This is a genomic window from Nocardiopsis salina YIM 90010, from assembly GCF_000341025.1.
GTDB classification, from domain to species: Bacteria; Actinomycetota; Actinomycetes; order Streptosporangiales; family Streptosporangiaceae; genus Nocardiopsis; species Nocardiopsis salina.
In genome coordinates, this window is sequence record NZ_ANBF01000082.1 from 11,243 (window position 1) to 64,505 (window position 53,263).

Genomic DNA, 53,263 nt, shown 5'->3' on the forward strand with positions numbered 1-53,263 from the left:
CATGGTCCTGGACTGGCGTGCGCCCATCAGCGTCGCCTACTACCGGGCCGCACCGAGCGACCGGATGCGGGTGCTGTCGCGGCGGCGGTACGGGTTCACCAACGTTGCGACCGGGCCCGACACGTCGGAGGCCGTTCTCACCGCGTACGAGGACGAACCGCTCACGGTCAGCGAGGAGGAGGCGGAGGAGCGCACCGGCGAACTCCTCGCAGCCGAGATCGAACGCCCCCGTTCCGGCCCGATGCGCGACATCGTGGCCACCATCCAGCCCGAGCAGGACGACCTCGTGCGCGCGCCGCTGTCCACGACCCTGTGCGTGCAAGGGGCGCCCGGAACCGGGAAGACCGCGGTCGGACTGCACCGCGTCGCATTCCTGCTGTACACCGAACGTGAGCGCCTGTCGCGCAGCGGTGTGTCGATCGTGGGCCCGAACCGGTCGTTCCTGTCCTACATCCGCAACGTGCTGCCCGCTCTCGGCGAGGTGGACGTCGGGCAGACCACGGTCGAGGAGATGGTGGAGGCCGGGCTGCCTGAGCGTTCCCGCCCGAGGGCCGGATGGGTGCGGCGCACGGAGAGCCCGGAGGCTGCCCTGATCAAGGGCGACGCCCGCATGGCCGAGGTTCTGCGCCGGGATCTGTGGTCGCACCTGAGCCCTCCGCAGGAGGCCCTCGTGGTGCAGGAGGGGTCCCGGCGTTGGCGCCTGTACCCGGAGGACATGCGGCCGCTGCTGGACGAGCTCGCCGGGCGCGGGGTCTCCTACGGGGCCGGGCGCGACCTGCTGGCGCACCGCATCGCACACGCGATCCTGTCTCTGATGGAGTCGGAGGGGCACGCCTGCGACGACCGCACGCACGAGCGGGTGCGGCGCGAGCCGGCCGTGCGCCGTGCCGTGACCGCTGTGTGGCCCAAGGTCGACCCGCTCAAGCTGGTCCTGGGACTGCTCACCGATCCCGAGCGGCTGGCGCGGGCTGCGGAGGGGATACTCGACCCGGAGGAACAGGCGCTGCTCCCGCTGCCCGGGAAGCCGCGCGGGCCCAAGTCCGCCCGGTGGTCGCGCGAGGACCTGGTGCTGGTCGACGAGGCGGCGGCGCTGGTGGAACGCACCGGTGGGATGGGACACATCGTCGTGGACGAGGCCCAGGACCTGAGCCCGATGCAGTGCCGTGCCGTCGGGCGCAGGGGAGCCGGCGGGTCGTTCACCGTGCTCGGCGACGTCGCGCAGGGGACCTCGCCGGGGGCGACGCGGAACTGGTCCACGCTCCTGGAACATCTGGACAGGCCGACCGGCCACCTGAGCGTGCTCGAACGGGGGTACCGCGTGCCGGCGCAGATCATCGACTTCGCGGCGCGCCTGCTGCCCACCATCGCGCCCGGGTTGGGCGCTCCCGTGGCGGTGCGCCGGGCGCCGGGTGCACTGCGGGTGACGCCGGTTCCCGAGGGCCCCGGTGGTCCCGCAGGCCATGACGCGCTCGCCGGGGCCGTCGCCGAGGCCTGCCGCGCCGCGTTGGAAGGGCAGGGTTCCGTGGGCCTGATCGCGGCCGACGCCGACCTTCCCGGGCTGTGCGCGGCTCTCGCCGACCGGGGGCTGGAGATCCCGGTGCTCGGCGAGGGGGACACGGGTCCGGACTCCGCGCGCCTGATCGCGGTGCCCGCGAACCTGGCCAAGGGCTTGGAGTTCGATGCGGTCGTGGTCGCCGAACCCGCCGCGATCGTCGACGCCGAGGCGCGCGGTCGCAACCGCCTGTACGTGGTGCTGACCCGCGCTGTGAGCACCCTGCACGTGGTGCACGCGCGCCCCCTGCCCGGCGAACTCACCTGACCCCACCGCCACGGGGGCGCTGCGTGGGCCGAGTGGAGGCGCAGGGAAGAGCCCTGCGGGGCGGCGGGGCTCGCCTGCAGATCCGGTCAGCGCGCGGCGGTGTGGGTGTGTCCCGCGGTGCGCTTCCACGGGCCGGGGAGCACACCGGCGGTGACCAGCCACAGGGCGACCGTCACCAGGTGGGCGCGCTCCAGCACCCCCAGGGCCACGCCGGGCGTGCCGTCGCCGGATGCTGTGAACACGACCGACGCCGCCACCAGGACGATCTTGGCAGCGGCGACCTGTAGGACCGCGACGGCCACCACGAAACCGCGCGCGTGGTCGCCGGAGATCCAGCGGTCCACAGCCAGAGCCACGACTGCGACCAGTGCCGCGAGCACGGCCACGACGGCCACCAGTGCCTGCGTCAGGCTCGCACCGGCCATACCCTCGGCCAGCGCCTCGCTCACACACGACACGTCCGTGGAGACCACACACGGGCCGGTGAACAGGGTCGTGGCCAGCGAGGCCAGCCCGAACACGGCCATCGCCACCCACGAGACGGTCAGCGCGCGCCCGTGTCCGTGTGCGCCCAGGGTCAGGCCCAGCACCGCCGCGACCAGCACGAGGATCGCCGCGGTCCGGTGCGCGCTCTCCAACACGGCCTCGAGGGTGGAACCGGGGGCGGCCAGTGCGCCCTGTGCGGCGGCCCCGCCCGGAAGGGCGATCTCCAGCACCCAGAAGCTGTAGGCGATGGCCGCGGCCAGGGCGGCGGCCCGCCCGTCTCGGTAGTCCCAGTGAAGCCGGCCGGTGTTCGGCATCCGCGCCCCCAGTGTCCACGGTTCCCTTGTGGGGATAGGACGGCGTCCCGGGCCGCCTGGTTCCCGTGCCGACGCCCTCAGCGCCCCCGGAGTCCCCCGGTCCGTCCTACACCAGTGCCGCCTGCGTCCCCCGGACGGACGCGGTCCCGGATCCGACCGGCCGGACGGGAACCCCTGTGCACCGACTCGCGTCACCACTGTTATCCACGGGTGTGTGTTCGCACGGCATGATCGTGTGGCGGCCCGCGGACGCCCGGGCACACGAGGAACCGACCAGAAAGGCACACGATGGACGGCGCAAGCCCGACGCGCTGGGTGATCGTGGGGGTGGACGGCAGCGATTCCAGCCGTCACGCCCTGGAGTGGTCGGCGCACCAGGCCTCGTTGCGCGGTCTGGGCATCCGCATCGTCGCTGCGTCCGGGCCCCTGGCGTCGGTCGGGGTCTTCGGACGCAACACCCGCGCCGAACCCTGGTCGGACGAGCAGGAGGAGGTCGGCGGCGCTGACCGCCTCCTCGACTACGCCGCCGACTGGGTCGGCCGCCTCTTCCCCGAACTCGAGGTCCGCACGACCCTGTCGCACGAGCGCCCTGTCGAGGCCCTGCTCGCCGAGACCGGTGTCGAGGGTGCGGCCGTGGTCGTCATCGGTTCCCGCGGTCTGAGCGCGGTCGTGGCGGCGTTCGTGGGATCGGTGGGTATCGAGCTCGCGGCGCGTTCGCCCATCCCGGTGGTGGTCCTGCCGCACCAGCACGCGGCCGCGCACGGGGTCCGCAGCCGTGTGATCGTCGGCGTGGACGGTTCGGAACCCAGCCGGCGTGCGCTCTCCTTCGCTTTCGACCAGGCCGAGTTCGCCGGAGCGGAGCTCGTCGCGGTGAGTGCCTGGCAGCCCCTGGTGGCGTTCGCGGCCGCCACCGGGCCGATCCCGCCGGAGCTCTTCGACGACGCCACCGCGGCCGAGGCGGCGCGCCAGGCCCTGGAGGAGGAGCTCCACGAACCCTCCCTGGCCCACCCCGGTGTGTCGGTGTCACGTCGTGTGGTGCGTTCACACCCGGTCGTCGCGCTGTTGGAGGAGGCCACCCCGGCGGACCTCGTGGTGGTCGGGTCCCGGGGCCGCGGGGGCTTCCGGGGCCTCTTGCTGGGCTCGGTGAGCCACTCCGTCCTGCACGGCGCCCGTGGCCCCGTGGCGATCCTGCGCTGACCGGAAGTCCTGCCACGCCGTCGTTCCAGGCCGTCGCCGGGGTCGGCGCGCAGAGGTCTAGTCCGTCCGCCACCCCGCCCGTGACTGTCGTGTGATCAACAGCACGGGACTCCGGTGCTGGTGAGGCGGTTGCCCGCAGTGCAGGGGAAACCGGTCCTCAGCAGTTCCGGAGCGACTCCTGTGAAAACGTGTTCCGGAGTCCCACTCGGCACCTGGATCCCCTTGCTGTGCAGGGGTTTCCGGCGCGTCGACTGGACTGTTTTAGACCACTGGCCTATACCAATTGGTCACTGTGCCCGATCGTCGTTCATGATGCGAGAGATCTCGTCATTCAAAGAGGAGCCGCTGTGACTGCTGACGTGGGGACCGACGTGGGCGCCGCCCCGACCGAACACGAAGAACTCGTTTCGTGGGTTCGTGAGATCACCGAACTCACCCAGCCCGACGAGGTCGTGTGGTGCGACGGCTCCGAGGAGGAGTGGACCCGGCTGACCGACCTCCTGGTCGAGCAGGGGACCTTCAAACGCCTGAACCCGGACAAGCGCCCCAACAGCTTCTACGCCATGTCGGACCCGACCGACGTCGCCCGGGTGGAGGACCGCACCTTCATCTGCTCCGAGCGGGAGCAGGACGCCGGCCCGACGAACAACTGGGTCGCCCCGGGCGAGATGCGCGACACCTTCGGCGAGGTCTTCAAGGGCGCCATGCGCGGCCGGACGATGTACGTCGTCCCCTTCTGCATGGGTCCCCTGGGCGGCGACATCTCGCAGCTCGGTGTCGAGATCACCGACTCGCCCTACGTCGTGGTCTCCATGCGCATCATGGCGCGCATGGGTTCGGAGGCGCTGCGCCTGATCGAGGAGCGCGGCGACTTCGTCAAGGCCGTGCACTCCGTCGGTGCCCCGCTCGAGCCCGGCCAGCAGGACGTGCCGTGGCCCTGCAACCCCACCAAGTACATCTCGCACTTCCCCGAGACCCGTGAGATCTGGTCCTACGGTTCCGGCTACGGCGGCAACGCCCTGCTCGGCAAGAAATGCTACGCGCTGCGCATCGCCTCGGTGATGGCCCGCGACGAGGGCTGGCTCGCCGAGCACATGCTGATCCTCAAGGTCACCTCGCCCGAGGGCAAGTCGCACTACATCGCCGCCGCGTTCCCGAGCGCCTGCGGCAAGACCAACCTCGCGATGCTCCAGCCCACCATCCCGGGTTGGAAGGTCGAGACCGTCGGTGACGACATCGCCTGGATGCGGTTCGACGACGAGGGCCAGCTGCGTGCGATCAACCCCGAGGCCGGATTCTTCGGTGTCGCGCCCGGCACCGGGGCGAAGACCAACGCCAACGCGGTGGAGACCCTCTGGGGCAACAGCATCTTCACCAACGTCGCCCTAACCGACGACGGCGACGTGTGGTGGGAGGGCCTCACCGAGGAGCCCCCGGCCGGTCTGACCGACTGGAAGGGCCGCCCCTGGACGCCGGAGTCCGGTGAGCCCGCCGCCCACCCGAACTCGCGCTTCACCACCCCGGCCGGGCAGGCACCGACCATCGCCCCCGAGTGGGAGGACCCCGCGGGCGTCCCGATCTCCGCGATCCTCTTCGGCGGACGCCGCGCCACAGCCGTGCCGCTGGTGACCGAGTCCTTCGACTGGCAGCAGGGCGTCTACCTGGGCGCCAACGTCTCCTCCGAGAAGACCGCCGCCCAGGAGGGTTCGGTCGGCGAACTGCGCCGCGACCCCTTCGCGATGCTGCCCTTCTGCGGCTACAACATGGGCGACTACTTCGCCCACTGGGTGAGCCTCGGGCGGAAGGCCGACGCCGCCAAGCTCCCGACGATCTACTACGTCAACTGGTTCAAGAAGGACGACGACGGCCGTATCGTCTGGCCCGGCTTCGGTGAGAACAGCCGCGTCATCAAGTGGATCGTCGAGCGCCTCGAGGGCCGGGCCGAAACCGTCGAGACCCCCATCGGCCGGGTCCCGACCGCCGACGGCATCGACACCGAGGGGCTGGACTTCTCCGCGGAGGAGATGGAGTTCGTCCTGGACGTGGACCGCGAGGTCTGGAAGCAGGAGGCCGCCCTGGTCCCCGAGTTCTTCAAGACCTTCGGCGACCACCTGCCCGACGAGCTCTGGGACGAGTACCACGCCCTGCTCGACCGGCTCGGCAAGTAGCGGTCAGTAGAGGTTTCCCGGGCCGGTCCACCTTCCGCGCAACGGACCGGCCCCGCGACAGGGGGCGCGGGCACCGCGGTGCCCGCGCCCCTTCGTCGTGTCCGGGAAGCCTGGTGTGCAACCCTCGGCGTTCGGTACCAGCTCTCGTGGGCGACGCCGGGATCGTCCGTGTGCTGCACGTGGGGCACCGCTCCCACACCGACCTGACCGGGGTCAGGGGGCGTGCAGGCGTAGGACAGCGTGTTCGGCCCACTCCGGTGGACTTGCCAGGCGCGAGACCGCGATCATCGTCGCGAACGCCAACGGGATCGTCCACGCTGCGGGCTGGGCCAGCAGCACGTCGAACCAACCGCCGGGGGTGGGCAGCAGCACCGACCACCCGACGGCACCGGTCGCGGTCACGGCCCCCACGATCAACCCGGTGGCCGCGCCGGGAAGAGTCAGACGCCGCCACCAGATGCCCAGCACCAGCAGCGGGCAGAACGTCGAGGCCGCCACCGTGAACGCCCACACCACGAGCACGTTGATGTCGGTCATCTGCGCGGGCAGTGCCAGCAGCACCGCCACACAGGCGCCCACGGCCACACCCAGGCGCAGGCGGGGCACACTGCTGCGGAACAGGTCGTGCGAAAGGCCCCCGGCCAGCGCCAGCAGCAGCCCCGACGACGTCGACAGGAACGCCCCGAACGCGCCGGCCGCCACCAGCGCCGTCAGGAAGGTCCCCAACGACCCCGACACCGTGTGGTCGGGCAGCACCACGGCGACGGTGTCGGTGCCCTGCAACAGCACGAGCTCCGGGGTCAGCACCCGCCCGAGCAGCCCGTACACCGTCGGGAACAGGTAGAACAGCCCCAGGAGCGCGATCACCCCGACCGCGACCCTGCGCGCCACCCGTGCGGTCGGGCTCGTGTGGAACCGCATGATGACGTGCGGCAGCCCCATGCACCCGAATGTGATGGCCAGCAGCGTCGACCACGTCTCGAACAGCGGGTACCCCCCCTGGCTGAGCAGGGGTGCGCTCCACCGTTCCCCGCCCAGCTCGGGCAGGCCCTCCGGCCGCGGCACCTGCGCACCCTCGGGGAAGACGTACTCGGTCCCCTCGGAAACGGTGTGCGATCCCTCGCCCAGGACGACCTCCTCCCCGGAGGTGTCGGTGACGGTGACCGGCTCGTCCAGGGTGAACCGGGTGTCGACGGCGAACTCCACCGGGATCGTGTCGGGGAAGTGGGTCCCCCACTCGGGGTGCAGCACCTCGGCGCGGGTGTCGGCGCCGGCGTGCGCGATCAGGTAGACCGCGGGCACAGCGATGAAGAGCAGCTTGACCACGTAGTGGAAGGCCTGCACGTAGGTGGCCGAGCGCATCCCCCCGGCGGCGATCGATCCGCTGACGACCAGCCCGGCGAGCACCACACCCACCCAGTACGGGGTTCCGCTGACCAGGCTCAGCACGACCCCGGCGCCCTTGAACTGCGGCACCAGGTACAACAGCATGATCACCAGCACCACGCACCCGCACAGTTTGCGCAGGCGGGGCGCGCCCAGCCGGTACTCGGCGAAATCGGGGACGGTGTAGGCGCCGGAACGCCGCATCGGGCCGGCCACGAGCGCCACCACCGCGACGTACCCGGCGGTGAACCCGACCGCGTACCAGATGGTCCCAAGGCCGTTCTTGAGCAGCAGCCCGGCCAGCCCCAGCACGGACGCGGCCGAGAGGTACTCGCCCGCAATGGCCAGCGCGTTCCAGTTGGGGGAGACCCGGCGAGAGGCGACCAGGAAGTCCGAGGCCGACCGTGCTGCGCGCACGCCGTAGATCCCGATGACGAGGCTGATGAGCAGCAGCAGCCCTATCGCCACCACCGAGGTCACGGTCCCTCGCCCCGGTCCGGCCCCGCGACGCCGACCCCGGTGCCCCGGTCGCGTTCGGCGCGTTCCTCCACGCGTTCCGCCGAACGCATGTGCCAGAGTGCGAGCCCGAACAGCGGCGGGTACAGCCCTGCCGTCAACAGCAGCCAGGACAGCGGCACCTGCGCCACCCGCACCTCACTGATCTGGGGGAAGGCCGCGAACGCCCCGCTCACCCCGAACAGCACCACCGACAGCAGTACGATCGTGCGCACCGCCCTGCGCCGCTGAGCCCGGAACAGGCGCCGCGCCGCCTCGGCGTCCACCGGCTCCGGGATCGGCAACAGGTGCTGGGCGGGCCGGTTCCCCCGCGCCAGCGCGACACGGGTCTGCGGGCTGGTGAGCTTCTCCCGGCGCGGGCTCATGAGGCCTGCCGCGGGTCGTGCTCACCGTCCCTGGGCCTGGCCGCGCGGCCCAGCTGGTCCTGTTTGGCCGCCTCCAGGAGCTGTTGGCGCAGGTGGCGGCCGTGGCGCCGGCTCACCGGGACGTCACCGGCCGGGGTTCCTGCGACCAGCCCGGAGGACGAGGTCACACGTAGGTCCCGCACCCAGGGGATGGCGACGAGAAACCCCCGGTGCACCCGTACGAACCCGGCCGAGGACCACACCTCCTCCAGGTACGACAGCGGGAGGCGGATCAGATGCCCGCCCTCGGCGGTGTGCAGCCGCACGTAGTCGCCCTGGGCCTCCACGAACTGCACCTCGTCGCGCTTGACGAAGACCGTGCGCCGCCCGGTTTCGATCTGCACCACGTGCAGGTCCTCGGCGGGGGAGCCGCCGTTCTCCGGACGCCGCAGCTGTGCGATGCGCCCCACCGACTCCGCCAGGCGCTCGGGGCGGATGGGTTTGAGCAGGTAGTCGACGGCGCCGATGCCGAAGGCCTCCACCGCGTGCGACTCGGAGGCGGTCACGAACACGATGGAGGGCGGTTCGGACAGCACGCTCAGCACCCGTGCCACGTCCATGCCGTCCAGGCCGGGCATGAGGATGTCGAGGAAGGCCGCGTCGATGGTGGTCGTGCCGAGAAGCCGCACCGCCTCGGCCCCGGTGCCGACCGAGTGCACCTCGGCCACCTCGGGCATGTCCGACAGCAGCGCGGCCATCTCCGCGCGGGTCGACGACTCGTCCTCCACGACCAGAACTCGGAGATCTCCACTCACTGGGCCACCACTCCCCGCATGAATCTGGGAATCCGCACGGTCACCTTGGTCCCTTCGCCGAGGCCCGTCTCGATCACCAGACCGTACTCCGGCCCGTACACGGCACGGAGACGCTGGTCCACGTTGGCCAGTCCCACGCCCTGCGCCTCGGGTCCGGTGCCGGCGAGCAGCGAACGCGCCAGGTCGGGGTGCATGCCGACACCGTCGTCCTCGATCTCGATGACACACAGCGGTCCCTCACCGAACCCGGAGACCCCGATGTGGCCTCGGCCCTCCTTGCGTTCCAGACCGTGCCGGACCGCGTTCTCCACGATGGGTTGGACGACCAGGAACGGGATCGCGACCGGCAGTACCTCCGGCGCCATGCGCACGGTGATGTCGAGACGGTCGTGGAACCGGGCGCGCTGCAGCTCCAGGTAGGTCTGCACGGCCTCGAGCTCGTCGGCGACCGTGGCGTAGTCGCCCTTCTCCGAGAACCCGTACCGCAGGTAATCGGCGAAGTCCGACAGCAGGTGGCGGGCGCGGTCCGGGTCGGTACGCACCAGGGCGGAGATGACCGCGAGCGCATTGTGCACGAAGTGGGGCGAGATCTGCGCGCGCAGGGTCCGCAGATTGGCAGAGGCGATGCGGGCGCGGGCCCGTCGCAGGGCAGCGTGGTCGAGGCAGTCCGAGACCAGCGACGCGGCGGCCTCCACGTCGGCCTCGGCGGGATCGCCGGTGGCCAGGAGCGCACCGGAGAGTTCGTCGGCCACGGTGAGGGGGCACGCGTAGAGCTCGGCGCCGTCGGAGAGCCGGGTCCGGGCGCAGCCGCCGTATTCGAAGACCTGCGAGAGCACCGCCTGCACCTCGTCGGCGGAGAGCTTGCGCCCGTGGGAGGAGACACTGCCGTCGAGGTCGGCGAGCACGATGCCGTCCACGCCGAGCATCCGGCGCAGGCGCTTGGCGGCGGTCCCCACGCCTCGGCCGTGCAGCCCGTCGCGGAGGTCGAGCCCGAGCGCGTGCACCTGGCGCATCAACTCGGCACTCGCCCGCAGGTCGGAAGAGGCCGGGCGCCGGGCGGGGAGGATCCGCGACAGCCACCGATTCGACACGAAACGACCCTATCCCAGCGGTGTGTGTCGCCGATCACGCGTGGATCACCTTTCGGTTCGGACCGTGGGCAGGGGCCTCCCGCGACCGGGAACGCGGCCGGGCCCGCGCGCCCCCAGCGGCAGGGACGGCGGGCCCGGCGGGAACGGGCACCGGCGGCGGCCGGACGGTGGCCCCCGGCCCCTCCTGGCCCTACTCGGGTTCTAGTGGTCGGGGGCCTTCTCCGCGCCCGCACCGGTGAGGGCGCGGACCTGGAGCATCGCGAACTTGTCGAAATCGCGCTCCTTGGACATGCAGGTGCCGACCACGGCGCACAGGAGGCTGATCGGCACCGACACCAGGGCCGGGTTCGGCAGCGGGAACCAGGCGAAGTCCGCTTCGGGGAACAGTGCCGTCTCGGAGCCGGAGACCACCGGTGAGAAGAACACCAGGCCGACCGCGCTGATGAGACCGCCGTAGATGCCCGCGAGAGCGCCGGCCGTGTTGAACCGATTCCAGAAGAGGCTCAGCAACAGGGTCGGCAGGTTGGCCGAGGCCGCCATGGCGAAGGCCAGGGAGACCAGGAACGCCACGTTGAGGTTCTGAGCGAAGACCGCGAGCACGATGGCGCTGATACCGACGCCGAACGCAGCGATCTTGGCGAACCGCACCTCCTCGGCGCCAGTGGCCTTCCCGCGGCGCAGTACTGAGTTGTAGAAGTCGTGCGCCAGAGAGGAGGACGAAGCGATGACCAGGCCTGCCACGGTGGACAGGATCGCTGCGAAGGCGGCGGAGGCGATGACTGCGAGGAGCACCGCCCCGACCATCTCGCCGCCGATGTTGGTCCCCACCGTCTGAGCGAGCTGGGGGGCGGCAGTGTTTCCGGCGGCGTCCTGATTGCTGATCGCCTCGTGTCCCACCAGAGCTGCCGCGCCGAAGCCCAGGACCAGGGTGAGCAGGTAGAAGACGCCGATGAGCCCGATTCCCCAGTTGACGGACTTCCGCGCGCTCTGGGAGTCGGGGACGGTGTAGAAGCGGATGAGGATGTGGGGCAGGCCCGCGGTGCCGAGCACGAGCGCCATCCCGAGGCTGATGAGGTCCAGCTTGTTCCACAGGGTCTGCAGCGGGTCCCCGGCGACCTCGACGCCGTACATGAGGCCGGGCTCGAGGAACGCCTTGCCTTCGCCGCTCGCTCGTGCCGCGTCCTCCATGAGCGCGCCGAAATTGAAGCCGTACAGCGCCAGGGTCAGCAGCGTGAGCAGCGCGGCCCCGCCCAGGAGGATCACGGCCTTGACGATCTGGACCCAGGTGGTGCCCTTCATGCCGCCGAAAGCGACGTAGACCGTCATGAGGAGACCGATGACGACGATGCCGACGATCTTGGCCGTGTCGGCGTCCATGCCCAGGAAGGTCTCTCCTGGTTGGATCCCCAGGAGCAGAGCGATCAGGGCGCCGGCGCCGACCATCTGTGCCAGCAGGTAGAAGATGGAGACCACCACGGTGGAGACCGCGGCGGCCGTCCGTACCGGACGCTGGTTCATCCGGTAGGAGAGGACGTCCCCCATGGTGTACCGGCCCGAGTTCCGCAGGAGCTCGGCGACCAGGAGCAGCGCGACCAGCCAGGCCACGAGGAATCCGATGGAGTAGAGGAACCCGTCGTAGCCGAACAGTGCGATGGTGCCGGCGATCCCCAGGAAGGACGCGGCGGACATGTAGTCACTGCCGATGGCCAACCCGTTCTGCATGGGGGAGAACGAGCGCCCGCCCGAATGGAAGTCCGTCGCCGACCGGGTGTTGCGGCTGGCCCACACGGTGATGCCCAGGGTCGCCGCGACCATGAGCACGAACAGCGCGATGGTGACGAATCGGCTGCTCTCGCTGACAGCCTCCTGTGCCAGGATCATCGGCCACCTCCGCCGTGTCCGTTCTGGAGCTCGTCACGCAGTTCGACCGCGTCCTTGTCGAGCGACTTACGGGCGTACCGCGTGTAGAGGATCGCGATGCCGAAGGTCGAGACGAACTGGAGCAGGCCGAACACCAGCGCGACGTTGACGTTGCCGAACAGCACCGTGCTCATGATGTCCCGGCCGAACCCGGACATGAACACGTACAGGACGTACCACGCCAGAAAGGCGACGCTCATGGGGAAGATGAACGTGTAGAGCCGTTTCTTGAGCGAGACGAACCGGGGGTCGCTGTGCATGGCGATGTAGGCCGAGTCCGCGATCGGTTCGTCGCCCTGGGGCTCGGGGGCCGGTGGAGACCCGGACCCGTTGGTGGGCCTGTTCTCCGACATGGTGATTCCTCCGGGGGACTGGGTGGGTGAGTCCGTTGCGACAGATATGTGATCTGAGTTACTCGGCACTGTAAGGAGCGACACCGGGTCGGAGCAGGGGTGGGGTGGGCGCACGCGCCGAACGCTGGTGGGAAGCGGCGAACGAACGCCGGGCGTGCGGTGAACGGTCGCCTCGTGCGACGAACGGGCGGCCGGTGGTCGAGGTCACCACCAGCCCCGGAAGTCCCGCGTTCCGGGGGCCGTTGTAGGTTGCGAACGGAGGCAACAGCCCCCGGACGAGGTGCGCCGTACCCGGTCACGACAAGACGGCGCGGACCGTGATCCGCACACCGTCTTGGAGGTCGTCATGGCCTGGGTCGTTCTTGTCGTCTCGGGACTGCTGGAGGTCGCGTGGGCCGCCGCGCTCAACGCCTCGCAGGGCTTCAGCCGTCTGTGGCCGTCCATCACCTTCGCCGTCACCCTGGCGCTGAGCATGGGCGGACTCGCCTATGCGCTGCGCAGCATCCCGCTCGGCACGGGGTACGCGATCTGGGTCTCGATCGGCGTCATCGGCACCGCGCTACTGGGCATGTTCGTTCTCGGTGAGGGCTTCAGCCTGCCCAAGATGCTGTGCGTGGTCCTGATCGTCTCGGGCGTGGCCGGGCTCAAGATCCTGAGCTGAGCCCCGCGTCGACCTGCACCCGGTGCGTGCCCGCGTACACGTTCATCGACGACCCGCGCAGGAAGCCCACCAGCGTGATGCCGGCCTCCCGCGCCAGTTCCACCGCGAGGGACGAGGGCGCCGAGACCGCGGTCACCACCGGGATCCCCGCCATCCACGCCTTCTGCACGAGCTCGAAGGAGGCCCGGCCCGACAGCGCCAGCACCGTTCCGCTCAACGGGAGTGCGCCCGTGCGCTGGGCCCAGCCGAGCACCTTGTCGACCGCGTTGTGCCGTCCGACGTCCTCGCGCACGACGAGGGCCCGGCCCTCGGAATCGAAGAGCCCGGCCGCGTGCAGCCCGCCTGTGCGGTCGAAGACCCGCTGGGACTCGCGCAGCCGGTCGGGCAGGGAGGACAGCAGGGACGGAGCCACTTCGACCGGGTCGCCGTCCACCGGCCACTGTGCGCGCGTGCGCACCGCATCCAGGCTGGCCTTGCCGCACAGCCCGCACGAGGACGTCGTGTAGAAGTTGCGCTCCAGCGAGGTGTCCGGCGCCGGCACGTGCGCGGCGAGGGTCACGTCGACGACGTTGAAGGTGTTGCGGCCGTCCTCGTCGGCCCCGGCGCAGTAACGCGTCGCCAGCACGTCCTCGGTCGCGGTGATCACGCCCTCGCTCACCAGGAACCCGGCGGCCATGTCGAAATCGTGACCCGGAGTGCGCATGGTGACCGTCAGGGGGGACCCGTCGAGCCGGATCTCCAGGGGCTCCTCGACCACCAGGGTGTCGGGCCGCTCGTCGACCGCGCCGTCCCTGATGCGCAGCACCTTCTGCCGCACCGTGACCCGTCCCACCGACACCACCGTCCCGTGCGCAGCGTGCTCCGTTCGTGGTGACCCACGTTATCCCGGAGCCGGGTCCCGTCGGACCGTCGTGGACGTGCGGGGATTCGGTCTTGGAAGGGTCGGAGGACCCTGAGGCAACACCACGACACCCCTGAACCAGGACAGCCGACCGGGTGTACGCCGACCCTGCCACCGTCACCGAACACCAGATCTGCCCGGTGCGGCCGGGATCAGGCACGGTCGAGGATCGCCTCTACCACCCGGCCCACACCGTCCTCGGCGTGCGACGGCGCCCGCAGGAGCCCGGCCGCCGGATCGGCCAGGGCGGGGTGGGCGTTGGCCATCGCGTAGCCAGAACCCGCCCAGGTCAGGGAGGACAGGTCGTTGGGCATGTCCCCGAAGGCGACGACGTCCTCGGCGTCCACGCCCCATTCCTTGCAGAGCAGCGCCAGCGTGCTGCCCTTGTTCACCCCGGTGGCGTTCAGGTGCAGCAGGGCGTCCTGACCGGCGAAGGTGATCTCGGCGAGGTCGCCGGCCGCCTCCACAGCGGTGCGGTACATGTCGTCCACGGTGACCTGTGTGGAGCGTGCGAAGAGTTTGGCCACGGGATCGGCGTGCGCGAGCAGCGCGTCGGGGTCGTCCAGGACACCGCGCACGAACGAGGGGTCCATCCACGGCTCCAGTTCGTAAGCGCGCTCGCGGAAGAAGTCGCTGCCGGTCTCGACGCCGAACCCCACCGAGGGCAGGGCCGTGCGCAGCCGTTCCACGATCTCTGACCCGGTGGAGCGGTCCAGCGCACGCACCAGCGGCTCGGGGCGGCCCTCGACCCGGGTGTAGGAACCGTTGCCGCACACCACGGCCGAGCAGGGGAATTCTCCCGCGTAGTCGATGGCGGTGCGCAGTGGGCGTGCGGTCACCACGACCACCCGCACGCCGGCGGCGGCTGCAGTGTGCAGGGCGTGGAGGTTGCGGGCGCTGATGCGCCCCTCGGTGTCGAGGAGGGTGCCGTCCAGGTCTGTGGCGATGACACGGGGAAGGGGCATGTGTCGGATTATGTCGCCTCCTCCGGTCACGGGGAAGGCCTGGGGGCGGGCGAAACACCGGCGGCAAAGCGCGGCGGCCGGGGGCGGCGGTGTGACAGTGGTCCCATGGCGACGCACAGTGAGAACAGGGACTTCTGGGAGCGTCGGCTCGAGGGTGACTGGACCGCGAGCGGGGTCGGTCACCGGGCGCTCGGACGGTCGTTCAACACATGGATGTACCGGGTGCGTCAGGAGGTCTTCCTGCGTGAGCTGTCCCAGGTGGCCACCCGGGGTTGCTCGGTCCTCGACGTGGGCTGCGGGACCGGGTTCTACGTGCGCCAGTGGGAACGCCTCGGTGCCTCCGCCGTCACCGGGTGCGACGTCACCGGCGCCGCCGTGCAGCGGCTGGCCGAGCGGTTCCCCGGGCACCGGTTCCTGCGCCGGGACGCCGCCGACCTGAACGGGATCGACGCCGGCGCCTTCGACGCCGTCTCGTGCATGGACATGCTGTTCCACATCACTGACGACGAGCGGTACGAGCAGGCCCTCGCCGAGTTCGCGCGCGTCCTGCGCCCGGGTGGTCTGCTCGTGGTCTCGGAGAACTGCCTCCAGCGCCCCGAGCGGCGCAGCGAGTACCAGGTCGACCGCACCCTGGAGTGGATCACCGCGGCCGTCGACAAGGCCGGGTTCGACGTGCTGCGCCGCGTGCCGATGCTCATGCTCATGAACGCCCAGGTGGACGCGCCGATGCCCTGGCGCAAGGTGTGGGGCGGTGCGCTGCGGGCCGCGACCGTCACCGAACAGACCGGGTGGCTGGCCGGCGCCTCCCTCTACCCTCTGGAACGCCGCCTGGTGAAGGGTCGGCGCGAGAGCCCCACGACGGAGCTGCTCCTGTGCCGACTGCGGGCCTGAAGGAGGCCCATCGCGAGGGAACTGCTCGACCAACACGAGGAAAAACACGAGGGGCGCCGACCGTCGTCACGGTACGGTTGTCGTCCGAGTTGCCCCGGAAGTCAGGGTTGTGGGGGCCTGTCCCTTCCGGGCGGCGGACGTCTGGGAGGGACCTTGCCACCACGCTCGAGGCCGCGACGCTCCACCGTCGCCAGGGTCGCCAAGTGGGGCCTGGCCGGTGTACTGGCCACGCAGGTGGCCGTGGCCGCCACGCTCATGGGCATCAACCGCTGGCGCAGGCGCGTGCGGCCGCAGCGGGGCGTCTTCCCGCGAACGCCCGCCGAAGGGCTGCCGGTCGGCGACAACGAGGCGATGGTCTACACCTACGGCGTCGACCTCTACGACGACATGCTCGCCGCGATCCGGGGCGCGCGCCACCGGGTGCTCTTCGAGTCCTACATCATCAAGGACGACCGGGTCGGCCACGAGTTCAAGCGCGCACTCATCGACGCAGCCGAACGCGGGGTCGAGGTCTACGTCATCTACGACGGTTTCGCCAACCTCGTCGTGCCGCGCTCCTTCTTCGACTTCCCCTCGAGCGTGCACGTGCTGCGTTACCCGGCCTTCCGGCCGGGGGTGCTGCTGTTCAACATCCGCAAGTCCGGGCGCGACCACCGCAAGATCCTCACCGTCGACGGCGAGGTCGGTTTCGTCGGCGGGTACAACGTCGGGCTCATGTACGCGACCGAGTGGCGCGACACCCACCTCAAGGTCTCCGGCCCGGCCGTGTGGGAGCTCGAGAACGCCTTCGTCGACTTCTGGAACATGAACCGCGCCGCCGAACGCCCCGAACTCGACAACCTCGGCGATGCGGAGTGGGACGCCCGGTTCCGTGTGCACCGCAACGTGCCCGAGCTGATCATCTACCCGATCAGGGCGATGTTCCTGGAGGCGATCGACCGCGCCAAGGAACGCATCCTCATCACGCAGGCCTACTTCATCCCCGACCGGGAGCTCGTCAACGCACTGGTCACCGCCGCCCAGCGAGGGGTGGACGTCAACGTGCTGGTGCCCGAGCGCTCCAACCACATCATCGCGGATTGGCTGGCCCGCGGGCAGTACACGCACCTGCTTCACGGGGGCGTGCGCCTGTGGCTGTACCAGGACGCCATGGTGCACGCCAAGACCGCGACCGTCGACGGGCGCTGGAGCACCATCGGCACGGCGAACATGGACCGTCTCAGCCTCACCGGCAACTACGAGATCAACGCGGAGATCTTCGACGAGGGTGTGGCCAAGCACCTCGAGGCCGTCTTCGACAACGACCTGACGAACGCGCGCGAGCTCACCGGGGCCGAGTGGGCGGGTCGTCCGTTCGCGGCGAAGTTCAGCGAGATCGTGCTCGCTCCCTGGCGGGGGATCCTCTGAGGGAGGCCGCTCGCTCCGTGCGGGGCCTCTGGATCGAGGAACCCGTGCGGGCCTCAGCGCCCCGGGTCGAGGCGGGGCCGGCGGGCGCCCGGTGGCGGGGTCAGTTTGCCGGAGAACAGCTGTTCACGCGGGGCCTTGCGCGGACGGGGCCCGCCCCAGTGCTGCGGTCCGGGATGCGGGGTTCGGCTCAGCGCGCCGGCGATCGCGGACGGCGACGCCCCGCCCTTGGGCCGCGCACGGTTGTTGTCGCCGGTCCCACCTTCCTGCCAGCTTTCGTCCGCCATGGTCTCCCCCTCCTGCTTGACCTGCGCTTTCCCATGATCCTGCGCAGGCGGGGGAGTTGTCACCGCGACACGGCGCCGAGCGGGGTGTGACACCGCACGCCGTGGGGTCGGGGCTCAGGCCTGCGGGCTCTCGCGGCTCAGCGGGCCGAAGCGGGCCGAGACCGCACCGAGGACGAAGTGCGCGGCCTGGTGCTCGTCGAGGGGGACCACGCCTGCCGGCAGGGTCACCCGGTAGGGGTGTTCGTCCTCGTGGCGGATCTCGAAGTCGTCGATGACCCCCTGGCTCAACAGCAGTGTGAGGCCCTCGCGTACCCGCGCGCCCCTGGTGTCCGATGCCCACATGACCATGGCTGCACAGTAGCCCGCCCGTGCGAGGCGGGGCAGCCGAACCCTCGGAACCGAGGCGCAGCAGGGCTCCCGCTGCCCGGAACGGCGTTCGGGTTGCAGGCCGGACATCTCGGGGCTTCCGGTATGTCCGTAAGAGCGGGATCGAGTTCCGGGAGAAACCGGAGCGAGACTTCTCGAATGCGACATTTCTGTCCAATGCGTCTGCCATTCGAATGAGTGTTCCGGCGGCTCGTCATGCTCTGTCGTGGTTCGGGTGACTCGCGTGCTCTGCCTTGCGTGTCCGGGTCGGCGATCCGGCTCGTGTGGCTGCGTGAGGCGCGGGTACGCCTGCACGAATATCCAGAACCGCGCCGCTTTCGGAGAAAATCCATTTTCGTTGCGGGCTCCCGATGGCTGTGGTCGCTTTGGTGAGGGCCGAAGGCCGGGGGAGTTATGTGACCTTCGTCCTTTTCGGTGTCGTTGTACCCATGCACGAATCGCATTCGAAAATGGTGGTGTTCTCGGTGACGGAGACGGTCGAGTCCAACCCTGCGCAGCAGGAAGCCCAGCAGCAGATGAGCCTGGACACGTCGGCGGCGCGCAACCTCGCGACCACGACGAAGTCCTCTCCCCAGATGCAGGGGATCACGTCGCGCTGGCTGCTGCGGATGGTGCCGTGGGTCCAGGCGCGCGGCGGTACCTACCGGGTGAACCGGCGCCTGGTCTACACGGTGGGCGACGGCCGGGTGACCTGTGTGAACACCGGCGCGGACGTGAGCGTGGTCCCGGGCGAACTGCGCGAGCTGCCCACCCTGCGGGACTTCGCGGACGACTCCGTGCTGGAGGCGCTGGCGTCCCGGTTCGAGCAGCGCGAGTTCGAACCCGGCGAGATCATCGTCGAGTCCGGACGCCCCCGCGACGGTGTCCACATCCTCGCGCACGGCAAGGTGAACCGGATCGGGCGCGGCAAGTACGGCGATCCGGTGGTCCTCGACGTGCTCGCCGGCGGCGCCCACTTCGGCGACGAGGTCCTTTCCGGGTCCGACGAACCCTGGGACTTCACCGCCAAGGCCGTCACCCGCTGCACCGTGCTCACCCTCCCGTACCGGGCGCTGGGCGAGCTCAACGGACAGGGGGATGCCCTCCGCGAGCACGCCCGTAACGTCCGGGCCCGCCTGCACGACCCCGAGGCCGGAACTGGCGAGTCCGCCATCGACCTGTCCTCCGGGCACTCGGGCGAGCCCACCCTCCCGGGCACCTTCGTCGACTACGAGCGCGCACCCCGCGAGTACGAGCTCAGCGTGGCCCAGACGGTCCTGCGGGTGCACAGCCGCGTGGCCGACCTCTACAACGAGCCGATGAACCAGGTCGAGCAGCAGCTCAAGCTCACCATCGAGGCCCTGCGCGAGCGCCAGGAGCACGAGATGGTCAACAACCGCGACTTCGGGCTGCTCCACAACGCCTCTCTCGACCAGCGCATCCAGCCCCGCAGCGGTCCCCCCACCCCCGACGACCTCGACCAGCTCCTGTCCACGGTGTGGAAGGACCCCGGGTTCCTGCTGGCCCACCCGCGCACCATCGCCGCGTTCGGACGCGAGTGCAGCCGCCGCGGCATCTACCCTCAGAGCGTCGACGTCTCCGGGCACCAGGTCCCCTCCTGGCGGGGTGTGCCGATGCTGCCCTGCAACAAGATCCCTGTCACCAAGGCGCGCACGAGCTCGATCCTGCTCATGCGTACCGGCGAGGAGAACCGGGGTGTCATCGGCCTGCACCAGACCGGGCTGCCCGACGAGTACCAGCCGGGCCTCTCTGTGCGGTTCATGGGCATCAACGAGCAGGCGATCATCTCCTACCTGGTCAGCACCTACTACTCGGCGGCCGTCCTCGTCCCCGACGCACTCGGGGTGCTCGAGGACGTCGAACTCGGCCGAGAGGACTGAGTAGGACCGTCGGACGAACGGCGGGGCCGGGAACGCAGCGGCGGCCCGGCCCCGCGACCCCGGGCCGAGACCCGGAACCGCCCCTCGGCCCGCACACACAGCACGATTGGTGGCTCCTGCCATGACAGTGACCGACACCGGGACCCCGTCGACCGGCACGCAGAACCCGCCCGCCCCGCTCGCCCTGGGGACCGAGGCCGCCCGGAACCTGGCCACGACGACCAAGTCCGCCCCGCAGATGCAGGCGATCAGTCCGCGCTGGCTGCTGCGGATGCTGCCGTGGATCGAGGCGCGCGGCAGTACCTACCGGGTGAACCGCCGCCTGGTCTGCACCATCGGCGACGGCCGGGTGACCTGTGTGAACACCGGCGCGGACGTGAGCGTGGTGTCTGCGGAACTGCAGGAACTCCCGGCTCTGCGGGGTTTCGGCGACGACAGCGTGCTGGAGGCGCTGGCATCGCGGTTCGAGCAGCGCGAGTTCCGACCCGGTGACGCCATCGTCGAGGCCGGCCGCGAGATCGACGGCGTGCACGTCCTCGCACACGGCAAGGCCGACCGGGTCGGGCGCGGAAAGTACGGCGACCCCGTGGTCCTCGACGTCCTGGCCGACGGGGAGTACGTCGGATCCGGCGTCTTCGGTGAGGCCCCCGGGACCTGGGACTCCACACTCAGGGCCCGCACACCCTGCATCGTCATGACCTTGCCGCGCGAGGCCGCCGAACGCGCGGTCCGCGACTCCCCGGCTCTCGGAGCCCACGTGCGGAGCCGACTCGCCGAACCGGCCCCGCACAACAAACACGGTGAGGCCGACATCGGGCTGGCCTCCGGACACACCGGCGAACCCGCGCTCGGCGGCACGTTCGTCGACTACGAACGCGAGCCCCGCCAGTACGAACTGAGCGTCGCCCAGACCGTGCTGCGCATCCACACCCGGGTCGCCGACCTCTACAACGAGCCGATGGACCAGGTCGAGCAGCAGCTGAAGTTGACCGTGGAGGCCTTGCGCGAGCGCCAGGAGCACGAGATGGTCAACAACCGCGACTTCGGGCTGCTCCACAACGCCGACCTTAGCCAGCGCCTCCACAGCCGTACCGGAGCACCCGGCCCCGACGAGCTCGACGAACTCCTGTCCCGGAGGCGCAAGACCCAGCTCCTGCTGGCCCACCCGCGAGCCATCGCCGCGTTCGGACGCGAGTGCAACCGGCGAGGCCTCTACCCCGACCCCGTCGAGGTGGAGGGGCGGCCGACCACCGCGTGGCGGGGCGTGCCGCTGCTGCCCTGCGACAAGATCCCCGTCACCCCGCAGCGCACCACGTCCGTCATCGCCATGCGCACCGGCGAGGAGGCCCACGGTGTGGTCGGCCTGCACCAGACCGGTATCCCCGACGAGTACGAGCCCGGCCTCAACGTCCGCTTCATGGGCACCAGCGCCCGGGCCGCCGCCTCCTACCTGGTCAGTACCTATTTCTCCGCCGCCGTCCTCGTGCCCGACGCGCTGGGGGTCCTCGAGAACGTCGACATCACGCGCTGAGGAGGAGTCCCATGTCCGTCACCGAGGACACCGCACAGGACCGCGGCACCGACGCGGTCCTGGCCCGCAACCGAGCCCTCTTCGAACCCGCCCTGCGCGCAGCCATCGACAGCCTGTCGCCGGCCGTGCGCCCTGTCGCCGCCTACCACTTCGGTTGGGTCGACCAGGACGGCAACCCCTCGCACGCCGACTCCGGCAAGGCGATCCGGCCGACCCTGGCCCTGCTGGCCGCTGAGGCCGTGGGGGCGCCACCCGCCGCGGCCGTGCCCGCAGCTGTCGCCGTCGAGCTGGTGCACAACTTCTCCCTTCTCCACGACGACGTCATGGACGGGGACACCACCCGGCGCCACCGGCCCACCGCCTGGACGGTGTTCGGGAGCAACACCGCGATCCTCGCCGGCGACGCCCTGCTCACCCTCGCCCTGGACGTGCTCGCCGCGAGCCGCGGAGAGGCCGCCCAGGACGCGCTCCGGACGCTCAGCGCCGCGGTGCTCGAACTCATCAACGGCCAACGCGCAGACCTCGACTTCGAGGAACGCCGCGACGTCGGCCTCGATGAGTGCGTGCGCATGGCCGAGGGCAAGACCAGCGCGCTGCTCGGGTGCGCCTGCGCGATCGGCGCCGCCTACGGAGGCGGGGGTGACCGGGTCGGGGCGCTGCGGGACTTCGGCAGCTCCTTCGGAACCGCGTTCCAGCATGTCGACGACCTGCTCGGGATCTGGGGCCGCCCGGACGCCACCGGCAAACCGGTCTATTCCGACCTGCGCAGCCGCAAGAAGACACTGCCCGTGGTGGCAGCGCTGAGATCCGGTACCCCCGCGGGGGACGAACTGGCCGACCTGTATCTCGGTGACCGGGAGCTCTCCGACCCCGAGATCGCACGCGCCGCCCACCTGGTAGAGACCGCGGGCGGGCGCCGGTGGAGCGAGGAGCAGGCAGACGCTCTCCTCGACCGGGCCCTGGGCGCCCTGCGCTCGGCCGACCTGGCCCCGCGGCCCGTCGAGGAGCTCGGCGCTCTGGCCCGGTTCGCAGTCCACCGCACCCACTGACCCGGAGGGCCTCATGAGCACCACGTCCCACATCGACACCGCACACACCTGCGGCCCCCTCGACCCCGGGACCGTGCGGGTGGCCGACGCACTGCTGCACGGTGACGGGACCCGGGTGCCCTGCCCGGCCGCCGTCCTCGTCGAGGGCGAGGCGCGGCGGCACGGCGTCACCACCGACCGCGGAACCCTGCTTTCGGGGGCGCCCGGCCCCGAGGCCCTCACCCCCGGCTCGGGCCCGGCCGACCTCGTACCCGTTGCCGGGGGAGAGGCCGGGCTCGCGGTCGCCGGCGTCGACGAACACGGTCTGGCCGCGGCCCGCGCGGCCGTGGATGCCTGGTCCGCGGCCGCCGGGCCCCGAACGGTACTGCTCGCGGCGCCGCGCTCGTTCTGCGCGGGGGTGGAGCGAGCAATCGAGATCGTCGAACGCGCCCTGGACCAGCGGGGCGCCCCTGTCCACGTGCGCAAACAGATCGTGCACAACAGCCACGTGGTCGCCGAGCTCGAGGAACGGGGCGCAGTCTTCGTCGACGAGCTCGACGCCGTGCCCGACGGGGCCACGGTCGTCTTCTCCGCACACGGTGTCTCGCCGGCGGTGCGCGAGGAGGCGGACCGGCGAGGGCTCGACGTGATCGACGCGACCTGCCCGCTGGTCACCAAGGTCCACACCGAGGCACGCCGGTTCGCCGACCGGGGAGACACCGTCGTGCTCGTGGGCCACGCCGGGCACGAGGAGGTCGAGGGAACGCTCGGTGAGGCCCCCGGCCGCACGGTGCTGGTGGAGACCCCGGAGGAGGCCTCGCGGCTCGAGGTCCAGGACCCCGACCAGGTCTCCTACCTGACGCAGACCACCCTGGCCGTGGACGAGACCGAGGAGGTCGTGGACGCCCTGCGCGCACGTTTCCCGAAATTGCGCGGCCCCGGTTCCGACGACATCTGTTACGCCACGACCAACCGCCAGGACGCGGTCCGGGCCATAGCCGAGAGCTCCGACCTCATGCTGGTCGTGGGATCGGACAACTCCTCGAACTCGCTGCGCCTGGTGGAGCTCGCCGAACGGTGCGGAACTCCCGCACGCCTGGTCGACGACGCCCGCGACATCCGCCCCGACTGGGTGCGCGGTGCCGGCACGATCGGCCTGACCGCGGGCGCCTCGGCACCGCCCCACCTGGTGGAGGAGGTGATCGACGCGTTGGCGGGGCTGGGCCCGGTCACCGTCACCGAACGGGAGACCGCCCGCGAGACGGTGCACTTCAGCCTGCCCGTTCCGGTCCGCAGCCCCTGACGCCCGCCTCCGCGCGCACGCGCTCGCCCGCACCCACCACAGCCGCACACACGACCGCCGCCCGACCAGAACAGGCCTCCCGATGGAAGCGTTCACCCTGCCCGTCTTCTACCTGCCGCATCCGGCCCGGCTCAACCCGAACCTGGAACGCACCCGCGAGCACAGCAGCGGGTGGGCCCGCCGGATGGGCATGCTCGACACCCCGGCCCCCGGCGGCGGTCTCGTCTGGGACGAGGCCGCCCTCGCCGGGATGGACTACGCGCTCATGTGCGCCTACACCCACCCCGACTGCGACGGACCGACCCTGGACCTGATCACCGACTGGTACGTGTGGGTGTTCTTCTTCGACGACCACTTCCTGGAGCAGTACAAGTACTCCCGGGACTTCGCCGGGGCGCAGACCTTCCTCGACCGCCTCGAGGAGTTCATGACCGCCGACGGCAGCCTCCCGCGCGAGCCCGAGAACCCGGCCGAAGCGGGCCTGGCCGACCTGTGGCGGCGTACCGTCCCGTCGATGTCGGCCGACTGGCGGCGGCGGTTCATCACCAGCACCCACAACCTCATGGTCGAGTCGATGTGGGAGCTGGACAACATCGAGCTCGACCGGGTCGCCAACCCCATCGAGTACATCCAGATGCGGCGCCGGGTGGGGGGAGCTCCATGGTCGGCCAACCTCGTCGAGGTCGCCGTGGGCGCAGAGCTCCCGGAGGGCCTGGCGGAGTCGCGTCCGCTGCGGGTGCTGGCCGACACGTTCTCCGATGCTGTGCACCTGCGCAACGACCTGTTCTCGTACCAGCGCGAGGTCCAGGAGGAGGGCGAGAACTCCAACGCCGTGCTGGTCTTCGAGCGGTTCTTCGACCGGCCCACCCAGGAGGCGGCCGAGCTCGTCAACGACCTGCTGACCTCCCGGCTCGTGCAGTTCGAGGACACCGCCCTGACCGAGGTGCCCGCCCTGCTCACCGAGCACGGCCTGGCCCCGCACGAACACTCCGGCGTGGCCGCCTATGTCAAGGGGCTGCAGGACTGGCAGGCCGGTGGGCACGAGTGGCACGCGCGCTCCAACCGCTACATGAACGAGGGCGCCGCCCAGCGTCCGGCCGGGGAGCTCGCCGGCCCCACCGGACTGGGGACGTCGTCGGCGCGCCCGGCCTTCTCCCCGCTCGCGCCCGGGGTGCGGCGGCGGGCTCAGCAGCGCGCCCACACCCTGTTCCGGCCGGTTGGCCACCTGGAACTGCCCGACCTGTACATGCCTTTCTCGATCCGCACCAACCCCCTCATCGACGAGGCTCGGAGCTACGCGGTGGGCTGGGCGCGGCGCATGGGTTTCTTCGACTCCGTGCCCGGTGTGGAAGCCGGGGGCGTGTGGGACGAGCGCCAGTTCATCGGCCTCGACCTCGCCCACTGCGCCTCCATGATCCACGCCGACGCCGGCTTCGAGGAGCTGTGCATCTCCTCGGACTGGCTGGCGTGGGGCACCTACGGCGACGACTTCTTCCCCGTGGTCTTCGGTACCACCCGGAACACCGCTGCGGCCAAGCTCTGCAACGAACGGTTCCCGGCCTTCATGCCGTTGGACCTCGGCCCCACCCCGGAGCCGACCAACCCGATGGAGCGAAGCCTCGCCGACCTGTGGCGGCGCACCGCCGCGCCCATGGATCCGGCCGCCCGTGCCGAGTTCCGCAGGGCCGTCGAGGACATGACCACGAGCTGGCTGTGGGAGCTCGACAACCAGACCCACCACCGGGTCCCCGACCCCGTCGACTACATGGAGATGCGCCGGCAGACCTTCGGTTCCGACATGACCCGGAGCCTGGCCAAGCTGACCCGCTCGGCCGATGTCCCGAGCGAGATCTTCCAGACCCGCACCATGCGGGAACTGGAGACCGCGGCGCAGGACTACGCCTGCTTCCTCAACGACCTGTTCTCGTACCAGAAGGAGGTCGAGTTCGAGGGGGAGGTGCACAACCTCGTCCTCGTCACCGAGAACTTCCTGGGCCTGGACCGCCACGCCGCCCGCGACGTCGTCGCCGACCTCATGCGGGCCCGCATGGAGCAGTTCGAGCACATCCTCGCCGACGACCTGCCCCGCCTCTTCGAGGATTTCGACCTGGACGAGGCGGCACGCGAGGCCCTGCTCCGTGACGCCGACGGGATGAAGGAGTGGATGGCCGGGATCCTCGAGTGGCACCGCAAATGCGTGCGTTACACCGATGCTGAACAGCGCCGCCTGCGCACGCCCGAGCCCTTGGGCGAGGGGGTCCCCGCCGACCACGCCTGGGGCCCCACGGGCCTCGGCACCTCCGCCGCCCGCCTGGCCTCGGCCCTCCGGGGGCGGGTACCGCTCTGAACCGTGGGTCACCCCAGGCGATCGGGACGGGGGCGGTGTGCGACGAGGACACCGCCCCCGTTGCTCGTGGATCCGGCGCCCTGCCTACCGATCGGCCGAGGCAGGGCATCGCCATGGAGTCCTTCGGCAGAAGATGTGAGGGCCCCTAGGCGGTGTTTTTTGAACGGGTCAGGTCGCGGAGCCAGATCCGGATCGAGGCCACCTGCACGGTCCCGTCGTAGATCGCGGCCCGCTTGTCATAGCGGGTCGCGACCGCCCGGTTCTGCTTGAGCAGATTGATCGCCCGCTCCACGGTGTTGCGGTCGCGGTAGGCCACCCGGTCGAAGGCCGGGGGCCTGCCGCCCGCCGACCCTTGACGTTGGCGGTGCTCGCGCTGGTCGCGGGGTTGGTCGATGGTCGCTTTGATCTTGCGGCGCCTCAAGTGCTCCCGATTGGCGCGGCTGGAGTAGGCCTTGTCACCCAGGAGCCGGTCGGGGCGGGTGCGCGGCCTTCCGGTGCCGCGTGCCAGCCGCAGAGCCCCCATCAAGGGCTCGAACATGGGGCTGTCCCCGCGCTGGCCCGGGGTCGTGGCCAGTACCAGGGGAGGCCTGTGCTGATCGGCGAGCAGGTGGATCTTGGTGGTCAGTCCGCCCCTGGAGCGTCCGAGCGCTTCGCGGCCGTCCGATTCGTCCCGGGCAGTGTCCCCTTTTTCGCGGCCCCGGCGGCGTGCTGATGGGCCCGCACGGAGGTGGAGTCGATACTCGCGATGAGCTCTTCGCCGCTGTTGGCGTCGATGCGCAGCCGGTCGGCGATCCGTTGCCAGGTGCCGTCCAGGCACCAGCGGCGGTGGCGCCCGGCCGCGGTCTCCCAGGGGCCGTAGCGCTCGGGCAGGTCCCGCCAGCCGATCCCGGTGCGGGCGCGGAACAGGATCGCGTTGATGACTTTGCGGTGGTCGGCCCACTTCTTGCCCTTGGGGGCATCCGCAGGCAGGAGCGGGGCGAGCAGGGCCCACTCGGCATCGGTGAGTTCATGACGTCCGGGCACGTTTACTCACCCTGCCAGGGCAGACCCTGCTCCGCTCCCACTTCCAAAAAACAGTGCCTAGCCCTGGGAGTGCGCCAGGCCGAAGCTTTGGGGCTCCGATGGTCCCTGATCAAAGGCATCTGTGACAACTGCCGTATGTACCATCCGGTGGCCGAGCTTTTTGCGGGCGAGACGACGGGGTGCAACTCCTGCCGCGGAGCGCTCCGCTATGAGATGCAGACCGGCTGGCAGCTCAAACACCGCCCCTTCCGGCACGGCTGTGCCGACGCTGAATCCTGCACACAGGGCCGCCACCTACGCCCCTGCCCCGCGAGCTGCTCTGGTCACCACCAGAGCTGGTGCAAGACCGGGTGCAAGACCAAGTCGCATCAGTGCCCAGAAGTCAGACGGCCTTGCCCGCGCGACTGCCGGGGCCACGCGCGAGAATGCCCGCAGCGCGTCGGAGGCGACTACTACTTCGCCCCGCGCAAGGGCGTGGAGGACGAGGTCGAGTCCGAACAGTTCGTGCTGCCTCTGCCGAAGCCGGTCGTGCACGAGCTCCGCCACCACTGGCACAGCCAACAACGGGAGAAAACGAGAGCCGGGTCGGGGTGGGACGACAGGTGGGATCTGGTCTTCTGCCGCCCCGACGGGGGGCCGTTGGGCAAACGCGCCGATTGGGCCGACTGGAAGAACGTGCTCCGTGCCGCTGGCGTGCGCGACGTGCGTGTGCACGACGGGCGCCACACGGCCGGAACGCTCCTGGCGCAGTTGGGCATCGACCCCAAGACCGTCCAGCAGATTCTGGGGCACTCCCAGATGTCGCAGACGGCCCGCTACATCCACGCCAGCGACGCCCTGACCCGGGGTGCAGTCGACCGCATGGGGGAAGCACTGTGGAGCTGATCCGCGAAATGAGACTAGAACTGAGACTAGACGGTCTGACCGGGGTTCCCCAAAATGGAAAAACCCCAGGTCAGAGTGGCGGCTCCGGCAGGATTCGAACCTGCGGCACCCGCTTTAGGAGAGCGGTGCTCTATCCCCTGAGCTACGGAGCCAGTGTGGGGAAGGTATGCGTTACCCCGTCACGAGGCCAAGCCTAACTCAGGATGGGCGTGCTCGGGGTGTCGTGCCGTTCGGGAGGGGGCACCCTGGGGGCACTCTGCGTGCAGCGCGCAGTACGCTGACCTACGATTGGTTGTCCTGGTGGCAGTGTGATGTTGTTCACCGAGCGTGTCGCATTATGGCCCCATCTGAGCCCCGGTCACTGTGGAGACCGGGCCACGGCGGCCGATCGGTCAACCGTGACCAGGGATGATGTCGAGGTCCGACCGTCCGGGTCGTACCCGGTCGCAGGTGGCCCGCCCCGATGCCCATGTCGGGCGGATCGGTCCTGTGTGTCCGCAAGCGGACATGGAGTAGTACGTTGCCTTGCGGCCGCGGGTACGTGTTCGAGGAAAATCAGCCGGAGGATCATTCGTGCCGTTCGAATCTGAGCAGGCGCGGCGCAGGTCCCGCGTTCCGGGTAGCGGGGAGACGCCGGTCCTCACGGCGCCGCACGGTTTCCGGGGGCGCATGGCGCAGGCGCTCGTGCTGGTCCTCACCACCGCTCTGATGGTCGCCCCGATGCCGGCCACCGCCTATGCCGACGACCTGGAGGAGCTGCGCGAGCAGGCCGAACAGGCCGCCACCGAGCTCGAAGAGGCCACGGACCGGCACGTGGAGCGCCAGGGCGAGCTCGAGGGCGCGCAGGAGGAGCTCGTCGGCACGCTCCACGAGCTGCAGCAGACCGAGGTCGAACTTGGTGAGATGCGTGAACCGCTCGCCCGCCTGGCCAACACCCTGTACCGCCAGCCCGACGGCGGCATGCTCCAGATCCTGGTCGACGGGTCGCTCGACGACGACCTCCGGGTGCAGTCCTACGCGGCCAAGCTGTCCGAGGACAACCAGGCCCTCATCCAGGACGCCACCGACCTGCGCGAGGAGCAGGCTTCGCTGGCGGTCGACGCGCAGCAGATGCAGACCGACACCCAGCTGGAGCAGGCCGAGCTGGCCGCGGAGGTCGAGGAGCTGCGCGACCAGTCGGAGGAGAGCACCGAACGCCTCACCTCGGAGCTGGAGGACCGCGGTCTCGACCCGGGTACCTTCCAGGCGGCCGCCGACTGTGACGGCTCCGCGGCCAGCGGGAGCGACGACTTCCCCAACGGTCTGCTCCCCGATGATGCACTGTGCCAGCTCTACGACGAGGACCATTACCTCAGGGCCGACGCGGCGGAGGCCTTCCTCGAGCTCAACATGGAGTACGTCGAGGAGTTCGGCGAGAACATGTGTATCACCAGCGCCTACCGCGATCTGCCGAACCAGCACCGCGTCTACGCCGAGCAGCCGCCCGGGTTCGCCGCCACCCCGGGTACCAGTAACCACGGTCTGGGGCAGGCCATCGACCTCGGGTGCGGCATCGAGAACTTCCGCTCAGAGCGGTGGAACTGGATGGAGGAGAACGGCGCCCGTTACGACTGGATCCATCCGGACTGGGCCAAGAGCAACCCGTTCGAACCCTGGCACTGGGAGTACGAGCCGTGATCGGCCCGCGATGACAGCACGAGGGCGCCGCCACCGACAGCCGGTGGCGGCGCCCTCGTCCTGTGTCCCGGGGTTCAGGAGGGAGGGAGCTCCGAGGTCTCCTTCGCGGCGCTCTTCTCGTCCGGCTCCTCGGGCGATTCCGGGAGGATCTCGGGGGTGACTTCGCTGGTGCAGTTCGCGCACCGGCTGGCCTTCTTGTCGATCTCGCTGTAGCAGTAGGGGCACTCGCGTGTGGTGGCCTCCTCCGCCTTGACGATCTTCTCCAGCAGCTTGCTGATGGGAAGGACGACGAAGAAGTACAGGATCGCCGCGGTGAGCAGGAACGAGATCACCGCGTCGACGAACTGGCCGTACATGAACCGGCTGTCGTTGATCTCGAAGTACAGCTCCCCGAACTCGGGCACCCCACCGAAGATGCCGAGCAGCGGAGTGATGAAACCTTCGGTGAACGCGGTGATCAGGTTGGAGAAGACCGCCCCGATCACGACCGCGACCGCCAACTGCACCAGGTTCCCCTGGAGCAGGAACTTCTTGAAGCCTTCCATGGAACAGCCCTAAGTGATCGTGCTTGCCTGCGTCGAACGGCCCCCTGGGCGGCCACCGGGGGTGGGTGTCGCCGGGGGCGGCCAGGGGCGCCGGGACAGCTTTCCGCACCTCGGAGTGGGCGGTCAAACGCTGAATGTGACACCGAGTACCAATATGTCGTGCGGCTCAGTTCCGGATCGACACAGAGAGTCGCGAGTCGGCCGCGGCCCCGGCCAGAGACCGTGCCTCCTCCGGGTCGGCCGCCACGACCAGCAGGGCACCGCCCTCGCCGCCGCGCGAGTCGTCGTCCGGCACCGCCAGGACCGGGCGGTCGGAGACCACCTCCACGGCCGGCCCGGAATGCGCAACGGTCGGATCGTCGCTGCCCGATGCCGCCAGGACGTCGACCCGGTCGCCAGGGGTGATCAGGGAGACCGAACCGGCATCGGCCACCCGCACGGGTGCGGCGACCAGCCCCGGCCCGTAGGGGCGCGCCGGAGGGTCGGCCAGGCGGGCGTCGGTGAGGACCTCGCCCTCGCGCACGGGGCCGCTGAGTCTGCGCCCGGACGTGTCGGTGTGGGTGGCCATCGCCCCCTCGGGCAGGACGGATTCGGGCACGCGCCGCGGGGCGAGGTCGGCCTCGCCGAGCGGGGAGGAGGCGTCCAGGTCGCGCGCGGCAACGAGCACCTCACGCCCGGGTTCGGGCGGGGGACGCAGGACCAGGACCGCGCTCAGCAGCGCGCAGGCCGCGAGCAGAGCGGTCAGGGGGCGCCGGTGGCGGTCGAGGAACCGGTGCACAGCGCGGCGGTGCCGGTACGGGGGTAATGCTTCGGCCATGCTCCGACGGTAGACCGGCCGGGGGCACCGCGGAGGGTTGTCCACAGGCCGGATGTGTGCGGACGGTGTCCGCGGCAGAGGAGCACGGAGCGCTCGGCGGCCAGAGGCCGATGTGGCCGGTCAGGGTATGACGATGCGCCGCCGGCCGAGGGGCGGCGGCGCATCCGGAACGCGGCGGTCAACGGCGGGCGGACTCAGGAGCTGCTGGTGCTGCTCGTGCTCTTGGAACCGGAGTCGCTGCTGCTCGAGCCGGAGGAGTCCGAGCCCGAGGAGGACGAGGCCGAGGAGTCGGAGGAGGAAGAGGAGCTCTCCGAGGAGCCGGAGTCCTTGCCGTTCTCCTTGCCGGAGCCCGAGAGTACCGAGCTGTTGCTGGAGGAGCCGCTGTCGGTCTTGTAGAAGCCCGAGCCCTTGAAGACGATGCCCACCGCTGAGTACACCTTGCGCAGGCGTCCCTCGCACTCGGGGCAGACGGTGAGGGAATCGTCGCTGAACTTCTGCACGACCTCCATCTGGGCGTCGCACTCGGTGCACGCGTACTGGTACGTAGGCACGGTTCGGGTCCTCCTTGCTGGCACTCTCGCCCGTTGACTGCCAAATAGTACGCGTTCGCCGACGGAGGCGGTGACAGCACCTCACCGGAACGCGGCAGACACGGGCGCGGCGCGGAGCATCGGCCCCGCGCACGGACGCCACCCACAACGCCGGGGCACCAGGGGGTTAATCCCGCGCCTCTCCCGGGACCGGCGGCACCGGCCACACCGGCGACCCCGGATCGAACACCCGCAGCCCGTCGGGGGTGACCACGGCGTCCACCGGGAGGTCGTGCTCCTCCGACGGGAGCTCCTCCACCAGCTCACCCCGGTGCAGCGGAACCACGACGGGGGTGTGCGGACCCTTGTGGGACAGCGCGCGGTCGTAGCATCCGGCGCCCCTGCCGAGCCGGACCCCCCGGCGGTCCACCGCCAGAGCCGGGCACACGACGAGGTCGACCCGGGCGAGGGCCTCGACGCCGTGACGGTGCCCGGTCGGTTCCTGGAGCCCGTAACGCGCCTCCTCCAAGGAGTCCGGGCCCTCGTAGACGGCCCAGTCGAGCTCCCCACCGGGCAGGAACACCGGGAGCAGCACGTACACCCCGCGCTTCCACAACGCGGTCACCAGGCGGCGGGTGTCGGGCTCCTCGCCCACCGACCAGTAACAGGCCACGGTCCCGGCGGTCGACATCCACGGCTGCTCCCACAGGGTGTCGCGCAGGGCCCGCCCGGTGCGCTCGCGTTCGGGGGCCGTCGACGCACGTCGCCGGTCCAGGAACCCCGCGCGCAGGCCTCGTTTGCCGGTCCGGTCGAGCTCGCCCACGGTTGCCTCCGGTGTCGGTTCCGCCCTGGTTCCGCCGGGAGCGTATCACCGGCACAGCAGGGGGAACGGGCGGATGAACAGCCGGTGGCGTGCACGGGTCCGGGCCCCGAAACGGTGCGTACTTCTTGGCGGGGGCGGCCGTGTGGGAGCCCCGGGTGCTCCCGCGACTGTCCTAAAGTGCCGACATGAACGCCGACACCGAGCACACACGGCTCAACCCCGCTTCGACCCCTGTCACCAAGGCCGTCGTGCCCGCGGCCGGCCTCGGCACGCGCTTCCTCCCGGCCACCAAGGCCACGCCCAAGGAGATGCTGCCGATCGTGGACAAGCCCGCGATCCAGTACGTCGTGGAGGAGGCCGTCGCCGCGCGCCTCGACGACGTCCTCATGATCACCGGACGCAACAAGCGCTCCATCGAGGACCACTTCGACCGGGCCCACGAGCTCGAGGAGACACTCGAGGCCAAGGGGGAGCACGAGCGCCTCAAGGCCGTGCGGGAACCCGACGGCCTGGCCCAGGTGCACTACGTCCGCCAGGGCCAGCCCCGCGGCCTGGGCCACGCGGTGCTCTGCGCCGAGGCGCACGTCGGCGACAACCCCTTCGCCGTGTTGCTCGGCGACGACATCATCGACGACGCCGAACTCCTGCGCCGCATGATCGAGGTCCGCCAACAGCGCGGGGGCAGTGTCGTCGCGCTCATGGAGGTCGACCCCGAGCAGGTGTCACGGTACGGGTGCGCCGGTATCGAGCCCACTGACGAGGACGACGTCGTCACCGTCACCGACCTGGTCGAGAAGCCCTCGCCCGACCAGGCGCCCAGCCGGTGGGCGATCATCGGCCGCTACGTGTGCGACCCCGCGGTGTTCCCGGTTCTGCGCCGTACCCCGCCGGGGCGCGGCGGCGAGATCCAGCTGACCGACGCTCTCCTGGAACTGGCGGGCAGCGGCCGCGACCTGGGTGGGCCGGTCTACGGGGTGCTGTTCCGGGGGCGCCGTTACGACACCGGCGACAAGGGTGACTACATCCGGACCGTCGTGGAGTTCGCCTGCCGTCGGCCCGACCTGCGCGACGAGCTCCTGCCGTGGCTGCACGAATTCGTGCAGGAGCGCTATCGGGGCGACGCCGGTCTCTGAGGACGACGTCCACTGGCGGGGACGGGGCACGTGCCATCTCCTGTGGGAGGTGAGAAGCTCGGCCTGCACGCCCTTGCCCACGTCCGGAGGAGCCCCTGTGAAGAGCGTCGAACAGCACATCGAAGACTGCCTCGGGCTCGTCGCCGCACAGCAGCCGACCGAGATCGACCTGAACAACGCCCACGGCACCGTCCTGGCCGAGCCTGTCGCCTCGCCGGTCTCCCTGCCCGGCTTCGACAACTCCGCCATGGACGGGTACGCGGTGCGCGCGGAGGACGTCGCCGCGGCCTCGCCGGAGGTCCCCGTCCGGCTCGCGGTGGTCGCCGACATCCCCGCGGGTGACCCCACCCCGGTCGCGGTCCGGCCCGGTATGTGTGCCCGGATCATGACCGGTGCGCCGATGCCCGACGGGGCCGACGCGGTCGTCCCGGTGGAGTGGACCGACGGTGACACCGTGCGGGTGACCATCGACCGACCCGCCCGCCCCGGCAACGCGGTGCGTCGTGCCGGGGACGACGTCGCCGAGGGCACGGTCGTGCTCGAACCGGGTTCCCGGATCGGCGCGGGAGAGATGGGTGTGCTGGCGGCCGTGGGACGCCGTTCGGTCCCGGCCCGCCCCAGGCCCCGCGTCGTGGTGCTCTCGACCGGTGAGGAGCTGGTCGAGCCCGGCCGGCCTCTGGGCCCCGGGCAGATCTGGGAGTCCAACAGCTTCATGATCGCCGCGGCCGCCCGCGATGCCGGCTGCGAGGTGTACCGCCACGGATTCGTGGGCGACGACCCCAGGACCGTCATGGAGACCCTGGAAGGCCTCCTGCTGCGGGCCGACGTCGTGGTCACCACCGGCGGGGTGAGCATGGGCGCCCACGACGTGGTCAAGGAGGTCCTGTCCCGGGAGGGTGTGCAGTTCACACAGGTCGCGGTGCAGCCGGGCAAACCCCAGGGGTTCGGCACGATCGGCCCGGACAAGACGCCGATCCTCACCCTGCCGGGGAACCCGGTGAGCGCGTTCGTCTCGTTCCAGGTGTTCGTGCGCCCGGTCCTGCTCAAGCTCCGCGGCATGGCCCCGGAACCGCTGCCTGAGCGCCGAGCACGGCTGACCGACCCCGTCACCTCCCCGCCCGGACGCCGCTCGTACCTGCGCGCGGAGCTGAGCAGCCCCGACGCGGACGGTCGCCGCACCGTCACCCCGGTGCGCCGCCAGGGTTCGCACCAGCTCTCCGTCCTGGCCGGGTCGAACGCTCTCGTGGTGGTGCCCGAGGACACCACTGAGCTCCCGCCCGGCACCGACGCAGAGGTGCGCCTCCTCCCCGGCACCTGATCAGGGTGCAGGACGGCCCGGGGCGGGCGCGCGGTGCCTTACGGTCGGGTTGAACGGACCGGCGGGGTCTCGGATCCCGCCCCGCGGCCGACCGGCCGCGGCCCCCAGCACGAACGCAGGACGTGTCGACGATGAGCCACACCCCAGGGCCGGACGAGTCCGGCCACCCCTCCGGTTTCACCCATCTGGACGCCTCCGGCGCAGCACACATGGTCGATGTGTCCGCCAAGGGTGTCAGCGCGCGCACCGCGACCGCCACGGGCCGTGTCCTGCTGTCCGCGGAGACCGTGGCCGCTCTGCGGGAGGGCGGGGTGCCCAAGGGCGACGCCCTCGCCGTGGCGCGCATCGCCGGGATCCAGGGGGCCAAGCGCACCCCGGACCTCGTTCCGCTGTGCCACCCGATCGCCGTCCATGGCGCCGACGTGGACCTCACGGTGGTCGACGGCGGCGTGGACATCAGCGCCACCGTCCGTACCGCCGACCGCACGGGTGTCGAGATGGAGGCCCTGACCTGTGTCATGACCGCCGCGCTCGGCCTGGTCGACATGGTCAAGGCGATCGACCCCGAGGCCGAGGTCACGCGCGTGCGCGTGGAGGAGAAGACCGGCGGAAAGAAGGGCGACTGGAGGCGCGGTGACTGAGCAGCCCCGACACCGGGTCGCCGTCGTCACGGCCTCCAACCGGGCCGCGGCCGGCGTCTACCCCGACCGGTCGGGCCCCGTCATCACCGAACGCCTGACCGCGCTGGGCTTCGAGGCGGTGGGCCCGTGGGTCGTCCCGGACGGTGAACCTGTCGCCGAGGCGCTCGAGCGGGCCCTGGAGGAACGCTGCGCGGCCGCGCTGACCACCGGCGGTACCGGTCTCACCCCGGGCGACCACACGCCCGAGGCCACACGCGAACTGCTGTCCTTCGAGATCCCCGGGATCGCCGAGGCCCTGCGTGCCGCCGGGCGTGAGAAGGGCGTGCCCACGGCGATCCTCTCGCGCGGGCTGGCGGGCGTGGCCGAACGTGACGGTCACCGCATGCTCGTGGTCAACCTGCCGGGTTCCCGCGGGGGCGTCGCCGATGGCATGGACGTGCTCACGCCGGTCCTGGGTCACGCGATCGACCAGCTCGGCGGCGGGGACCACCCCCGGCCCGAGTGACGGCGGCCCATGACCGGAATCACAGGTCCCGGGTGAGGTGCGTCGACCATTCTTCGACCGCGGTTTCCTTTCCGGTTCGTAGGTACAGGGGTTAAGAATCGTCCGATTCGCGATCCACCTTCGTGACGCCCGCCACGGGGCGTCTTCGGGGTGGAATACTGGAAGGCGCCACCGGCGGTGCGCGTCCGCGAGTGCCGTGTCGTCCGTGTCCGGTGGTGTCGGAAGGTTCGGAAGGGGCGGCTGTGATTCGCAGACAAGGGTGGCCCGTCACGCTGCAGGACGGGCTCGTCGTACTGCGCCCTCTGCGCCTGCGGGACGCCGCCCTGCTCCGAGACACCCGAGCGCGCAACGAGGCATGGCTGCGCCCGTGGGAACCGACCTACCCCGACATGCCGTTGCGCACCGACGGGCTCACCCAGTACGTGGCCATGCTCCAGTCGATCCGGCGGGAGGCGCGTCAGGGCCTGTCCATGCCGTGGGCGATCACTTACGAAGGCGTCTTCGCAGGTCAGCTCACAGTCGGCTCCATCGTGTGGGGCTCCTCCAGATCCGCGCAGGTCGGGTACTGGATCGACCGGGCCTACGCAGGCCGTTCCATCACACCCGCGGCCGTGGCCCTCGCCGTGGACCACTCCTTCTTCGGTGTCGGACTCCACCGCATCGAGGCCAACGTGCGCCCCGAGAACCGCGCGAGCAGACGGGTCATGACCAAGCTCGGGTTCCGCGACGAGGGGGTGCGCCGACGCCAGTTGCACATCGACGGCGCCTGGCGTGACCACATCTGTTACGCGTTGACGGCCGAGGAGGTGCCCCGCGGGGTGCTGCGCCGGTGGAAGGACGATTCGTCCCCTGGTTCCGCTTTGGGGTCGCAAGACCCGAACAGCAGGGAAGATCCGCGTGATCGTGCCCACCCCCATCACGGATCAGGGTGAAGTCGGCGAGTACTGTCCACCAATCCGGACTCTAAACCTGTCTTTGTCAACATTGGTTCATTACTTTGTGTTGAATTAGAGCTACGCTCTGGGGTGACTCCGTGGCCTGCGCTTTCGCTGGGGTCTCCGAGGTGTCCGAAACCAGGGGTCCACAATCTTGCGACACTCCGGTCAGAATGTGGCGCATTTATGGACACGGGGTCGTACCGTGCGGAACATAGACGCATTGACGATGCGGGCAACGCGTGGATATGGCGGGAGATTCACACCCGGTCCAGGGGCCAGGAACGATGACCCCACCGGAGACGTCTGTACTCCGGGGAAGGCCACAACCACGCCGCGCGGTGTCGACGAGGTGTCGAGCAACGTCCAGCGGCCGTCATCGTGAGGAGGGGTGATGAGCAGCTCTCCTCTGTACCTGGCCATCGTGGTCGTGTGGCTCATCGTTCTCGTGCCCATGCTCCTGCGCAAGGACTCGATCGCCGAGGCCGCTGCCGAGGACACCCGGCGTGAGGACGAGGAGATCGAGGAGGACCTCGACGAGGAGCTCCCCGATGAGCACCCGGACGCCACCGAGACCCAGGTCATCCGCCGGAGCGACCACGGGATCCCCGAGCCCGACGTCGAGGAGGGGGAGCCCGAGGAGCCGGCGGTTCCGCGTGAGCCCCGGGCCCGTGTCATCGCTCGCCGCCGCCGCCGCACGAGCGGGCTCGCACTGCTCAACATCGGCACGATCGCGGCGGTCTCGTTCGGTCTGGGCCCCTGGTGGGTGCTCCCCCCGCCGGTTCTGTTGCTGGCGGGGCACCTGGCGCTCCTGAGGGAGGCTGCAAAGGCCGATGCGGAACGCAGGGAGGCCGTCCGCCGGGCCCGCCGACGCGCGGCGCTCAGGGCGGAGCGTGAGGCCGAGGAGCGTCGGCGCGACGCCGAGCGCGAGGCCGAGGTGATCGCGTTCCGGGAGCGCCGCAGCCAGGTCTACGACCAGTACGCGGACGCCCGTCTGAGGGCTGCCGGCGACTGATCCGGAAGAACGCGTTCGGAGCACCGCCGCAAGGCTGCTAGTCTTGGAGACGTCTTCGGGGCTGTGGCGCAGTTCGGTAGCGCATCTCGTTCGCATCGAGAGGGTCAGGGGTTCAAATCCCCTCAGCTCCACCGAAGAACGCAAGGGCCTGCCACCCATGGGTGGCAGGCCCTTCGTCGTGCGCCAGGGGTCTTTCCGTGGCCATCCCTGCGCAGGGGCTTCTGCTCGCCCCTCCGGGGTCTACCGGGGCGCCGCTCGTCCACGTGCGGCCTCCGCGGGCGTCCGGGGCTCTCTCCATGACCGAGGCCCGCCCCGGGGCGGAGCGGGCCTCGGTGCCGTGCGTGCACGGCGGGGTGGCCAGGAGGGGACGTTGTTCCCTGCGACGGGAGGTCCTCCGGACCGGAGCCCCGAGTCTCACCGGCGAAGCGTCCATCCCCTGTGTCGGGGCGCGCCGGGCTCGCCCACACGATACCGCCAGGACCCCCCATGCGACAGGGGGCCGGGGCCGGCGGGCCGTGTCCGCAGGGGGTGTCGACAATCGGACGTGAGGGATTCCCGTGTTCCGGGATGTCCGGAACACGGGGCATGGGCGCGGCCACAGGGGCACGTGGACCCTGGAGGGGTGTGGATATCCCTCACGGACGGTGACGCCGACCGGCCTGCGAGGTGAGGCCTCGGTACCGTAACGGGCGGTTTTGGTGTTTTGTGAGGAGCGTCCGCCACCTGCACGGGGGATCGGGAAGGTCTGTCCGGCCGTGCGCCGTATGGAGGGTCGTATCTCCGTAAACGCCGATGAATTCCCGTTTCTGTTGCGCTCCGTGTTGGCGTCCCGGTGAGTAATTTTCGTGCCGTTCCGATGTCCTTGCAGCTCACTGCGTAAGGCGTGCAAGGGTAACCGAATTCGGCGGTCCTGAGCTGCAGCGACAGGCGGTGTCCTGGGGATTCTCTCGAAGGTCACCCTCTTGTTGCCTGGGGTTCGGGAAGGTTCTTCGATTCCCCGCCTTGTCTTCTCGCTTTCCGTGCGCCATCTTTGGTGGTGGAAGGAAACGGAACCGTCCCGAGAGGTGGCAACCATGACCGAGTGCGCCGTTTCCCGCAAGAGCGGTTGGAGCTGGTACTAGTCCGGCTCTTCCCCGAGGCCACGGTCTCTCAGGGGTGACTGCCCCGGCGGCGGACGCGCTGCCGGGGCCGTTTCGTGTGCGCGTGCGGGCCTGCTTTGTGGATTCCGCTCCCGGGGTAGGGGAGGGGCGCAGACATTTTCCGGGCCCGAGGCGGCCCACCGAGATGGGGCGGAGTACACCCGTGTCCAACCCCCCTCAGTATCCGGGCGGCCATCTGCCGCCGGAAGGAGAGCCCGACCCCGAACCCACCGACGACCACCGGAAACAGGACCACACCCCGCTCGACACCGAACGGTTCCGGCGCACCACCCCTGCGCGGCTGCGTCCCATCCCCGCGCGGCGCAGCGGCGGATACTGGCGCCTGCTGGCCGGTGCGACCACTTACGTCATGGTCGTGGGCGGCATGGCCGACTACGCGGACGCCGGGGCCAGGGGCGCGGCCCACGTGCTCTTCTGGTCGCTGATCGTGCTGGCGATGCTGGTCACCGCCTCCCGTGAACGCAAGCACGGGTGGGAGTCCAGGCCGCGCTGGCCCTACGCCGTGGCAGCCCTCGGGGGTGCTGCGTTGGTGGAAGTGCTGGTGCTGCTGGTGGGGTCGCCGGTCATCATCACCGGTTCCCTCATCCTGCTGGGCTTCGTCGCCTTCGTGCTGATGCTGGCCGGCTGACCCACGCGCCGCAGAGGGCGTGCAGGGGCGGGCCTCAGGTGGCCTCGTCGTCGAAGGGGGGACGCTTGCCGTTGAGGCCCGCGGCCTTCTTCGGCTTCTCGTCCTCCTCGTCCTCCCAGAAGTGCTTCTGGACGAACCGCTTGGGGTTGAGGTCCTGGACGTCGAAGTCCTTGTACTCCGGGCCCAGCCCCTCCTTGATGTCGTTCGAGGCGCTGTTGGCCATCTTGCGCAGCTGGCGCAGGACACGGCCCACCTGCTGAGCGGCCTTCGGGAGCTGGTCGGGTCCGAAGATGAGCAGCGCGAGCAGGAGGAGGGCGGCGAACTCGCCCCCGCTGATCCCGAACATGTGCTTCCTCGCTTCGTCTACCGATCGCTCCAAGAAGGTTAACCGGTATCGGGGGGCTTGGGTGACGGTGCCCTGGTTCGGCGCTGGGAGCCCCACGAGAACCGGCCTCCCGCTCCGCGGAGCAGGAGGCCGGTTCCTTCACGCCGAAGTGTGGTCAGACCGAGCGCACGTCGGCCGCCTGCGGGCCCTTGGGGCCCTGGATGATGTCGAACTCGACCTTCTGGTCCTCTTCCAGGTTCCGGAAGCCGGTGCCCGCGATCGCCGAGTAGTGGACGAACACGTCGGGCTGGCCGCCCTCGACGGCGATGAACCCGAAACCCTTTTCAGAGTTGAACCACTTCACGGTGCCCTGAGCCATCTGCTGCTCTCCCTTGGGGACTGCTTCGGAACCGCACCTTGCTGGTCCCGGGTCGCCGGGCGCCGAAGCGACGAGTCATCCCCCGACAAAGCGCCCGCGTGAAGTTCCGCGAGGCGCCTGGGGCATCCATGGAAACAACAACAGCAACCAATGCATGACGCTATCAGGGCAGGTGTGTACTTGCCGAGGGTTTTCTCCGTCGGATCTCCGGCCGGATTGTCCTGTTTCGGCTACGCGAAACTGTTGATTTCCGGCGTTACCGGGGGTAAGGCCTGGTCGGCGTGTTCGCCGAACCAGGCCCTGAGGCGAAAGAAGCGGGGCGGCCGTTTGGCCGCCCCGAAGTCCGGTCGGTGTCAGGAACCGCCGCTCCCGTAGATCCAGACGTCGAACCACAGCCTTTCGCGCCAGAGCCCCTCGTCCATCGGATATGCGGACAGAACCGGGTAGAGGTAGGCGAAGTTGGCCAGTACCAGCAGGAGCACCACACCGAAGACCACGCCGCCGAACGCACGTGTGTAGGGGGCGAACCTCGGGCTCTCCTCCCCGGCGCCCATGACCAGGCCGAGCATGAGCACGATCGCCAGGACCAGGAACGGCAGGATCGGCAGTGCGTAGAACAGGAACATCGGGCGGTCCGGGAAAGCGAGCCACGGCAGCCACCCGGCGGCCACGCCGATCAGCACGGCACCGGCGCGCCAGTCCCGAAGGGTGACCCACCAGGCGATCATCGCCACGACCGCCACGAGGCTGAGCCACCACACGATCGGGGTTCCGATGGAGACCACCGAGGTCACACAGTTGCCGGTGCCGCACCCCACGGCCTCACCGTCGTAGTGGAACATCACCGGGGTGCGCATGACCAGCCACTCCCACGGGGCGGAGATGTAGGAGTGGTCGCTGCTCAGGCCGTTGTGGAAGCCCATCATGCGGTCGTGGTAGTCGGCCAGTGAGGCCAGCGCCTCGTAGGGGGCGGCGAGAAGACCGGGCATCCAGTCCGGCGCCGTGCCGACCGCGTGGTCGCGGTTGTATCCGCCCGAGCTGAACAGCCATCCCGACCAGGAGACGAGGTAGACCACGCCGGCGACCACCACCGTCTGGACGAACGCAGGTACGGCGTCGATGCCGAACCAGCGGGCGAAGGGGCGGCGCTGGCCCACGCTGCGACGGGCACCGTAGTCCCAGGCGACGGTGAGCAGACCGAAAGCGGCGACGAAGAACAGTGCCGACCACTTGGTCCCGATCGCCAGACCGAAGCACAGGCCGGCGGTCACACGCCACCAGCGCATCCCGAGCCAGCCCACGGTGGTCACGTCCACCCCGGCCTCCGCGAGGCGGGCCCACCGTTCGCGGGTCTTGTCCCGGTCGATGACCAGGCTCCCCANATGCGGCTCAGTGTGAAGTGCAGGCCGTCCAGCGCCAGGAGCAGGCCGGCGGTGCTGCCGAGCAGCAGCGAGCGGGTCAGGCGCGTGGCCAGGCGTACCAGGATCAGTACCGAGAGCATCCCGGCCAGGGCCGCGGCGAACCGCCACCCCTCCGGAGTCATCGCCGTCCCGAACGGTAGGAGCGACCACAGCCAGTCGCCGAGCGCGATCACCCACTTGCCCACGGGCGGGTGGACGATGAAGTCGCCGGTGCCGGTGAAGATCTCCCGCTGGCCCTGGGCGAGCAGTTCGTCGGCGTGCTCGACCGTCTGGTGCTCGTAGCCGTGGAACCAGAGCCCGTAGGCGTCCTTGGCGTAGTAGGTCTCGTCGAAGTAGATCCGCGCGGGCTCACCGAGGTTGACGAACCGTAGGGCGCCCGCGAAGCCCGCCACGAGGACGGCGGCCAGCCAGCCGAGCCAGAGGGGGACCGGGTCGGCCGGGAGGAACCGGGCGCGGAGCGAGCCGGCCCGGTCGGGCGGTGGTGGGGCGGCGTCGGACGAGGATGAAGTGGCGGTGGTGGTCATCGCAGCTCGTAGGTTGGGGACGGAGGTGGGAGTCCGTGTTCCGGACGGACCACGAAACCATGTTTCGGGTGGCGTGACAGAGCCAACCGTAGCGCGACAGAACGGGGATCACAGTGGTTGAGGGTGTCGGTGATGAGCGGCGCGTCGGTACGCTCACGCTCGCGGGGTTGCCCATCGGGAACCTGGAGGACGCCCCACCTCGGCTTCTGCACGCGCTGGGCTCCGCGGCCGTCGTCGCGGCCGAGGACACACGCCGTCTGAAGGCTTTTGCGAACCGGGCGGGCATCCGGATCGGTGGGGAGGAGGGTGCCCGGGTTGTGTCCTACTACGACGCCAACGAAGCCAAGCGCACCTCGGAACTTCTGAATGGTCTGCGGGAGGGCGGTGACGTGCTCGTCGTGACGGACGCGGGCATGCCGGGCGTCTCGGATCCGGGGTACCGCCTGGCCTCGGCCTGTGCGGAGGAGGGGATCCCCGTGACCGCGATCCCGGGCCCCTCGGCCGTGACGACTGCGCTGGTCGTCTCGGGGCTGCCCACCGACCGGTTCTGTTTCGAGGGCTTCCCGCCCCGTAAGGGCCTGAGCCGGTATCTGGGGGAGATGGCCGGCGAGCGCCGCACGATGGTCTTCTTCGAGAGCACCCACCGTATCGCCACGACGCTCAGGGCGATGGCGGAGGCGTTCGGTGCCGGCCGGCGGGCCGCAGTGTGCCGGGAGCTCACCAAGACCTACGAGCAGGTGCGCCGCGGCACCCTGGCCGAGCTCGCCGAGTGGGCCGCGGACGGGGTGCGCGGTGAGATCTCCGTCGTCGTGGAGGGCGCCGGGAGCCCCGCGGCCGCGGCCACCGACGAGGACCTGACGAGCGCAGTGGCGGATCTGGAGGAAGAGGGCGTGCGCCGCAAGGACGCCATCGCACGGGTCGCCAGGGAGACCGGGGTCCGCAAACGGCATGTGTACGACCTCGTGCACGGCATCGGCGGTTCCGCCCCCGACGCCTGACCGATCCAGCAACCCCAGGGGGCCGAAGCGGAGCGAGGCCCGACGAGCACAGGGCCCGGCCTCCCCTCGGGGAGACCGGGCCCTTCGTCATCCGTGTACCTGCCGGAGGTGCGTCAGACCACCGCGCCGTCGTCCTGGTCGCGCGCGGCCTTGGCGGCGTTGCGCTGCCTGGCCTTGCGTTCTCGCAGCACGTGCGGTGGGGCGGTCTTGTCCCACCGCTGCAACCAGATCGCCAACGGCACGGCCACGAAGACGGTCGAGACCACACCCGTGGACAGACCGACCAGCATGGCGATGGAGAAGTCCTGGAGCGAGGACCCACCGAGGAAGGTGAGGAAGCCCAGGATGATCAATGCGCCGACCGTGGTGTTCACCGTTCGCGGCAAGGTGTTGATGATCGCCCGGTTCGCGATGACCGAGAACTTCGATTTCTCGTCCCGGGCCCATTCGTCCCTGACACGGTCGAAGGTCACGACCGTGTCGTTGACGGTGAACCCGATGACGCTCAGTGCCGCGGCGAGGAAGATCCCGTCGATCGGCTTGCCCAGCCANGCCGAGCGAGACCATCGTGGACACACCGAAGGACCAGCGGAAGCGCCAAGCCAGGTAGGCCATCTGCGCGAGGAGTGCCAGACACAGGGCGATGAGCGCCTGGTTGCGCAGCTCCTCACCCATGCTCGGGCCGATGAACTCGTCCGTGGACACTTCGACGCCGCCGGTCTCCTCCGACAACGCGTCGGTGATGTCGGCCATCTGGTCGTCGTTGATGTCGCCCGTGCGCACCGACAGGTCGGCGTCACCGGACTCCTGCACGACGGCGGTGTCCGAACCGGGGAAGTCCACCGAGGAGACGACGTCGCGCGCTTCGTCGACGCTGATCTCCTGGTCGCCGGTGATGTCGTACTCGATGACGCGCCCGCCGGTGAACTCGACACCGAGGTTGATGTCGCGGAACAGCGGGGCGGCCAGGGCGGTGACCACGATGAGCGCGGCCACGATCAGGCCGTACTTGCGGAATTTCATCAGGTCCGGGTTCTTTCGGACCAGCCACTCGCGCACCTTGCCGATGCGGTCGATACCGGTGACCGACGGGTGCTTCTTGATGATGGCGCGGCGCACCGCGAACTCGACGAAGACCCGGGCGATGACCAGGGCCGAGATCATCGACGCGATGGTGCCGATGCTCAGGGTCACACCGAAGCCCTGGACTGTGCCGGACGCGAAGAAGAACAGCAGGCCCGCCGCCAGGAACGTGGTGATGTTGGTGTCCACCACCGCGCTCCAGGCCTTCTTGGTGCCCTCGACGAAGCCCTTCTCGAGGTTGGGTGGGATCGCGCGTCGCCTGCGCCGCTTGAGGACCCCTGCTTCGGCGTCCTCGGCCTCCTCGTCGGTGGCGTCCTTCAGCCCCGCCGACTTGTTGGCCTCGTAGTTGTTGCGTTGTCGCTGATACTCCTCACGCGCTCGTTCGAAGATCAGCACGTTGGCGTCGATGGCCATACCGATCGCCAACACGAAACCTGCGAGACCTGGCAGCGTGAGCGTCGCCCCGATCCCGACGAGCATGCCGTAGGCGATGAGGGTGTAGAAGGCCAGAGCCACGGACGCCAGGAAACCGACGAGGCGGTAGACGACCGTGATGTAGAGGGCGGTGAAGGCGATGCCCAGCACGGCCGCGATCGCGCTGGCGTTGATCGCCTCGGCACCCAGGGTCGGGCCGACCGTCTGGCGCTGGACCTCGGTGACGGGCAGCGGCAGTGAACCGCCCTCGATCAGCACCGCCAGCTCCTCCGCGGTGTCGGCGGTGAAGTCCTGGCTGGTGATGGTCGTGGACCCGCCGGGCATGCCGACATCGCAGCCGATGTCCTCGTTGACCTGCGGTGCCGAGATGATCTGTTCGTCCAGAACGATCGCGACACGGCGCTGCGGGTCGCCGACACCGTGGCAGGCGGCTTCACCGGTCAGGCCGGCCCACTGGTCGCGGCCCTCGCCCTGGAACTCGACGTTGACCTGCCACTGCTGGCGGTTCTCCGGGTTGAGCAGGGCCTCTGCGCTGGAGACCTGGTCGCCCTGGATCTGGGCCTCGCCGAGCTGCAGCGGGGTGCCCTCGTCGTCCGGGAGCGTGGTGACGACGTCCTCGGGGTTCTCGGCGGGCTGTCCGCCTTCGCCGCCACCGGGCGGCGTCATGCCCTCGAGGTCCATGTCGCCCATGTCCTCGGGCATGCCTTCCATGCCCTCGGGGAGCTCACCTTCGGGCGGGGCATCGCCCCCGCCGTCGGCGGGAGCGCGGGCCTCGTCGGCCTGGTCGTCCGGCGCCTGGGCGAAGTCGCCCCCGCCGCCGGGCATACCGCCGCCGCCCTCGGGCATCTCGCCGCCACCGGGCGGCTGGACACCCTGGCCGCCCTGCTCACCCACGCCGAGGACGGGGTGGAAGGTCAGCTGGGCGGTCTGGCCGACGATCTCGGCGGCCTCGGCCGGGTCCTGGACACCGGGGAGCTCGACGATGATCCGGTTCTCACCGGAACGCGACATCTCGGCCTCGGCCACACCCAGGCGGTCGATGCGCTGGCGCAGCACCTCGATGACCTGGTCGGTGGCCTCGGAGTCGGCCTCGGTGCCGTCGGCCCCGTCCTGTGTCTCCAGGACGATCTGGGTACCACCGCTCAGGTCGAGCCCGAGCCGTGGCGGGATGAACCACGCCGCGCCGAGCGCGACGACGATGACGAGTAGGGATACGAGAGCACGCGCCCAGCGCGCCCCCGATCCCGTTTGACTGGACAAGGGGTGAACCTCTCACTGCGGGTACGGGTGGGCCGCCCCCGCGCCGGACGGAGCCGGGTGGGGGAGGCGGCCGGATGGTCAGGTGGCGGTGGACGCGGTGAGAGGCGGGCCCCGGGTCGGCGGCAGATCCTCCGGGACGCCCAGTTCGGGAACAGGGTCGACGCGCGGGGGTTCGAGCGGCCACCAGGGCTGGTCCCACACCGCCAGCCGCAGAGCGCAACTGGGGAGCGCGTCAGGGAGGTCGCGCACGCCCGAACGCGGATCGCAGACCGACGTGGGCGGCGTGAACGTGAACCGTTCGCCGGCCTCCTCACCCCGGTCGGCCGAGGCCTTCGCGATCTGCGCGTCGCGGTCGCGCGGGTCGTCCAGCACACTGGCCACACCGTAGGAGGGGACGGCCCCCTCCGCCGGACGCACCTGGAGCCACGAGGCCGTGGGCGTGGTCAGGACGACGAGCAGCACCACGCTCGCGACCAGAGCAGTGGTGCTTCGGGCAGGACGGGGCACAGCACGGGTAACCGTGATGACCACCGCCTCGCGTGAAGGGCCGGGGCTGCCATGGTCGTGACGCCACGCGCCCCGGCGGCACGTGCCGTCGTGCAGCCGAGCATAAGGGCAACACCCGTCCGGACAGGAACCACCGTCCCACTCGTCCCGCGCGCACCTGCGCGCAGGTGCGTGTGCGGGGCCCGCACGGGGCCTCCAAGCGGGGGTGATGCCCCTGCCCGCGAGTACTGAGACGTGTGCGGGCACCTTTAGTCTTGGGGCATGTCGTCGAAACGCCACATCCTGACCGCGGTCGCCTGGCCCTACGCCAACGGACCGCGCCACATCGGCCACGTGTCCGGCTTCGGGGTCCCCTCCGACGTCTTCTCCCGCTTCCAGCGAATGTCGGGGAACCACGTGCTGATGGTCAGCGGCACCGACGAACACGGCACCCCCATCCAGGTCCTGGCCGACCAGGAGGGTGTCACCCCGCGGGAGCTCGCCGACCGTTACAACCAGGTCATCGCCGAGGACCTGGTAGGGCTCGGGCTGTCCTACGACCTGTTCACCCGCACCACCACCGGCAACCACTACGCCGTCGTCCAGCAGCTGTTCACCGCGCTCCACGACAACGGCTACGTCTTCACCCACACCACCAAGGGCGCGGTGTCGCCCTCGACCGGTCGCACACTGCCCGACCGCTACATCGAGGGCACCTGCCCGATCTGCGGTTACGACGGCGCCCGCGGCGACCAGTGCGACAACTGCGGCAACCAGCTCGACCCGATCGACCTGATCGGCCCGCGCTCGCGCATCAACGGCGAGACGCCCGAGTTCATCGACACCGAGCACTTCATGCTCGACCTTCCCGCGTTCGCCGAGGTGATGGGCCGGTGGCTGGAGGGCAAGGAGGGCGACTGGCGCCCGAACGTGCTCAAGTTCTCCAGGAACCTGTTGGAGGACCTGCAGCCGCGTGCGGTCACCCGCGACCTCAACTGGGGTGTTCCGATCCCGCTCGACGGCTGGGACGAGAACCCCAACAAGCGCCTGTACGTGTGGTTCGACGCGGTCATCGGGTACCTGTCGGCCTCCATCGAGTGGGCCAAGCGCACCGGTGACCCGGAGGCCTGGCGCCTGTGGTGGCAGGGCGGCGATGCCGAGTCCTTCTACTTCATGGGCAAGGACAACATCGTCTTCCACTCGGTGATCTGGCCGGCGATCCTGCTGGGCGCGAGCGGTGAGGGCGACCGGGGCGGCGACCCGGGCCCGCTGGGCGAGCTGGACGTGCCGTCCGAGGTCGTCTCCAGCGAGTTCCTCACGATGGAGGGACAGAAGTTCTCCTCCTCGCGCCGCGTCGTCATCTACGTGCGCGACTTCCTTCAGCGCTACTCCGCCGACGCGCTGCGGTACTACATCATGGCCGCCGGGCCCGAGACGCAGGACACCGATTTCACCTGGTCGGAGTTTGTCCGCCGCAACAACGACGAGCTCGTCGCCGCCTGGGGCAACCTGGTCAACCGCTCCGTCTCGATGGCTGCCAAGAACATCGGGCATGTGCCCGAGGCCGGCGAACTCACCGGGGAGGACGAGCAGGTCCTGGCCGCCTCCCGCGCCGCGTTCGACGCCGTCGGTACGCGTCTGGAGCGTTCGCAGTTCAAGGCCGCCCTCCAGGAGGCCATGCGTACCGTCGCGGAGGCCAACAAGTACATCTCCGACCAGGCACCGTGGGCGCTCAAGAAGACCGACCCCGAGCGCATGGCCACCGTCCTGCACGTGGCCCTGCAGCTGGTCAAGGACGCCAACACCCTGCTCACGCCGTTCCTGCCGGAGTCGGCCAACAAGGTGCACGCCATGCTCGGCGGCGAGGGGCAGTGGAGCGGCATGCCGCGCCTGGAGACCGGCCACGACACCATCGGCGGTTCCGAAGAGGCCGTGGACTACACGGTCATCACCGGGGACTACGCCGAGGACGTCGCGCGTTGGAACTCGGAGCCGATCAAGCCGGGCACCCCGTTGGAGCGCCCCAAGCCGCTCTTCGCCAAGCTCGACCAGTCCGTGGTGGACGAGGAACTGGCGCGTCTGCGCGGCGAGATCGACTGAGCGGACCAGCAGCATCACCGGATTCGCGCCGGTGGGTGGGCGCCTCGGCGCACCGCCCGCCGGCGCCCTTCGTGGAGGGACGAGACACCATGGGCAAGCGCAGCGGCAAGGCCGTCGACGAGCGCAACAGACAGACGCCGCCGCCGGTCCCCGAGCCCTTGCGTGTGCCGGTGGCCGACAGCCACACCCACATGGACATGCAGACGCCCGGGGTCGAGGAGATCATCGCCACCGCTGCGGGCGTGGGCGTGACCCCGCTCGTCCAGGTGGGCGTGGACCTGCCGTCGTCGCGGTGGGCGGCCGAGATCGCAGAGTCCCACCCCGGTCAGGTGTGGGCGGCCGTGGCTCTGCACCCCAACGAGGCTCCGCGCATCGTGCACGGCGACGGCGCCGACGGTGTGGAGGTCGACGACACGGACTGGGCCGGCAAGGCACGCGCAGGCGTGGGGGTCGAGGGCCTGGAGCACGAGATCGAGAAGATCGCAGAGCTGGCCGAGCTCCCCCAGGTCGTGGCCGTCGGTGAGACCGGCATGGACACCTTCCGCACCGGCCCGGAGGGCAACCGGGCGCAGGAGGAGTCCTTCCGCCGCCACATCGCCATCGCCAAGCGCGTCGGCAAGGCGCTCATGATCCACGACCGCGAGGCGCACGAGGACGTCCTGCGGGTCCTGGAGGAGGAGGGCGCACCGGAGACGGTGGTCTTCCACTGCTTCTCCGGCGACGCCGACATGGCCAAGCTCTGCGCCGAGCAGGGCTACTACATGAGCTTCGCCGGCAACGTCACCTTCGCCAGCGCCGAGCAGCTGCGCGAGGCGGCCAAGGCCGCACCGGCCGACCGGATCCTGATCGAGACCGACGCGCCCTTCCTCACCCCGAAGCCGTACCGGGGCCGCCCCAACGCTCCTTACCTGGTGCCCCACACGCTGCGGGCCCTGGCCGAGGCCAAGGGCACGGGCGAGGACGAGCTGGCCGAGGCCGTGGCCGACAACGCCCGGCGCGCATTCGCCTTCCCCAGCGTGTGAGGTCCTGACACGCTCCGGCGCCGGAGGGCCCGCGGTCACCGCCGCGGGGACCAGAAGTCCTCGGCTGGGGCGTCGTCGCGTGCGTACCTGGGTCGATAGGGCTCCCTGCCCGCGTGCACGCGCTGTTCCGGTGCCCCGTGCGCGGCCTGCTCGCGGGGGCTGGGACGGTCGTCGGACTCTCCCAGCAGCAGGAACAGGCTGCAGATGAGCATGAGGACGAAGAGCCCCACCACGAGCGGCAGGAGCAGGTCGTGGGAGGTGGCGCCGTCCGGGCTGCTGTGGGGTGCGTGTTCGGCCTGCTCGACGTGCATGCCGACCATGCCGGTGTAGTGCATCAGGCTCACGGCCGCCCCCATGAGCAGCGACGCCGACATGATGGCGGGCAGGCCGTCCAGTCGGGAGGCGCACCACAGTGCCACCGTCGTGGCAACGGGCGCGATGAGCGTCGCCGCGAGGACCCAGAACAGGTCGTGGTGCATGTGGCCGTGTACGTTCATCGAGGCCATGCCGGTGTAGTGCATGAGTACCACGCCTGCTCCGGCGACCGTGCCGCTCAGCAGGAGCCGGCCGGTGTTCGGCTTGAAAAGGGTGAGGGCGAGCGCAACACCCATGACCACGACCGCGGTCAAGCCGCTGACGACGGTCAGGAATGTGTCGTAGCGGATCGCCGTACCGGGCACCGAGAAGCCCATCATCGCGATGAAGTGCATCGACCACACGGCGACACCGCCGAGTGCGACGGCGGCCAGCACCAACCACTGCCACCGGAAGAGCCCGGACGCGGCCCGGGCGCGTGCTGCGAACGACAGGCCCAGAAAGGAGCCGATCACCGACACGAGGTAGGCGAGGGCAGGGGTGGTCCATCCCTGCCCGAAGAGGTCGAGCACAGTATCCACATCCGGCGACTTGTTTCACATTGGTCCTGGAAATGGATGGTAGAGACCTTTTCGGTCGGGAATCCAGGGGTGGACCGTGAATCCGGATGGCCTGATGTGGCCACAGTGCCCAGGAATTGCTGGCCCGAAGAATCGTCGTGACAATCGTCCGGGTCCGGACACGGGAAAGGGCAGAAGGACTCTTGTGTTTCCTCGGTCCTGTGTCCACTGGGTGTCCGACACCGGCGGCGGTCAGGAATGCATGCCCCGGAACGTGATCGTGCTGAGAGCGTCGGCGACCTCTTCTGCGGTGAGGCCGCGGTCCGGCTTGTACCACTCGACGATCGAGTTGACCATGCCGAACAGCAGTCGGGAGGCGACGGCGGGGTCGATGTCGCTGCGGATGTCGCCGTCCACGATGCCCTCGCGGACCAGGCCGGCGATGTGGTGGTCGAACTCGCGGCGGCGTTCCAGCGCGTGCTTCTCGACCTCGCTGTTTCCGCGTACCCGCAGGAGCAGGGTCACGTGCGGCAGCTCCTCCACCAGCACGCGCACGCTCCCGCGCAGGACGTGGTCGAGGCGGTCGGCCGCGGGGCCGCTGGTGGCGCCCTCCTCCCTGGTGACGGCGAAGAGCGCGTCCAGGGCCAGGTCCAGGGACTGGCGCAGGAGTTCGGTCTTGCCGGACACGTGGTGGTAGATGGCCGACTTGGTCACGCCCAGGGCGCGTGCGAGGTCCTCCATGGAGGTGCCGTCGTAACCGCGCTCGTTGAACACCCGCGCGGCGATGCGGAGGACGGAGTCGGCATCGTGTCCGGGGCGTCCCGACCGGCGCTTTCCTGTGTTTTCTGGGGGAGGAGATGTACGAGCCACGGTTGTCGAATCTACCTTCTGGCGGTGCGGGCCGAGTCGCGCGCGCCGGAGCGGAGCACGTGTCGTTCGACATGGTCCGATAACTGAACGAGCGGTCGGTCAGTTCATACACCATTGGGTGGTACCGCGTACACCCCGAGGTGTCCTGGGGCGGGGCCCGAGGTCCGGCGCAGGTGTCCGGGCCACGCCACGCTTGGTGCAAGCATTGCCGCCGTTGGATTGTCCGCGGCCCCCACCAGGCGTAGCTTCGGTCGCACCGTCGGCGGCGCGGTCGTCGGCGCCACGTGCCCGAGCGCAACGGAGGCAGTATGGCGATCGCTCAGAGGGCCGCACCCGAGCGGGCGGCGCTCACGAAGGGACACACCGCCGACCGGGTCCGGGTCCTGCTGGACGAGGGCAACGCCCGGTGGCGCACGTTCACACCCCGGTACCCGCACCAGGACTCCGGGCGGCGGCGTGCCCTGTGGGAGGCCGACGCCGAACACCCCTACGCCTCGGTGCTGGGCTGCGCCGATTCCCGTGTCCCGCCGGAGATGCTCTTCGACCGGGGCCTCGGGGACCTGTACACCGTGCGCGCCTATGGCCAGGTCCCGGACTCCTCGGTGGCGGGCAGCCTCGTGCACGGGGTCCGCGACCTGGCCACGCCGCTCCTCGTGGTGCTGGGTCATTCCCGCTGCTCGGCCGTGCGCGAGGCAGTGACAGCACTCAGCACCGGACGCATCCCGGAGGGGCACACGGGGTTCCTGGTCGAGGGGATCCTCGACGCGATCGAGAACGTGCCCGACGACGGCTCCCGGGACTTCCTGGACGCGTGCGTGCGGGCCAACACCGTGCACGTGGCCGACCAGCTCAGGCACGAGCCAGGGCTGCGCGAACTCGTGCACAGTGGCGAGCTGCGTATCGAACCCGCGCACTTCAGTATCAAGCGCTCCCGCGTGGAGTGGTTGGGGGACCGGCCGGAGTACCGTCCCGGTCCCGAACCGGGCGTTCCGTCGCAGAGGCCGCCGGGCGCTCAGTGACGGGCCTGACGGGGCGATCATCCGGCAGAACGGGTGATCGCCCTCTTCTGTGCCGGAAACAGAAACTCTGCGCAGGGTGCGCCCGTTCCTTGCTTTTTTCTTTTCCGGGATGACCTGGAAATACGTGACCCCGTTCGGGAAAAGCCTGCGAGTTCCGATTCGCCCTTCTACGCTCGTTCGTGTCCGTGGGAGCTGCCGGGGGTCATCGGACCGTCGGCCGTCCACAACCGCAGTCCATGCTCATGGAGGGAATCCGTGCCCGCCATCGACCAGCAGATGCGGGAGCTGCTCCGGACACCGGGGGTACGTAGTGTCTGCCTCGTCGACCGCGGAACGGGGCAGACCCTGACCACCGCCGGGGAGGCCGACCGTACGGCCGACGCCGTGGCACTCCTCACAGCCGTCACCGAAGGGCCCTTGCGCCATGCGGGCGTGGTCGAGGACCTCGTCGTCACCGACCGCGCCCACCACCTGTTGTTCGCCCCGGTGCACCGTACCGACCTCGCCCTGCGCGTACGCATGGACCGGCGAGGCAGTCTCGCCCTGGCCCTGCGCGGGCTGCGCACACTGGCGCACACCGCCCAGCTGCCCTCTGCTCCACCCCGGCGCCCCGAGCTGCCCCGGCGGGGAGACCCCGAGGACACAGCCCAGCGCCGACCGCGTGCGGTCGCGAGGGTCGACCGTGGTGTCCTGGAACGGGTCCTGACAGCCTTGCGCACCCTCGCCACCCCGGCCCCGAAAGCCGGAGCCGGGGGAGGGAGGTGTCTGAGGGCGCGGTTCTCAGGAGTGCGGGTGTTGTGTGGTGTTGCCTCGGGGGTGGTGGTTCGTCGGGGGTCG

The 53,263-nt window shown here is 70.1% G+C and carries 45 protein-coding genes, 2 tRNA genes, 3 pseudogenes and 1 riboswitch (1 of these 51 only partly in view); of the genes and pseudogenes, 26 read left to right on the forward strand and 24 right to left on the reverse strand.

All coding sequences use genetic code 11. The features are described 5' to 3' along the window. Positions 1–1,819: pseudogene (locus tag D474_RS28080) on the forward strand (HelD family protein) (it extends 415 nt beyond the left edge of the window). Positions 1,820–1,905: 86 nt separating this feature from the next. Here D474_RS28080 and D474_RS0108855 read toward each other — a convergent pair. Beyond that, positions 1,906–2,619: a hypothetical protein gene (locus D474_RS0108855; protein WP_017613228.1), complete on the reverse strand. Its 714-nt coding sequence runs from the start codon at positions 2,617–2,619 to the stop codon at positions 1,906–1,908. Between the two features lie 288 nt (positions 2,620–2,907). Here D474_RS0108855 and D474_RS0108860 point away from each other — a divergent pair, with 288 nt between their 5' ends. Then, positions 2,908–3,816: a universal stress protein gene (locus tag D474_RS0108860; RefSeq protein ID WP_017613229.1), complete on the forward strand. Its 909-nt coding sequence runs from the start codon at positions 2,908–2,910 to the stop codon at positions 3,814–3,816. A 359-nt stretch (positions 3,817–4,175) separates the two neighbouring features. Continuing rightward, entirely contained in the window at positions 4,176–5,984 is a 1,809-nt protein-coding gene (locus D474_RS0108865) for a phosphoenolpyruvate carboxykinase (GTP) (protein ID WP_017613230.1), read from the forward strand. 213 nt (positions 5,985–6,197) lie between these two features. On the opposite strand, the gene D474_RS0108870 is transcribed toward D474_RS0108865, so the two are convergent. The 6 genes from D474_RS0108870 to D474_RS0108895 all read right to left on the reverse strand — a co-directional run bounded on the left by D474_RS0108870 (position 6,198) and on the right by D474_RS0108895 (position 12,409). Then, the gene (locus D474_RS0108870) at positions 6,198–7,850 is read right to left on the reverse strand and encodes a sodium/solute symporter (protein WP_017613231.1); all 1,653 of its coding nucleotides are present in this window, start codon (positions 7,848–7,850) and stop codon (positions 6,198–6,200) included. Continuing rightward, positions 7,847–8,251, reverse strand: coding sequence for a hypothetical protein (locus tag D474_RS0108875; RefSeq protein ID WP_017613232.1), 405 nt, complete (start codon positions 8,249–8,251; stop codon positions 7,847–7,849). Before D474_RS0108875 ends, D474_RS0108870 begins: the two co-directional genes overlap by 4 nt. Beyond that, positions 8,248–9,045 (reverse strand): LytR/AlgR family response regulator transcription factor, encoded by a 798-nt coding sequence (locus tag D474_RS0108880; RefSeq protein WP_026118305.1) that lies wholly within the window; start codon positions 9,043–9,045, stop codon positions 8,248–8,250. The genes D474_RS0108875 and D474_RS0108880 overlap by 4 nt, the downstream gene beginning before the upstream one ends. After that, positions 9,042–10,058, reverse strand: coding sequence for a sensor histidine kinase (locus D474_RS0108885; RefSeq protein WP_017613234.1), 1,017 nt, complete (start codon positions 10,056–10,058; stop codon positions 9,042–9,044). Before D474_RS0108885 ends, D474_RS0108880 begins: the two co-directional genes overlap by 4 nt. A gap of 279 nt (positions 10,059–10,337) precedes the next feature. Further along, the gene (locus D474_RS0108890; protein WP_017613235.1) at positions 10,338–12,017 is read right to left on the reverse strand and encodes a solute symporter family protein; all 1,680 of its coding nucleotides are present in this window, start codon (positions 12,015–12,017) and stop codon (positions 10,338–10,340) included. Beyond that, on the reverse strand, positions 12,014–12,409 hold the full coding sequence (locus D474_RS0108895) for a DUF485 domain-containing protein (RefSeq protein WP_017613236.1): 396 nt from the start codon (positions 12,407–12,409) through the stop codon (positions 12,014–12,016). Before D474_RS0108895 ends, D474_RS0108890 begins: the two co-directional genes overlap by 4 nt. 243 nt (positions 12,410–12,652) lie before the next feature. Further along, a riboswitch (guanidine-III (ykkC-III) riboswitch) is annotated at positions 12,653–12,724 on the forward strand. A 31-nt stretch (positions 12,725–12,755) separates the two neighbouring features. On the opposite strand from D474_RS0108895, the gene D474_RS0108900 reads away from it, so the two are divergent. After that, the gene (locus D474_RS0108900) at positions 12,756–13,070 is read left to right on the forward strand and encodes a DMT family transporter (protein WP_026118306.1); all 315 of its coding nucleotides are present in this window, start codon (positions 12,756–12,758) and stop codon (positions 13,068–13,070) included. Here the strand turns inward: D474_RS0108900 and fdhD are convergent. Both fdhD and D474_RS0108910 read right to left on the reverse strand, forming a co-directional pair. Next, positions 13,054–13,902, reverse strand: a complete 849-nt coding sequence (gene fdhD, locus D474_RS0108905) for a formate dehydrogenase accessory sulfurtransferase FdhD (protein WP_026118307.1) — start codon at positions 13,900–13,902, stop codon at positions 13,054–13,056. The two genes, D474_RS0108900 and fdhD, sit on opposite strands and share 17 nt — an antisense overlap. Positions 13,903–14,123: 221 nt before the next feature. Beyond that, positions 14,124–14,936, reverse strand: coding sequence for an HAD family hydrolase (locus tag D474_RS0108910; RefSeq protein ID WP_017613239.1), 813 nt, complete (start codon positions 14,934–14,936; stop codon positions 14,124–14,126). A gap of 105 nt (positions 14,937–15,041) precedes the next feature. On the opposite strand from D474_RS0108910, the gene D474_RS0108915 reads away from it, so the two are divergent. Next, positions 15,042–15,827: a class I SAM-dependent methyltransferase gene (locus D474_RS0108915; protein ID WP_017613240.1), complete on the forward strand. Its 786-nt coding sequence runs from the start codon at positions 15,042–15,044 to the stop codon at positions 15,825–15,827. A gap of 240 nt (positions 15,828–16,067) precedes the next feature. After that, positions 16,068–17,234, forward strand: coding sequence for a phospholipase D-like domain-containing protein (locus D474_RS0108920; protein WP_017613241.1), 1,167 nt, complete (start codon positions 16,068–16,070; stop codon positions 17,232–17,234). Between the two features lie 53 nt (positions 17,235–17,287). On the opposite strand, the gene D474_RS0108925 is transcribed toward D474_RS0108920, so the two are convergent. Both D474_RS0108925 and D474_RS0108930 read right to left on the reverse strand, forming a co-directional pair. Beyond that, complete coding sequence (locus tag D474_RS0108925) at positions 17,288–17,518, reverse strand: hypothetical protein (protein WP_017613242.1); 231 nt, start codon at positions 17,516–17,518, stop codon at positions 17,288–17,290. 114 nt (positions 17,519–17,632) lie between these two features. Next, complete coding sequence (locus D474_RS0108930; RefSeq protein WP_026118309.1) at positions 17,633–17,866, reverse strand: hypothetical protein; 234 nt, start codon at positions 17,864–17,866, stop codon at positions 17,633–17,635. A gap of 503 nt (positions 17,867–18,369) precedes the next feature. Between D474_RS0108930 and D474_RS0108935 the strand changes: the two genes are divergently transcribed. From D474_RS0108935 to D474_RS0108955, 5 genes are all read left to right on the forward strand, one after another. Next, positions 18,370–19,785: a family 2B encapsulin nanocompartment shell protein gene (locus tag D474_RS0108935; protein WP_026118310.1), complete on the forward strand. Its 1,416-nt coding sequence runs from the start codon at positions 18,370–18,372 to the stop codon at positions 19,783–19,785. A 121-nt stretch (positions 19,786–19,906) separates the two neighbouring features. Continuing rightward, on the forward strand, positions 19,907–21,316 hold the full coding sequence (locus tag D474_RS0108940; RefSeq protein ID WP_017613245.1) for a family 2B encapsulin nanocompartment shell protein: 1,410 nt from the start codon (positions 19,907–19,909) through the stop codon (positions 21,314–21,316). Positions 21,317–21,327: 11 nt separating this feature from the next. Continuing rightward, a complete protein-coding gene (locus tag D474_RS0108945; protein WP_017613246.1) occupies positions 21,328–22,365 on the forward strand; it encodes a family 2 encapsulin nanocompartment cargo protein polyprenyl transferase in 1,038 nt (345 codons plus the stop codon). A gap of 13 nt (positions 22,366–22,378) precedes the next feature. Beyond that, positions 22,379–23,647: a 4-hydroxy-3-methylbut-2-enyl diphosphate reductase gene (locus tag D474_RS0108950; RefSeq protein WP_017613247.1), complete on the forward strand. Its 1,269-nt coding sequence runs from the start codon at positions 22,379–22,381 to the stop codon at positions 23,645–23,647. Between the two features lie 82 nt (positions 23,648–23,729). After that, positions 23,730–25,994 carry a terpene synthase family protein gene (locus D474_RS0108955; RefSeq protein WP_017613248.1) on the forward strand — a complete coding sequence of 755 codons (2,265 nt, stop codon included), beginning with the start codon at positions 23,730–23,732 and terminating at the stop codon, positions 25,992–25,994. Between the two features lie 145 nt (positions 25,995–26,139). Here D474_RS0108955 and D474_RS30935 read toward each other — a convergent pair. Continuing rightward, positions 26,140–27,017 (reverse strand): IS5 family transposase gene (locus tag D474_RS30935; RefSeq protein ID WP_204367109.1). Its coding sequence is split into 2 segments (ribosomal slippage): positions 26,140–26,649 and positions 26,652–27,017, totalling 876 coding nucleotides; the frame shifts between segments, so codons are not numbered across the junction. A gap of 474 nt (positions 27,018–27,491) precedes the next feature. Between D474_RS30935 and D474_RS33255 the strand changes: the two genes are divergently transcribed. Continuing rightward, positions 27,492–27,902, forward strand: coding sequence for a tyrosine-type recombinase/integrase (locus D474_RS33255; RefSeq protein ID WP_017613251.1), 411 nt, complete (start codon positions 27,492–27,494; stop codon positions 27,900–27,902). A 76-nt stretch (positions 27,903–27,978) separates the two neighbouring features. Here D474_RS33255 and D474_RS0108975 read toward each other — a convergent pair. Further along, positions 27,979–28,054, reverse strand: a tRNA-Arg gene (locus tag D474_RS0108975). Between the two features lie 421 nt (positions 28,055–28,475). Here D474_RS0108975 and D474_RS0108980 point away from each other — a divergent pair. Further along, entirely contained in the window at positions 28,476–29,579 is a 1,104-nt protein-coding gene (locus D474_RS0108980; RefSeq protein WP_040703202.1) for a D-alanyl-D-alanine carboxypeptidase family protein, read from the forward strand. A gap of 74 nt (positions 29,580–29,653) precedes the next feature. Here D474_RS0108980 and mscL read toward each other — a convergent pair whose 3' ends face one another. The 4 genes from mscL to D474_RS0109005 all read right to left on the reverse strand — a co-directional run bounded on the left by mscL (position 29,654) and on the right by D474_RS0109005 (position 32,294). Next, entirely contained in the window at positions 29,654–30,124 is a 471-nt protein-coding gene (gene mscL / locus D474_RS0108985) for a large conductance mechanosensitive channel protein MscL (protein ID WP_017613253.1), read from the reverse strand. A gap of 166 nt (positions 30,125–30,290) precedes the next feature. Then, positions 30,291–30,941 (reverse strand): Flp pilus assembly protein CpaB, encoded by a 651-nt coding sequence (gene cpaB, locus D474_RS0108990; RefSeq protein ID WP_026118311.1) that lies wholly within the window; start codon positions 30,939–30,941, stop codon positions 30,291–30,293. Between the two features lie 194 nt (positions 30,942–31,135). After that, the gene (locus D474_RS28085) at positions 31,136–31,492 is read right to left on the reverse strand and encodes an FmdB family zinc ribbon protein (protein ID WP_017613255.1); all 357 of its coding nucleotides are present in this window, start codon (positions 31,490–31,492) and stop codon (positions 31,136–31,138) included. Positions 31,493–31,658: 166 nt separating this feature from the next. Further along, positions 31,659–32,294, reverse strand: coding sequence for a 5-formyltetrahydrofolate cyclo-ligase (locus D474_RS0109005; RefSeq protein WP_017613256.1), 636 nt, complete (start codon positions 32,292–32,294; stop codon positions 31,659–31,661). Positions 32,295–32,479: 185 nt separating this feature from the next. Here D474_RS0109005 and galU point away from each other — a divergent pair, with 185 nt between their 5' ends. The 8 genes from galU to D474_RS0109045 all read left to right on the forward strand — a co-directional run bounded on the left by galU (position 32,480) and on the right by D474_RS0109045 (position 39,629). Next, the gene (galU, locus tag D474_RS0109010; protein ID WP_017613257.1) at positions 32,480–33,427 is read left to right on the forward strand and encodes a UTP--glucose-1-phosphate uridylyltransferase GalU; all 948 of its coding nucleotides are present in this window, start codon (positions 32,480–32,482) and stop codon (positions 33,425–33,427) included. Positions 33,428–33,524: 97 nt separating this feature from the next. Beyond that, complete coding sequence (gene glp, locus D474_RS0109015) at positions 33,525–34,745, forward strand: molybdotransferase-like divisome protein Glp (RefSeq protein ID WP_017613258.1); 1,221 nt, start codon at positions 33,525–33,527, stop codon at positions 34,743–34,745. Positions 34,746–34,876: 131 nt separating this feature from the next. After that, the gene (gene moaC, locus D474_RS0109020) at positions 34,877–35,386 is read left to right on the forward strand and encodes a cyclic pyranopterin monophosphate synthase MoaC (RefSeq protein ID WP_026118314.1); all 510 of its coding nucleotides are present in this window, start codon (positions 34,877–34,879) and stop codon (positions 35,384–35,386) included. Beyond that, a complete protein-coding gene (locus D474_RS0109025; protein WP_017613260.1) occupies positions 35,379–35,891 on the forward strand; it encodes a MogA/MoaB family molybdenum cofactor biosynthesis protein in 513 nt (170 codons plus the stop codon). Before moaC ends, D474_RS0109025 begins: the two co-directional genes overlap by 8 nt. A gap of 242 nt (positions 35,892–36,133) precedes the next feature. Then, positions 36,134–36,823, forward strand: coding sequence for a GNAT family N-acetyltransferase (locus tag D474_RS0109030; protein ID WP_017613261.1), 690 nt, complete (start codon positions 36,134–36,136; stop codon positions 36,821–36,823). Positions 36,824–37,220: 397 nt separating this feature from the next. Continuing rightward, a complete protein-coding gene (sepX, locus tag D474_RS0109035) occupies positions 37,221–37,841 on the forward strand; it encodes a divisome protein SepX/GlpR (protein WP_017613262.1) in 621 nt (206 codons plus the stop codon). A gap of 57 nt (positions 37,842–37,898) precedes the next feature. Then, positions 37,899–37,972 (forward strand) — tRNA-Ala (locus D474_RS0109040). A 1,171-nt stretch (positions 37,973–39,143) separates the two neighbouring features. Then, positions 39,144–39,629 carry a hypothetical protein gene (locus tag D474_RS0109045; RefSeq protein ID WP_017613263.1) on the forward strand — a complete coding sequence of 162 codons (486 nt, stop codon included), beginning with the start codon at positions 39,144–39,146 and terminating at the stop codon, positions 39,627–39,629. Between the two features lie 34 nt (positions 39,630–39,663). Here the strand turns inward: D474_RS0109045 and D474_RS0109050 are convergent, their stop codons facing one another. The 3 genes and pseudogenes from D474_RS0109050 to D474_RS28090 form a co-directional block, all read right to left on the reverse strand. After that, positions 39,664–39,975, reverse strand: coding sequence for a sec-independent translocase (locus D474_RS0109050; protein ID WP_017613264.1), 312 nt, complete (start codon positions 39,973–39,975; stop codon positions 39,664–39,666). Positions 39,976–40,129: 154 nt separating this feature from the next. Beyond that, positions 40,130–40,333: a cold-shock protein gene (locus tag D474_RS0109055; protein WP_017574366.1), complete on the reverse strand. Its 204-nt coding sequence runs from the start codon at positions 40,331–40,333 to the stop codon at positions 40,130–40,132. A 353-nt stretch (positions 40,334–40,686) separates the two neighbouring features. Beyond that, a pseudogene (locus D474_RS28090) lies at positions 40,687–42,278 on the reverse strand (dolichyl-phosphate-mannose--protein mannosyltransferase). A 113-nt stretch (positions 42,279–42,391) separates the two neighbouring features. Between D474_RS28090 and rsmI the strand changes: the two are divergent. Beyond that, on the forward strand, positions 42,392–43,276 hold the full coding sequence (gene rsmI, locus D474_RS0109065; protein ID WP_017613265.1) for a 16S rRNA (cytidine(1402)-2'-O)-methyltransferase: 885 nt from the start codon (positions 42,392–42,394) through the stop codon (positions 43,274–43,276). A gap of 113 nt (positions 43,277–43,389) precedes the next feature. Here rsmI and secD read toward each other — a convergent pair. Both secD and D474_RS0109075 read right to left on the reverse strand, forming a co-directional pair. Continuing rightward, a pseudogene (gene secD / locus D474_RS28095) lies at positions 43,390–46,054 on the reverse strand (protein translocase subunit SecD). 78 nt (positions 46,055–46,132) lie between these two features. After that, positions 46,133–46,561, reverse strand: coding sequence for a hypothetical protein (locus D474_RS0109075; RefSeq protein WP_239647026.1), 429 nt, complete (start codon positions 46,559–46,561; stop codon positions 46,133–46,135). 261 nt (positions 46,562–46,822) lie between these two features. On the opposite strand from D474_RS0109075, the gene metG reads away from it, so the two are divergent. Both metG and D474_RS0109085 read left to right on the forward strand, forming a co-directional pair. Beyond that, positions 46,823–48,640 carry a methionine--tRNA ligase gene (gene metG / locus D474_RS0109080; protein WP_017613267.1) on the forward strand — a complete coding sequence of 606 codons (1,818 nt, stop codon included), beginning with the start codon at positions 46,823–46,825 and terminating at the stop codon, positions 48,638–48,640. 89 nt (positions 48,641–48,729) lie between these two features. Next, positions 48,730–49,662: a TatD family hydrolase gene (locus D474_RS0109085; protein WP_017613268.1), complete on the forward strand. Its 933-nt coding sequence runs from the start codon at positions 48,730–48,732 to the stop codon at positions 49,660–49,662. A 35-nt stretch (positions 49,663–49,697) separates the two neighbouring features. Here D474_RS0109085 and D474_RS0109090 read toward each other — a convergent pair whose 3' ends face one another. Then, a complete protein-coding gene (locus D474_RS0109090; protein WP_017613269.1) occupies positions 49,698–50,549 on the reverse strand; it encodes an MHYT domain-containing protein in 852 nt (283 codons plus the stop codon). Positions 50,550–50,789: 240 nt separating this feature from the next. Next, positions 50,790–51,323, reverse strand: coding sequence for a TetR/AcrR family transcriptional regulator (locus D474_RS0109095; RefSeq protein ID WP_026118315.1), 534 nt, complete (start codon positions 51,321–51,323; stop codon positions 50,790–50,792). Between the two features lie 392 nt (positions 51,324–51,715). Between D474_RS0109095 and D474_RS0109100 the strand changes: the two genes are divergently transcribed. Next, positions 51,716–52,426, forward strand: a complete 711-nt coding sequence (locus D474_RS0109100) for a carbonic anhydrase (RefSeq protein WP_017613271.1) — start codon at positions 51,716–51,718, stop codon at positions 52,424–52,426. Between the two features lie 255 nt (positions 52,427–52,681). Continuing rightward, on the forward strand, positions 52,682–53,263 hold a 582-nt coding region (locus tag D474_RS28100; RefSeq protein ID WP_338045275.1), incomplete at its 3' end, for a hypothetical protein.

Bases quoted from the DNA above. Each gene is read 5' to 3' on its own strand.
- D474_RS0108925 (WP_017613242.1), bottom strand. From the start codon at position 17,518: ATGGCGGACGAAAGCTGGCAGGAAGGTGGGACCGGCGACAACAACCGT.
- D474_RS0109055 (WP_017574366.1), bottom strand. From the start codon at position 40,333: ATGGCTCAGGGCACCGTGAAGTGGTTCAACTCTGAAAAGGGTTTCGGG.
- D474_RS0108895 (WP_017613236.1), bottom strand. From the start codon at position 12,409: ATGTCGGAGAACAGGCCCACCAACGGGTCCGGGTCTCCACCGGCCCCC.
- D474_RS0108855 (WP_017613228.1), bottom strand. From the start codon at position 2,619: ATGCCGAACACCGGCCGGCTTCACTGGGACTACCGAGACGGGCGGGCC.
- metG (WP_017613267.1), top strand. From the start codon at position 46,823: ATGTCGTCGAAACGCCACATCCTGACCGCGGTCGCCTGGCCCTACGCC.
- D474_RS0108950 (WP_017613247.1), top strand. From the start codon at position 22,379: ATGAGCACCACGTCCCACATCGACACCGCACACACCTGCGGCCCCCTC.
- D474_RS0108860 (WP_017613229.1), top strand. From the start codon at position 2,908: ATGGACGGCGCAAGCCCGACGCGCTGGGTGATCGTGGGGGTGGACGGC.
- D474_RS0108930 (WP_026118309.1), bottom strand. From the start codon at position 17,866: ATGGTCATGTGGGCATCGGACACCAGGGGCGCGCGGGTACGCGAGGGC.
- D474_RS0108875 (WP_017613232.1), bottom strand. From the start codon at position 8,251: ATGAGCCCGCGCCGGGAGAAGCTCACCAGCCCGCAGACCCGTGTCGCG.
- D474_RS0108940 (WP_017613245.1), top strand. From the start codon at position 19,907: ATGACAGTGACCGACACCGGGACCCCGTCGACCGGCACGCAGAACCCG.
- sepX (WP_017613262.1), top strand. From the start codon at position 37,221: ATGAGCAGCTCTCCTCTGTACCTGGCCATCGTGGTCGTGTGGCTCATC.
- D474_RS0108910 (WP_017613239.1), bottom strand. From the start codon at position 14,936: ATGCCCCTTCCCCGTGTCATCGCCACAGACCTGGACGGCACCCTCCTC.
- mscL (WP_017613253.1), bottom strand. From the start codon at position 30,124: ATGGAAGGCTTCAAGAAGTTCCTGCTCCAGGGGAACCTGGTGCAGTTG.
- cpaB (WP_026118311.1), bottom strand. From the start codon at position 30,941: ATGGCCGAAGCATTACCCCCGTACCGGCACCGCCGCGCTGTGCACCGG.
- D474_RS0108900 (WP_026118306.1), top strand. From the start codon at position 12,756: ATGGCCTGGGTCGTTCTTGTCGTCTCGGGACTGCTGGAGGTCGCGTGG.
- moaC (WP_026118314.1), top strand. From the start codon at position 34,877: ATGAGCCACACCCCAGGGCCGGACGAGTCCGGCCACCCCTCCGGTTTC.
- D474_RS0108915 (WP_017613240.1), top strand. From the start codon at position 15,042: ATGGCGACGCACAGTGAGAACAGGGACTTCTGGGAGCGTCGGCTCGAG.
- D474_RS0108945 (WP_017613246.1), top strand. From the start codon at position 21,328: ATGTCCGTCACCGAGGACACCGCACAGGACCGCGGCACCGACGCGGTC.
- D474_RS0109050 (WP_017613264.1), bottom strand. From the start codon at position 39,975: ATGTTCGGGATCAGCGGGGGCGAGTTCGCCGCCCTCCTCCTGCTCGCG.
- galU (WP_017613257.1), top strand. From the start codon at position 32,480: ATGAACGCCGACACCGAGCACACACGGCTCAACCCCGCTTCGACCCCT.
- D474_RS0109100 (WP_017613271.1), top strand. From the start codon at position 51,716: ATGGCGATCGCTCAGAGGGCCGCACCCGAGCGGGCGGCGCTCACGAAG.
- D474_RS0108885 (WP_017613234.1), bottom strand. From the start codon at position 10,058: ATGCGCCAGGTGCACGCGCTCGGGCTCGACCTCCGCGACGGGCTGCAC.
- D474_RS0108890 (WP_017613235.1), bottom strand. From the start codon at position 12,017: ATGATCCTGGCACAGGAGGCTGTCAGCGAGAGCAGCCGATTCGTCACC.
- D474_RS0108955 (WP_017613248.1), top strand. From the start codon at position 23,730: ATGGAAGCGTTCACCCTGCCCGTCTTCTACCTGCCGCATCCGGCCCGG.
- D474_RS0109085 (WP_017613268.1), top strand. From the start codon at position 48,730: ATGGGCAAGCGCAGCGGCAAGGCCGTCGACGAGCGCAACAGACAGACG.